The 57,539-nt window shown below is 63.9% G+C and carries 51 protein-coding genes and 1 tRNA gene (2 of these 52 only partly in view); 15 read left to right on the top strand and 37 right to left on the bottom strand.

Annotated elements, in window-relative coordinates; translation table 11 throughout:
- A protein-coding gene (locus E2H86_RS11305; RefSeq protein ID WP_133327723.1) for a sensor domain-containing diguanylate cyclase crosses the window boundary here: on the top strand, nt 1–438 show its final stretch. 588 nt of this gene lie to the left of the window's left edge; 438 of the gene's 1,026 nt are visible here — the last part of the coding sequence; its start codon lies off the left edge, out of view; it ends in the stop codon at nt 436–438.
- A gap of 33 nt (nt 439–471) precedes the next feature.
- Here E2H86_RS11305 and E2H86_RS11310 read toward each other — a convergent pair whose 3' ends face one another.
- From E2H86_RS11310 to gabD, 3 genes are all read right to left on the bottom strand, one after another.
- The gene (locus tag E2H86_RS11310) at nt 472–1,680 is read right to left on the bottom strand and encodes a response regulator (RefSeq protein WP_133327725.1); all 1,209 of its coding nucleotides are present in this window, start codon (nt 1,678–1,680) and stop codon (nt 472–474) included.
- A gap of 137 nt (nt 1,681–1,817) precedes the next feature.
- On the bottom strand, nt 1,818–3,095 hold the full coding sequence (gabT, locus tag E2H86_RS11315) for a 4-aminobutyrate--2-oxoglutarate transaminase (RefSeq protein WP_133327727.1): 1,278 nt from the start codon (nt 3,093–3,095) through the stop codon (nt 1,818–1,820).
- A gap of 182 nt (nt 3,096–3,277) precedes the next feature.
- Complete coding sequence (gene gabD, locus E2H86_RS11320; RefSeq protein ID WP_133327729.1) at nt 3,278–4,720, bottom strand: NADP-dependent succinate-semialdehyde dehydrogenase; 1,443 nt, start codon at nt 4,718–4,720, stop codon at nt 3,278–3,280.
- 339 nt (nt 4,721–5,059) lie between these two features.
- Between gabD and E2H86_RS11325 the strand changes: the two genes are divergently transcribed.
- Nucleotides 5,060–5,136: transfer RNA gene (locus E2H86_RS11325), tRNA-Arg, on the top strand.
- 167 nt (nt 5,137–5,303) lie between these two features.
- Entirely contained in the window at nt 5,304–5,741 is a 438-nt protein-coding gene (locus tag E2H86_RS11330) for a CBS domain-containing protein (protein WP_133327731.1), read from the top strand.
- 7 nt (nt 5,742–5,748) lie between these two features.
- Here E2H86_RS11330 and E2H86_RS11335 read toward each other — a convergent pair whose 3' ends face one another.
- From E2H86_RS11335 to E2H86_RS11345, 3 genes are all read right to left on the bottom strand, one after another.
- A complete protein-coding gene (locus tag E2H86_RS11335) occupies nt 5,749–6,387 on the bottom strand; it encodes an NADH:ubiquinone oxidoreductase subunit N (RefSeq protein ID WP_133327733.1) in 639 nt (212 codons plus the stop codon).
- Between the two features lie 66 nt (nt 6,388–6,453).
- Nucleotides 6,454–6,696, bottom strand: coding sequence for a DUF2789 domain-containing protein (locus E2H86_RS11340; RefSeq protein ID WP_133327735.1), 243 nt, complete (start codon nt 6,694–6,696; stop codon nt 6,454–6,456).
- A 60-nt stretch (nt 6,697–6,756) separates the two neighbouring features.
- Nucleotides 6,757–7,215: an aminoacyl-tRNA deacylase gene (locus tag E2H86_RS11345; RefSeq protein WP_133327737.1), complete on the bottom strand. Its 459-nt coding sequence runs from the start codon at nt 7,213–7,215 to the stop codon at nt 6,757–6,759.
- Between the two features lie 96 nt (nt 7,216–7,311).
- Between E2H86_RS11345 and E2H86_RS11350 the strand changes: the two genes are divergently transcribed.
- Nucleotides 7,312–8,667: an NfeD family protein gene (locus E2H86_RS11350; RefSeq protein ID WP_133327739.1), complete on the top strand. Its 1,356-nt coding sequence runs from the start codon at nt 7,312–7,314 to the stop codon at nt 8,665–8,667.
- A gap of 2 nt (nt 8,668–8,669) precedes the next feature.
- On the top strand, nt 8,670–9,422 hold the full coding sequence (locus tag E2H86_RS11355; RefSeq protein WP_133327741.1) for a slipin family protein: 753 nt from the start codon (nt 8,670–8,672) through the stop codon (nt 9,420–9,422).
- 30 nt (nt 9,423–9,452) lie between these two features.
- Here the strand turns inward: E2H86_RS11355 and E2H86_RS11360 are convergent, their stop codons facing one another.
- Both E2H86_RS11360 and E2H86_RS11365 read right to left on the bottom strand, forming a co-directional pair.
- Nucleotides 9,453–10,085 carry a LysE family transporter gene (locus E2H86_RS11360; RefSeq protein ID WP_133327743.1) on the bottom strand — a complete coding sequence of 211 codons (633 nt, stop codon included), beginning with the start codon at nt 10,083–10,085 and terminating at the stop codon, nt 9,453–9,455.
- Nucleotides 10,086–10,169: 84 nt separating this feature from the next.
- Nucleotides 10,170–12,080 carry an ATP-binding cassette domain-containing protein gene (locus tag E2H86_RS11365; RefSeq protein ID WP_133327745.1) on the bottom strand — a complete coding sequence of 637 codons (1,911 nt, stop codon included), beginning with the start codon at nt 12,078–12,080 and terminating at the stop codon, nt 10,170–10,172.
- Between the two features lie 50 nt (nt 12,081–12,130).
- Between E2H86_RS11365 and E2H86_RS11370 the strand changes: the two genes are divergently transcribed.
- A complete protein-coding gene (locus E2H86_RS11370) occupies nt 12,131–12,613 on the top strand; it encodes a TIGR02444 family protein (protein ID WP_133327747.1) in 483 nt (160 codons plus the stop codon).
- Here E2H86_RS11370 and E2H86_RS11375 read toward each other — a convergent pair.
- Nucleotides 12,589–13,725, bottom strand: a complete 1,137-nt coding sequence (locus E2H86_RS11375) for an AlgP family protein (RefSeq protein ID WP_133327749.1) — start codon at nt 13,723–13,725, stop codon at nt 12,589–12,591. The genes E2H86_RS11370 and E2H86_RS11375 overlap by 25 nt on opposite strands.
- Before the next feature lie 213 nt (nt 13,726–13,938).
- Between E2H86_RS11375 and E2H86_RS11380 the strand changes: the two genes are divergently transcribed.
- Nucleotides 13,939–14,604: an FKBP-type peptidyl-prolyl cis-trans isomerase gene (locus E2H86_RS11380; RefSeq protein ID WP_133327751.1), complete on the top strand. Its 666-nt coding sequence runs from the start codon at nt 13,939–13,941 to the stop codon at nt 14,602–14,604.
- Here the strand turns inward: E2H86_RS11380 and rsd are convergent.
- From rsd to E2H86_RS11410, 7 genes are all read right to left on the bottom strand, one after another.
- Nucleotides 14,601–15,083: a sigma D regulator gene (gene rsd / locus E2H86_RS11385; protein ID WP_133327753.1), complete on the bottom strand. Its 483-nt coding sequence runs from the start codon at nt 15,081–15,083 to the stop codon at nt 14,601–14,603. The two genes, E2H86_RS11380 and rsd, sit on opposite strands and share 4 nt — an antisense overlap.
- A gap of 230 nt (nt 15,084–15,313) precedes the next feature.
- Nucleotides 15,314–15,814 carry a disulfide bond formation protein B gene (locus tag E2H86_RS11390; protein ID WP_133327755.1) on the bottom strand — a complete coding sequence of 167 codons (501 nt, stop codon included), beginning with the start codon at nt 15,812–15,814 and terminating at the stop codon, nt 15,314–15,316.
- Between the two features lie 221 nt (nt 15,815–16,035).
- Nucleotides 16,036–17,274: a heme biosynthesis protein HemY gene (locus tag E2H86_RS11395; protein ID WP_133327757.1), complete on the bottom strand. Its 1,239-nt coding sequence runs from the start codon at nt 17,272–17,274 to the stop codon at nt 16,036–16,038.
- On the bottom strand, nt 17,271–18,371 hold the full coding sequence (locus E2H86_RS26235) for a uroporphyrinogen-III C-methyltransferase (protein ID WP_196174205.1): 1,101 nt from the start codon (nt 18,369–18,371) through the stop codon (nt 17,271–17,273). The genes E2H86_RS11395 and E2H86_RS26235 overlap by 4 nt, the downstream gene beginning before the upstream one ends.
- Before the next feature lie 45 nt (nt 18,372–18,416).
- On the bottom strand, nt 18,417–19,184 hold the full coding sequence (locus tag E2H86_RS26240; protein WP_243744044.1) for a uroporphyrinogen-III synthase: 768 nt from the start codon (nt 19,182–19,184) through the stop codon (nt 18,417–18,419).
- Nucleotides 19,181–20,122, bottom strand: a complete 942-nt coding sequence (gene hemC, locus E2H86_RS11405) for a hydroxymethylbilane synthase (protein ID WP_133327759.1) — start codon at nt 20,120–20,122, stop codon at nt 19,181–19,183. Before hemC ends, E2H86_RS26240 begins: the two co-directional genes overlap by 4 nt.
- 150 nt (nt 20,123–20,272) lie before the next feature.
- On the bottom strand, nt 20,273–21,016 hold the full coding sequence (locus E2H86_RS11410) for a LytR/AlgR family response regulator transcription factor (protein ID WP_133327761.1): 744 nt from the start codon (nt 21,014–21,016) through the stop codon (nt 20,273–20,275).
- Between the two features lie 309 nt (nt 21,017–21,325).
- Here E2H86_RS11410 and argH point away from each other — a divergent pair, with 309 nt between their 5' ends.
- Nucleotides 21,326–22,720 (top strand): argininosuccinate lyase, encoded by a 1,395-nt coding sequence (gene argH / locus E2H86_RS11415; protein WP_133327763.1) that lies wholly within the window; start codon nt 21,326–21,328, stop codon nt 22,718–22,720.
- 9 nt (nt 22,721–22,729) lie between these two features.
- Here the strand turns inward: argH and E2H86_RS11420 are convergent, their stop codons facing one another.
- From E2H86_RS11420 to E2H86_RS11445, 6 genes are all read right to left on the bottom strand, one after another.
- A complete protein-coding gene (locus tag E2H86_RS11420; RefSeq protein WP_133327765.1) occupies nt 22,730–24,166 on the bottom strand; it encodes an efflux transporter outer membrane subunit in 1,437 nt (478 codons plus the stop codon).
- Entirely contained in the window at nt 24,163–25,038 is an 876-nt protein-coding gene (locus E2H86_RS11425) for an efflux RND transporter periplasmic adaptor subunit (RefSeq protein WP_133327768.1), read from the bottom strand. The genes E2H86_RS11420 and E2H86_RS11425 overlap by 4 nt, the downstream gene beginning before the upstream one ends.
- Nucleotides 25,035–25,247, bottom strand: coding sequence for a DUF1656 domain-containing protein (locus E2H86_RS11430; protein WP_133327770.1), 213 nt, complete (start codon nt 25,245–25,247; stop codon nt 25,035–25,037). Before E2H86_RS11430 ends, E2H86_RS11425 begins: the two co-directional genes overlap by 4 nt.
- Nucleotides 25,244–27,331, bottom strand: a complete 2,088-nt coding sequence (locus tag E2H86_RS11435) for an FUSC family protein (protein WP_133327772.1) — start codon at nt 27,329–27,331, stop codon at nt 25,244–25,246. The genes E2H86_RS11430 and E2H86_RS11435 overlap by 4 nt, the downstream gene beginning before the upstream one ends.
- On the bottom strand, nt 27,328–27,780 hold the full coding sequence (locus tag E2H86_RS11440) for a MarR family winged helix-turn-helix transcriptional regulator (RefSeq protein WP_133327774.1): 453 nt from the start codon (nt 27,778–27,780) through the stop codon (nt 27,328–27,330). Before E2H86_RS11440 ends, E2H86_RS11435 begins: the two co-directional genes overlap by 4 nt.
- Nucleotides 27,781–27,912: 132 nt before the next feature.
- On the bottom strand, nt 27,913–28,707 hold the full coding sequence (locus tag E2H86_RS11445) for a tetratricopeptide repeat protein (RefSeq protein ID WP_133327776.1): 795 nt from the start codon (nt 28,705–28,707) through the stop codon (nt 27,913–27,915).
- Between the two features lie 209 nt (nt 28,708–28,916).
- Here E2H86_RS11445 and E2H86_RS11450 point away from each other — a divergent pair, with 209 nt between their 5' ends.
- Nucleotides 28,917–29,474, top strand: coding sequence for a WYL domain-containing protein (locus tag E2H86_RS11450; protein WP_133327778.1), 558 nt, complete (start codon nt 28,917–28,919; stop codon nt 29,472–29,474).
- Between the two features lie 121 nt (nt 29,475–29,595).
- On the opposite strand, the gene E2H86_RS11455 is transcribed toward E2H86_RS11450, so the two are convergent.
- The 13 genes from E2H86_RS11455 to bcsQ form a co-directional block, all read right to left on the bottom strand.
- Nucleotides 29,596–30,459, bottom strand: coding sequence for an ABC transporter permease (locus tag E2H86_RS11455; protein WP_133327780.1), 864 nt, complete (start codon nt 30,457–30,459; stop codon nt 29,596–29,598).
- 14 nt (nt 30,460–30,473) lie between these two features.
- Nucleotides 30,474–31,337, bottom strand: coding sequence for an ABC transporter ATP-binding protein (locus E2H86_RS11460; RefSeq protein WP_133327782.1), 864 nt, complete (start codon nt 31,335–31,337; stop codon nt 30,474–30,476).
- A gap of 6 nt (nt 31,338–31,343) precedes the next feature.
- Complete coding sequence (locus tag E2H86_RS11465) at nt 31,344–32,363, bottom strand: ABC transporter substrate-binding protein (protein WP_133327784.1); 1,020 nt, start codon at nt 32,361–32,363, stop codon at nt 31,344–31,346.
- An 18-nt stretch (nt 32,364–32,381) separates the two neighbouring features.
- Nucleotides 32,382–33,281, bottom strand: a complete 900-nt coding sequence (locus E2H86_RS11470) for a TauD/TfdA dioxygenase family protein (RefSeq protein WP_133327786.1) — start codon at nt 33,279–33,281, stop codon at nt 32,382–32,384.
- A 193-nt stretch (nt 33,282–33,474) separates the two neighbouring features.
- Nucleotides 33,475–34,611, bottom strand: a complete 1,137-nt coding sequence (locus tag E2H86_RS11475) for an alginate O-acetyltransferase AlgX-related protein (protein WP_133327788.1) — start codon at nt 34,609–34,611, stop codon at nt 33,475–33,477.
- Between the two features lie 9 nt (nt 34,612–34,620).
- Complete coding sequence (locus E2H86_RS11480) at nt 34,621–36,036, bottom strand: MBOAT family O-acyltransferase (protein ID WP_133327790.1); 1,416 nt, start codon at nt 36,034–36,036, stop codon at nt 34,621–34,623.
- 31 nt (nt 36,037–36,067) lie between these two features.
- Nucleotides 36,068–36,727: an alginate O-acetyltransferase AlgF gene (locus E2H86_RS11485; RefSeq protein WP_409977272.1), complete on the bottom strand. Its 660-nt coding sequence runs from the start codon at nt 36,725–36,727 to the stop codon at nt 36,068–36,070.
- Nucleotides 36,724–37,383 carry an SGNH/GDSL hydrolase family protein gene (locus E2H86_RS11490; protein ID WP_133327800.1) on the bottom strand — a complete coding sequence of 220 codons (660 nt, stop codon included), beginning with the start codon at nt 37,381–37,383 and terminating at the stop codon, nt 36,724–36,726. Before E2H86_RS11490 ends, E2H86_RS11485 begins: the two co-directional genes overlap by 4 nt.
- A 20-nt stretch (nt 37,384–37,403) precedes the next feature.
- Nucleotides 37,404–41,216 (bottom strand): cellulose biosynthesis protein BcsC, encoded by a 3,813-nt coding sequence (locus tag E2H86_RS11495; protein ID WP_133327802.1) that lies wholly within the window; start codon nt 41,214–41,216, stop codon nt 37,404–37,406.
- Nucleotides 41,195–42,382 (bottom strand): cellulose synthase complex periplasmic endoglucanase BcsZ, encoded by a 1,188-nt coding sequence (gene bcsZ, locus E2H86_RS11500; protein ID WP_133327804.1) that lies wholly within the window; start codon nt 42,380–42,382, stop codon nt 41,195–41,197. The genes E2H86_RS11495 and bcsZ overlap by 22 nt, the downstream gene beginning before the upstream one ends.
- Before the next feature lie 2 nt (nt 42,383–42,384).
- On the bottom strand, nt 42,385–44,646 hold the full coding sequence (gene bcsB / locus E2H86_RS11505; protein ID WP_133327806.1) for a cellulose biosynthesis cyclic di-GMP-binding regulatory protein BcsB: 2,262 nt from the start codon (nt 44,644–44,646) through the stop codon (nt 42,385–42,387).
- Nucleotides 44,643–46,811 (bottom strand): UDP-forming cellulose synthase catalytic subunit, encoded by a 2,169-nt coding sequence (gene bcsA, locus E2H86_RS11510; protein WP_133327808.1) that lies wholly within the window; start codon nt 46,809–46,811, stop codon nt 44,643–44,645. The genes bcsB and bcsA overlap by 4 nt, the downstream gene beginning before the upstream one ends.
- The gene (bcsQ, locus tag E2H86_RS11515) at nt 46,808–47,950 is read right to left on the bottom strand and encodes a cellulose biosynthesis protein BcsQ (RefSeq protein ID WP_207955623.1); all 1,143 of its coding nucleotides are present in this window, start codon (nt 47,948–47,950) and stop codon (nt 46,808–46,810) included. The genes bcsA and bcsQ overlap by 4 nt, the downstream gene beginning before the upstream one ends.
- 345 nt (nt 47,951–48,295) lie before the next feature.
- Between bcsQ and E2H86_RS11520 the strand changes: the two genes are divergently transcribed.
- On the top strand, nt 48,296–48,637 hold the full coding sequence (locus E2H86_RS11520) for a tryptophan synthase subunit beta (protein WP_133327810.1): 342 nt from the start codon (nt 48,296–48,298) through the stop codon (nt 48,635–48,637).
- A 44-nt stretch (nt 48,638–48,681) separates the two neighbouring features.
- Here the strand turns inward: E2H86_RS11520 and lapD are convergent, their stop codons facing one another.
- Both lapD and lapG read right to left on the bottom strand, forming a co-directional pair.
- A complete protein-coding gene (gene lapD / locus E2H86_RS11525) occupies nt 48,682–50,634 on the bottom strand; it encodes a cyclic di-GMP receptor LapD (RefSeq protein WP_133327811.1) in 1,953 nt (650 codons plus the stop codon).
- 10 nt (nt 50,635–50,644) lie between these two features.
- Nucleotides 50,645–51,457, bottom strand: coding sequence for a cysteine protease LapG (lapG, locus tag E2H86_RS11530; RefSeq protein WP_397466924.1), 813 nt, complete (start codon nt 51,455–51,457; stop codon nt 50,645–50,647).
- A 156-nt stretch (nt 51,458–51,613) separates the two neighbouring features.
- Between lapG and E2H86_RS11535 the strand changes: the two genes are divergently transcribed.
- From E2H86_RS11535 to E2H86_RS11555, 5 genes are all read left to right on the top strand, one after another.
- Nucleotides 51,614–52,309, top strand: coding sequence for a GntR family transcriptional regulator (locus tag E2H86_RS11535; protein WP_133327813.1), 696 nt, complete (start codon nt 51,614–51,616; stop codon nt 52,307–52,309).
- A gap of 90 nt (nt 52,310–52,399) precedes the next feature.
- Nucleotides 52,400–52,903: a sigma-70 family RNA polymerase sigma factor gene (locus E2H86_RS11540; RefSeq protein WP_133327815.1), complete on the top strand. Its 504-nt coding sequence runs from the start codon at nt 52,400–52,402 to the stop codon at nt 52,901–52,903.
- A 4-nt stretch (nt 52,904–52,907) separates the two neighbouring features.
- Nucleotides 52,908–53,873: a FecR domain-containing protein gene (locus tag E2H86_RS11545; protein WP_133327816.1), complete on the top strand. Its 966-nt coding sequence runs from the start codon at nt 52,908–52,910 to the stop codon at nt 53,871–53,873.
- Between the two features lie 170 nt (nt 53,874–54,043).
- Nucleotides 54,044–56,458, top strand: a complete 2,415-nt coding sequence (locus tag E2H86_RS11550; protein ID WP_133327828.1) for a TonB-dependent siderophore receptor — start codon at nt 54,044–54,046, stop codon at nt 56,456–56,458.
- 83 nt (nt 56,459–56,541) lie between these two features.
- A protein-coding gene (locus tag E2H86_RS11555) for a PepSY-associated TM helix domain-containing protein (RefSeq protein ID WP_133327817.1) crosses the window boundary here: on the top strand, nt 56,542–57,539 show its 5' portion. The gene runs 187 nt beyond the window's last position; 998 of the gene's 1,185 nt are visible here — the first part of the coding sequence; its start codon is at nt 56,542–56,544; its stop codon lies beyond the right edge, outside the window.

Raw genomic sequence — 57,539 nt, forward strand, 5'->3', positions numbered from 1 at the left:
TGCGCCCGCCAGGCCTTCGAGGAGGCCCGCGACAACGGCAGCCCACTGGCCTTCCTGCTGTTGGACATCGACGACTTCAAGCGCATCAACGATAGCTACGGTCATCAGGAAGGCGACCAGGTGCTGCAGCGTATCGCTGACAGTGGCAAGGCCGCCTTGCGTCGCGGAGACCTGTTCGGGCGCATTGGCGGCGAGGAGTTCGCCGCCGTGTTTCCGGGTTGCACGGCACAGCTCGCCGAGCAGATTGCCGAGCGGTTGCAACGCGAGATCCAACGCCAGAGCTTCAGCCATGGCGACCAGACCTACGGGGTGACGGTGAGTCAGGGACTGACCGGCCTGACCGAGCAGGACGAAACCCTCGATACCCTGTTCGCGAGGGCCGACGCGGCGATGTACCGGGCCAAGCGCCAGGGCAAGAACCAGATCGTCAGGGGATAGCGAGTCCGCGCTCCCACAGCATCAGCTTCGTTATCATTCCACCTTGCGCAGGCGGCTCAACGCCGGCAGGCCAAGCTTGAGCAGGCGTGCGGTCTTGCCTTCGGCAAGCTTTTCAAGGCCCTGGTCCGCCGGCAAACGTGCCAATTGCCCAGCCAGGTTCATGACCAGGATCTCCCGCGAATACACACCACCGCCCAATTGGTAGATCGCCGCGATCAGTTCGCGCAAGCTCAACGGCAGGCGCCAGCGGGTTCGCAGCGCCGAGCCGAAGGCCGCGCCGAAGTCGTCCAGCGAGCGGCGTACCTGCCCCTCATCCAGCTCTCCCCCCGCCAGCCGCCACTCCTGCAGGCAGCGCAGCACCGCCAGGTCACCCAGGCAATGCAGCAGCCCGGCGCAGTAACACCACTCGGCATCGACCTCGAGCAGTCGCGCCAGGCTGCGGGCATATTCGGCGGTGTGCAGTGACTGGTGCCAGTAACGGGCGGCAGGCTCGGCCAGCAATGGATCGCTCAGCCGTGCGCTGCGCTTGAGCGTAAGGCCGAGGATCAGGTTCATGCTCTGGGTACTGCCCAGCTTGTTCAATGCCTGCAGCAAGGTCTGCACCGGCGCCTCACGGTGCAGCCCGGCGCTGTTGGCCGCGGCGATCAATACGCCGGTGATCTGCGGGTCGTTGCGCACTTCCTGTTCGAGCAGGTTGAGGTTCAGACCCTGAGGGTTCAGAGCGCGCTTGATCGCGACCTGGACATCGGCGAACAGAGGTCCGCCATCGGCACTGGCACGGCGCTGTTCGAGGTAGTTCGGCAGCGAAGCGCCTGGCTGCAGGGGCGGTGTCGGGCAGGCCACCTGCTCACCCTCGGCCACCAGCAGCACCTCCAACCGACGGCGCAGCTTGTCGAGGTCCAACGGCTTGCCAAGATACTCGGTGGGGTGCAACGGCAGGGTTTCCCTGACACTGGCAGCGTCGATGCGGTTGCTCAGCAGGATGAACGGCAGCCCCGGCTTTTCGCGCCTGGAGCGGACCCGGCGCAACAGGTCCAGGCCATCGCCACCAGGCAGTTCGCGAGCGGCAATGATCAGGTCGGGCTCGCTCGCCAACGCATTCAAGGCCTCGACACCATCGCCGCACACCTGCAAGCGTGCATCGCAGCGCACGCTGAGCAGGGTTTCGCGCAGCATGTCGCGTACCCACGGATCACCTTCGGCAATCAGTACGCAAGGGGGGATGGGGTCTGCAGCGCTCATGGCCAACTCCTGAGTAATCCTGACATGCGCATCCATCGCAGCTTCCAGGGCGAATCCTTCCACAACCATAGCGTCAAGCCGCTTTCGTGGGCACAAAAAAAACCCGCCGAAGCGGGTTTTTTCTGAAGCAGGTCACATCAGGCGAGTTCAGCGAAGCACTCTTCGATGATGGCCAGGCCTTTGTCCAGCAGGGCGTCTTCGGCAGTCAGCGGCACCAGGATGCGCAGAACGTTGCCGTAGGTGCCGCAGGACAGCAGGATCAGACCCTTGTCACGCGCCTTGGCCACGACCTGGGCAACGGCAGCGGCGTTCGGGGTGTGGGTGCCTTTCTCGAAGACTTCCACGGCGATCATCGAACCCAGCCCACGGACGTCACCGATGATCGGGAACTTCTTCTGGATTTCACGCAGGCCAGTGGTCAGGCGCTCGCCGACAGCCTTGCTGCGATCCAGCAGTTTCTCTTCCTCGAACACGTCGATCACAGCCAGAGCCGCGGCACATGCGATTGGCGAACCGGCGTAGGTGCCGCCCAGGCCGCCTGGCGCGATGGCGTCCATGTACTCGGCCTTGCCGCACACACCGGCCAGCGGGAAGCCGCCAGCGATGGACTTGGCGAAGGTGGTCAGGTCAGGCGCGACGCCCATCTGTTCCATGGCGAAGAAGGTACCGGTACGGCCAGCGCCGGTCTGCACTTCGTCGGCGATCAGCAGGATGCCGTGCTGGTCGCACAGGGCACGCAGACGCTGCATCAGCTCTTTCGGCGCAGGCAGGAAGCCGCCTTCACCTTGTACCGGCTCGAGGATGATGGCGGCGATGTCACGCGGCTCGGCATCGTTTTTGAAGATGCGCTCGACCGAGGCAATCGCGTCATCGACGCTGACACCGTGCAGCTCGCTCGGGAACAGAGCGCGGAAGATGCCACCTGGCATCAGGCCCATGCCAGCGGAGTACGGTACGACTTTGCCGGTCAGGCCCAGGGTCATCATGGTACGGCCATGGTAGCCACCGGTGAAGGCGATCACGCCAGCGCGGCCAGTGGCGGCACGGGCGATCTTGACGGCGTTTTCAACGGCTTCGGAGCCGGTGGAAACCAGCAGGGTCTTCTTGGCGAAGTCGCCTGGGACCAGCTTGTTGATCTTTTCGCACAGCTCGACGTAAGGCTCGTAGGCCAACACCTGGAAGCAGGTGTGGCTGACCTTGGTCAGCTGCTCTTGGACGGCCGCGACCACCTTCGGGTGCAGGTGGCCGGTGTTCAGTACAGCGATGCCGCCGGCGAAGTCGATCAGTTCGCGGCCTTCAACGTCGATCACCGTCGAGTTCTTCGCGCTTTCGACGAAGATCGGGTGAATCTGGCCAACGCCACGTGGGACGGCGGCTACACGACGTTGCATCAAGGATTCGTTGGTCTTGCTCATAATGCCCTCATCCGCGCCGCTTCGAACGGCGCTTTTATTCGGGGGTGGCTGGGTGGGCCGTTGAACAGTATTCGTTGATCGACTGTCTCGGGCGCCCGGCCACCAGGTACTGCGATGTAAAAAAGGCCAGCGAGACGTCGCTCTCGCGCCCCGCTGGCAGAGGTAAAGCCTTTACCCGGCGATCAGACGCTGATGCACAGGTATTTGATTTCGAGGTAGTCCTCGATACCGTACTTGGAGCCTTCGCGGCCCAGGCCCGAAGCCTTGATGCCGCCGAATGGCGCGACTTCGTTGGAGATCAGGCCGGTGTTGATACCCACCATGCCGTATTCCAGGGCCTCGGCGACACGGAACACGCGGCTCATGTCACGGGCGTAGAAGTACGAGGCCAGGCCGAACTCGGTGTCGTTGGACATGGCGATGACTTCGGCTTCGTCTTTGAAGCGGAACAGCGGTGCCAACGGGCCGAAGGTTTCTTCCTTGGCGACGGCAGCGGTCTTCGGCACGTCGACCAGGATGGTCGGCTCGAAGAAGTTGCCTTCGATGATCTTGCCACCGGCCAGCACCTTGGCGCCTTTGCCAACGGCGTCGTCGATGTGTTCCTGAACCTTGGCGACAGCCTTGCCGTCGATCAGCGGGCCCGTGGTGGTGCCTTCTTCCAGGCCGTTACCGATCTTCAGCTTGGCCACGGCAGCGGCCAGCTTCTCGGCGAACGCGTCGTAGACGCCGTCCTGCACGTAGATACGGTTGGCGCAGACGCAGGTCTGGCCGTTGTTGCGGTACTTGGAGATGATCGCGCCCTCGACCGCCTTGTCCAGGTCGGCGTCGTCGAACACGATGAACGGGGCGTTGCCACCCAGCTCCAGGGAAACTTTCTTGATGTCCTTGGCGCATTCTTCCATCAGCTGGCGACCGATTTCGGTCGAGCCGGTGAAGGACAGCTTGCGCACCAGGGAGTTGCCGGTCAGCTCGCCGCCGACTTCGCCAGCGCTGCCGGTGACGACGCTCAGCACGCCAGCCGGGATACCGGCGCGGTTGGCCAGCTCGACCAGGGCCAGTGCCGAGTACGGGGTCTGTGAAGCAGGCTTGAGGACCATGGTGCAGCCAGCGGCCAGGGCCGGGCCGGCTTTACGGGTGATCATCGCGGCCGGGAAGTTCCACGGGGTGATGGCCGCGGTAACGCCGATCGGCTGCTTGATGACGATCAGGCGCTTGTCAGGCTGGTGGCCTGGGATGGTGTCACCGTAGACACGCTTGGCTTCTTCGGCGAACCACTCGATGAACGAGGCGGCATAGGCGATTTCGCCCTTGGCTTCGGCCAGTGGCTTACCCTGCTCGGTGGTCATCAGGCGAGCCAGGTCGTCCTGGTTCTCGATCATCAGTTCGAACCAGCGACGCAGCTTGGTCGAACGCTCTTTGGCAGTCAGCGCACGCCAGGCCGGCAGGGCCTTGTCGGCGGCTTCGATGGCGCGGCGGGTTTCCGCGGTGCCCATCTTCGGCACGGTACCGATGACTTCACCAGTGGCCGGGTTGGTCACATTGATGGTCTGGCCGCTGTCCGCATCCAGCCACTCACCGTTAATGAAGGCTTGCTGGCGGAACAACTGAGCGTCTTTGAGCTGCATGTCGGCTTCCCGAATTGTTGATTGTAGAAAAAGCGTTTGAAATCTCAAACGAATGCTAAGCGGCTGCTGGGGTGTTGGACAATAGGCTGTTCGAAAAAAAGAACGAATGGTTGAACACCCTATCCGAAATCGCGCCCTTTCCTGCGCCGGGCAGGTGTGGCCCATTCGCTACCCCCGCGTTCTCGAACAGCGTGGACCGCGAAAGGACCGGTACAGGTTAGACGATCGAACTCCAGGAAATGCGATCGAAGGACCAACGGGCCTCTGCAAATGCTGAAAACGGCTACAGATCAATACGATGGACGCAACCGAATCAGATCGGTATCATGCCTGCGCGCCGCACTCGTAGCTCAGCTGGATAGAGTACTGCCCTCCGAAGGCAGGGGTCGTGGGTTCGAATCCCGCCGAGTGCGCCATCTTCAATCACAAAGCCCGCCATGAGCGGGCTTTGTCGTTTCTGCGCACTCACCTAATGACGTTTTTCAATCGCCTCGATGCCGTTTCCTGCATTGCCGTGCAAGGCGCCGTGCCGGATGCTTTATTTACTCCGACAGGTCGTACTTTTCACCCCGCAGAGGCCCTTATGAAGAACGTCGAACAATTGCTCAAGACCAAGTCCCAACATCAGACCGTGTACACCATCGGCCCTGAGGACTCGGTGCTGGAGGCGCTCAAGCTGCTGGCTGAAAAGAACATCGGTGCCCTGCCCGTGGTGGAAGACGGACAAGTGGTGGGCATCGTCAGTGAGCGCGACTACGCACGCAAGCTGGTGCTCAAGGGACGTTCATCGGCCGCCACCCCTGTGCGGGAAATCATGAGCGCACCGGTGATCACGGTTGAACCCCGCAAGAAGCTGGACGACTGCATGCAGTTGATGACCGACCGCCACCTGCGCCACCTGCCGGTGGTCGACGGCGGCAAACTGCTCGGTTTGCTGTCGATCGGCGACCTGGTCAAGGAAACCATCGCCGAACAGGCCGGGTTGATTCAGCAGCTGGAGCAGTACATCCGCGGCGAATGACCGAGCCTCAGTGGTAGGCACGCTCCAGTTCGTCGAGCTGATGATCGAAACTGCGCAGGCGTGCCGACCAGGTGTACACCAGTACCTCCAGATCACGGTTGAGCACGGCGGTGTTGCCCCGGTCGGTGCTCGAAGGCTCGCAAAGATCCAACTGGTAGCGTTCGCGCGCCATGGCCGTGGCCACGCTGGAGAGATCACGGGCATTGGCCAGCCACCGGTGGTGATGGTCGTGGACCTCACGGTCCAGCGCCCGACATTGACGTCTGAGGGCGTCCAGGCTTTGCTCCAGCGGTGTCCCCTTGAGCTCGCCCATGACTTCTTCGAACGTCCGTCCGGAGTGCCAATAGCTGCCCCAGAAGTAACGGTCGAACACTGTCTCGACCCGACGCAGGGCCACCTTGGTGTTCCAGATGGTCAGCAGCGTTCGACCCTGGCTCACTTCACGCTTGTTCAGGTGCCATTGCTGCCAGGCGATCCAGGTCAACGCCACCAACGTAACGGCAGCGGTCACGGCGGCTGCGGCGTAGAGAAACTGCACCGCCTGGCTCATCTGGTGCGTATGGCGGATGCCGTAGAAGTAACCGGCCGTCAGTGCGCCCAGGATCGTCACGGAGCACCAGAAACCTGGCGCGTAGGGATCTTTCATCGCCATATCCCCTTATTGTTTTCCTGAGCATAGCAACGGCCAAATCACTCACAGCTGCCGCTCGGCTTATTTTTTTTGCGGGTGCAGCGCCTCGTTGAGTTGGTCGATCATCGGTACCCAGTCGGCATCCTCGACGTAGCTCTCCTTGAGGAAAGCCCGCTGCGATTCGTTCCAAAAGGGTGCGTCGACCAGCTTGGTGCCGTCATCGAGCGGCGAGTGGGTGGTAATGAAGCGCTCGATGTCCGTCGGGTCGTCCGACAGCCCGAGTTGCTTGAAGATTTCGGAAAATTGATGGGTCGGTGCGTCCATGGTGCCTCCTAGGCGCCTGGGCGGTTGTCCACGACACCGCCCGGCATGGGTTGAAGAGCATCAGCACAATTCGCGCACTTCGGCGCGTGGTACCAATTTCAGGTATTGCTCCATGCTCATGTGGATGAGGTGATCGTGATCACCTGCCTCCAGGTAGACATCGCCCTGACGGGTAAGACTCGAATCGAGCAGCATGTTTATCTGATAGGCCTCACCCAAGGCCGGCACGGCACCGCGCTCGCAGTCGCCGAACAGGCTCGGCAGGCCACTTTCACGGGTTAGCTGCCAAGCCCCGGTCATCCGTACCTTGCTCATGTCCAGGTGGCGGTTGGCCGGCAGCACCGCCATGAGGTAATTGCCATGACGGTCGTCGAGCATCACCGACTTGGCGACCCGCTCGGCGGGCACGCCTGCGGTACGGGCCGACTCGAGGCTGGTGGCCGAATGAGGATGGGGAATGATGTCGTAGTCGCAGTTGGCCTGGTCCAGGCGTTGCTGCAGGGTCTTGGCCATACGCATGTTGCACCTCCGGATATCCCCCACTGTTCAATTTTAGGCCGTGCCCGGGCAGGCATGGCTAAACTTTGCTTAGAGACCTCGACGAGGTGACGACAGGTGTACACGCGATGTTGCCGCTGGTTGCTCCTGGCGCTGCTGGCGCTGACCCCGGCAGGTCATGCCGCGCCAGGCAGCGTCTGGGTGCTGGACATCGGCGATGCCATCGGCCCGGCCAGCGCCGATTACCTGGTACGTAGCCTGGAGCAGGCAGGGGATCAGGGAGCGCAGTTGGTGGTGATCCGCCTGGACACGCCCGGCGGGCTGGATACCGCCATGCGCCAGATGATCAAGGCGATCCTCGCCAGCCCGGTTCCGGTGGTCAGCTTCGTCGCGCCCAGCGGTGCCCGCGCCGCCAGCGCCGGCACCTACATTCTGTATGCAAGCCACGTCGCCGCCATGGCGCCGGGGACCAACCTGGGTGCCGCCACGCCCGTGCAGATCGGCGGCCCAGCCGGCTCTTCCCCAGACAAGGCACCAGATGACAAAGCCAATACCGCAGACGACGCCACCCTGGCGCGCAAGCAGGTCAACGATGCCGCCGCCTACATCCGAGGCCTGGCCCAGTTGCGCGGGCGCAACGCCGACTGGGCCGAGCAGGCAGTACGTGAGGCCGTCAGCCTGACAGCCAGCGAAGCCATGCGCCTGAAGGTGATCGACCAGGTCGCCGACGACCTGCCCGCCCTGCTCCGCCAGCTCGACGGCAAGACCATCACTGTTGCCGGCCAACCTCGCCTGCTGCAGACCCGAGATGCCAGCCTGATCGAACACCCGCCCGACTGGCGCACGCGTCTGCTGGCTGTCATCACCAACCCCAGCGTGGCGCTGATTCTGATCATGATCGGGGTGTACGGTCTGCTGTTCGAATTCATCAACCCAGGTTCGGCGCTCGGAGGGGTGGTCGGCGGTATCTGCCTGTTGCTGGGGTTGTATGCCCTGCAGCTGTTGCCGGTGAATTTCGCCGGCCTGGCGCTGGTCCTGCTCGGTATCGCCTTCATGATCGCCGAAGCGTTCCTGCCCAGCTTCGGCGCAGTCGGCTTCGGTGGCATCGTCGCCTTCGTGGTGGGCGCGCTGATCCTGATCGACACCGACGCCCCCGGATTCGGCATCCCGCTGGGGCTGATCGGCGCCCTGGCGGTGCTTTCGGCCGTGCTGATCGGCAGCGTACTGGGCATGGCCATCAAGGCCCGCCAGCGCACACCGGTCAGCGGCGATGCCGGCCTGGTCGGCAGCCTGGTGACCGTCACCCGGGTGACAGCGGACGACCCCTGCACCGGTACCGTACAGGCCCAGGGGGAATACTGGCAGGTCCAGTGCGCGACGCCGCTGCAGATCGGCCAGCACGTGCGGATCACGGCCCGGCAGGGCCTCATGCTGCAAGTCAGCGCCGCTGTTCCCGCGGCGCAAGGAGAATGACGATGTTCATGCAAGTGGGCTTCGGGGCCGTGCTGGTCGTACTGGCCATGTTGCTGCTATCGGCCTTTCGCATCCTGCGAGAGTACGAGCGCGGCGTGGTGTTCCAGCTGGGGCGCTTCTGGCAGGTCAAGGGTCCGGGGTTGATTCTGCTGATCCCGGTGATCCAGCAGATGGTCCGGGTCGACCTGCGCACCGTGGTGCTCGATGTACCACCGCAGGACGTGATCACCCGCGACAACGTTTCGGTGAAGGTCAATGCGGTGCTGTACTTTCGCGTGCTCGATCCACAGAAGGCGATCATCCAGGTCGAAGACTTTCTCGTCGCCACCAGCCAGTTGGCGCAGACCACCCTGCGTGCGGTGCTGGGCAAGCACGAACTGGACGAACTGCTGGCCGACCGCGAACAACTCAATGCGGACATCCGCCAGGTACTGGATGCACAGACCGATGCCTGGGGCATCAAGGTGGCCAATGTCGAGATCAAGCACGTCGACCTCAATGAATCGATGATCCGCGCCATCGCCCGCCAAGCCGAGGCCGAACGTGAACGGCGAGCCAAGGTGATCCATGCCGAAGGGGAACTGCAGGCGTCGGAAAAGCTCATGCAGGCCGCGCAGATGCTCGGCAAGGAGCCAGGCGCCATGCAGCTGCGTTACATGCAGACGCTGGGGGCGATTGCCGGGGACAAGAGCTCGACCATCGTCTTCCCGTTGCCGCTGGATCTATTCAAAGGGTTGGCGGACAAGCCGAATTGAGGCGGGGGCGTCCTGCGCCCCCTGGCTCGGTCAGACTGGTGCGCGGCGCAAGGTCGCGAGGAAGGTTGCAGCACCGAGGAACAAGCCGGCGAAGGTGCGGTTCAGACGCTTTTGCTGCTTGGGCGTGCGCAATACCCGCAAGACCCGGGCTGCGAGCCCGGTGTAGCCTGCCATCACCAACAGGTCGACGGTCACCATGGTCACCGCGATCGCCACATACTGCGCCAGCAGCGGCTCGTGCGGGTTGATGAACTGCGGCAGCACGGCGAGCATGAACACCAGCGCCTTGGGGTTACTGACGTTGACCAGGAATCCGCGGAACACCAGGCTCAGCGGCTTGCCGATCGGGCGGATGCCGGACTCATCGGTCATGTCCATCGGCAAGGCACGCCACTGTTTGTAGGCCAGGTACACGAGATAGGCGACACCGAACCACTTGATCAGCTGGAAGGCGGTGGCCGACGCGGCGAGCACGGCGCCGACACCGGCAGCGATGATGGCGATCTGCAGGATCAGGCCCAGTTGCAGGCCCAGGGCATTCCAATAACCCCGCCAGAAGCCATACTGCAGCCCGCTGGACATCGAGGCGATGGCCCCGGCACCCGGCGACAGGCTGATGACCCAGCACGCGGCAAAGAAGCCTAACCACACGTCCATCGACATCACACACCTCACTTCACTCAAACAAATGTTGCAAAACGTTAAGCTAAGCGGTTGGTGAAAAAATGACCAGCGAATTTTGCGTGATCAGGACAGCGCCTCGAGCTCGGCCTGCATGCTCTCCAGGGTTTCCAGCGCTTCCATCCAGGCTTCTTCCAGTTCGGCTTCGCGCTGCTTGAACTTCGTCTGCCGCGCCAGCAGATCCCGCAACTCATCCTTGCGCGCCGCTTCGTAGACTCCGCTGTCGCCCAACGCGGCCTCGACCTCGGCCAGCTGCCCATGCAACTGGTTGAGTTCGGCCTCCAGCTTGTCGGCAGCCTTTTTATGCGGGGCCAACTGCTGGCGCAAGGCTGCAGCAGCCTGGCGCTGGGCCTTCTTGTCGGTCTTGTCCGGGTTGACCGGCGCATTGCTGGCGGGTGCGCTGCGCTGGCGGTAGTCGACCAACCAACGGCTGTAATCGTCGAGATCGCCGTCGAAGGTGTCGACCTTGCCGTCGGCCACCAGGAGGAAGTCGTTGGTGGTGCTCTTGAGCAGGTGACGATCGTGGGAAACCACGACCACGGCACCGGCGAATTCCTGCAGGGCCATGGTCAGCGCCAGACGCATTTCCAAGTCCAGGTGGTTGGTCGGCTCGTCGAGCAGCAGCAGGTTGGGCCGCTCCCAGGCGATCAGTGCCAGAGCCAGGCGGGCCTTTTCGCCGCCGGAGAAATTGACCACCGGTTCGTCGACGCGATCGCCATGGAAATCGAAGCCGCCGAGGAAGTCACGCAGGGTCTGCTCGCGCTCGGTCGGGGCAATGCGCTGCAGGTGCAGCAACGGACTGGCTTTGTCGTCGAGCGAGTCGAGCTGGTGCTGGGCGAAATAGCCCACTGCCAGGTTTTCGCCACGCACCAGGCGCCCGGAAAGCGGCTCGAGTTCACCGGCGAGGTTCTTGATCAGGGTCGACTTGCCTGCGCCGTTGGGGCCCAGCAGACCGATCCGTGCGCCGGGAGCCAACTGCAGTTTGACCTTGTCGAGAATGGCCTTGTCGCCATATCCCAGGCGTCCCTCGGACAGGTCGAGCAGCGGGCTGGAAATCTTCTGCGACTCGCGGAAGACGAAATCGAACGGCGAATCGACATGGGCCGCCGACAGCTCCTCCATGCGCTCCAGAGCCTTGATCCGGCTTTGCGCCTGACGGGCCTTGGTGGCCTGGGCCTTGAACCGGGCGATGTACTTTTCCATGTGCGCACGTTGCGCCTGCTGCTTCTCGTAGGCCTGCTGCTGCTGCGCCAGGCGCTCGGCCCGGGTACGCTCGAAGGCGCTGTAACCGCCCTTGTACAGATTGAGCTTGCGCTGTTCGACGTGCAGCACATGGTCGACCACGGCATCGAGGAAATCGCGGTCATGGGAGATCAGCAGCAGCGTGCCGGGGTAGCCCTTGAGCCAGTCTTCCAACCACAGGATGGCATCGAGGTCGAGGTGGTTGGTGGGCTCGTCGAGCAACAGCAGGTCGGATGGGCACATCAGCGCCTGGGCCAGGTTCAGACGCATGCGCCAGCCACCGGAGAAGTCGCCGACGCGGCGATCCATCTGCTCGTTGGTGAAGCCCAAGCCCGCCAGCAGCTTGCGCGCACGGGCGTCGGCGGTATAGCCGTCGGCACTTTCCAGTTCACTGTGCAAACGGGCCAGGGCAGTGCCGTCATGGGCGGCCTCGGCCACCGCCAGCTCGGCCTGGACCTTGCGCAGACGTGCGTCGCCATCGAGCACGTAGTCCACGGCCAGGCGATCGAGGGTATCGACCTCCTGGCGCATGTGCGCGATGCGCCAGTCGCCAGGCAACTGACAATCGCCGGCATCGGGCGTCAGCTCGCCGCGCAGGAGGGCGAACAGGCTGGATTTTCCGGCGCCGTTGGCGCCGATCAGGCCGGCCTTGTGACCGGCGTGCAGGGTCATCTCGGCGCCTTCTAGCAAGCGCTGCGGACCACGCTGTAAAGTGAGGTTGGATAGTCTGATCATGATGGTCGCGGAGTCTACCAGCTTCCTCGGCCCGTAGCGTGAGTGGAATGATGCACACCGACCTGTGGAATCACGCCCTGGCCCTCTATGGGCGACCTGGCGTGGAAACCGCCTGCCTGGCACTGCAAGACCTGGGCGGCGACGTTTGCCTGTTGCTCTGCGCCACGTGGCTGCAAGCCCGCAGGGTGGCCGTGGACGAAGCGCGCATCAAAGCCCTGCGAGGCCTTGCCGAGCCCTGGCAAGGCCAAGTGGTCGGCCCATTGCGGGAGCTGCGTCAGCGCTGGCGTAACCAGGCGCACGACGATAGCGCCCTGGCGACGCTACGGATGCAGGTGAAGGCCATGGAACTGGAAGCAGAGAAGGTGTTGCTGACGCGGCTGCAAGCCTGCTCGCAACTGTGGCCCGCAGACCCGGGTGGCGCCTCGGGCGACTGGCTGGACGCATTGGCGCCGGTCAACGCCCTGGGCCACGGCGCGCTGTTGCGATTGCGCGCCGCAGCCAGGGGGCTTCAGGAGGCCGAGGACGGCGTCTGAGCTGGGGTGCTGGCAGATGCTGCCGATGGCGAGGCCGGGGCGGGCGAGTTGGTCACCGGTGCACTGGCGGCCGGTGTAGTCGCTGGCTTGGTTTCGGCCGGTTTGGCGGCTACCGGCTTGGCAGCGGCAGGTTTGGCCGGCGCCTTGGCAGCGGGCTTGGCGGCAGGCTTTGCAGCTGGCTTGGTAGCGGATGCCTTGGCAGCCGGCTTCGTCGCAGCGGGCTTGGCAGCGGCTGGTGTGGCCGCAGTCTTGGCAGCAGGTTTCGCCGCGGCTGGCTTGGCCGAAGCCTTGGCAGCAGTTGGTTTGGCTGCGGCAGCACGTGTCGCAGGCTTGGCCGCAGCGGCCTTGGCTGGCGCCTTGGTAGCCGCAGGTTTGGCTGCAGCAGTACGAGCCGGGGCTTTGCTGGCGGCCGGCTTAGCGGCTGTCTTGTTCACTGCAGGCTTGGCAGCGGCCTTGCTCGTGGCGGGCTTGGCAGCAGCGACTTTGGCTGGTGCTTTTGCGGCAGCAGGTTTGGCCGCAGCACGAGCGGGTGCCTTGGCAGCAGCAGGTTTGGCCGCAGCACGGGCGGGTGCCTTGGCAGCAGCAGGTTTGGCCGCAGCACGGGCTGGCGCCTTGGCAGCTGCAGGCTTGGCCGCAGCACGAGCGGGTGCCTTGGCAGTTGCAGGTTTGGCCGCAGCGCGAGTGGGTGCCTTGGCAACAGCCGGTTTGGCCGCACGTTGATCGAGCGCTTTGGTGGCTGCCTCACGCACCTTGCCAACACCCTGGGCTAGCTTCAGGCTTTCCTGGGCGTCACGTTTGAGTTGCTGAATATATCCGCGGGTCTGGGTCTGGCGATCCTTGAGGGAGTCGAGCACTTCCTCCAATTCGCCGATGGCTTTTTGCGCTTTGCTCTGCGCCTTGGCTTTACCCGCCTTGGCCGCATCCTGCAACTTCAGGCGACCGGTGTGCAGTTTTTCCTGAGCCTTGCCACGCTGCTTTTCCAACTTGGCCAGGAGTTTCTCCGCGTCCGCCAGTGCTTGGGAGCAGGCATCTTCCAAATGTTCGAGCAGGCTGCTCGAAAGTTGCTGGAGCAGGTGTAACGGCGTACTTACTGGCTTCTTCTTGGCCGACATGGTTTACCTCCTGGCTGACGAGATTGCGGCTCATACTATGCTTCTGCTGCTACCGCCGCTAGGGCATGTGGACAGTATTGTTTGCGCCGCGTTGCATGCCTGGGCAAAGTTGTTATCTTGCAGCTCCGAGCAAGTGTAGTTGCTTAACTCATCATTGCCGATATTTGGCCCAATCACTTTATTGCGCGCATCCTTCAATTGCCTGGAGTTGTCATGCCCCGTTCTCTGGTTCTCGGCCTGTGCCTGATGGCGCCCTTCGCACTGGCCAACCCCGATGCCGCCCCTGCCAACGACCACGACCTGGCCTACAGCCTCGGCGCAAGCCTGGGAGAGCGCCTGCGCCAGGACATGCCCGGGCTGCAATTGGACGCGTTGGTGGAGGGGCTGCGCCAGGCCTACCTGGGCCAGCCGCTGAAACTCGACGACGCCCGCATGCAAGCCATCCTGCAGGCGCACGATGCCCAGGCCGGCAGCCCCGTGGGGCAGGAAGACATGTTGAAGCTGCAAGCGGCCGAGACCCGCTTCATGGCCAACGAAAGGGCCCGCGCCGGCATGCACGAGCTTGCCGAAGGCGTGCTTTACAGTGAACTGGCCAGTGGCTCCGGCGCGCAACCGAGAGCCGATGGCAAGGTGCAGGTGCGGTATGTGGGCAAGCTGCCGGATGGCTCGGTATTCGACCAAAGCCAGCAACCGCAGTGGTTCAGCCTGAATTCGGTAATCGAAGGCTGGAAAGTGGCTTTGCCACATATGAAAACCGGCGCCAAGTGGCGCCTGGTCATTCCTTCGGCACAGGCCTATGGCGCACAGGGGGCGGGCGACCTGATCGCGCCGTATACCCCACTGGTGTTCGAGATCGAACTGCTGGCGGTCAGCGATTAGTCCAGCGCCGGAACTTGCTCGGCACTTTCTTCCTGATGGGCATTGTGTAGGACTTCGATCAGGCAGTCTTCCAGCTCGAAGCGCTCGTGCAACAGGCCACCCAGTTTGCCGAGTTTTTCGGCGAATCGTTCGGGATCGGTGCAACCACTCTTCTCGCAATGGTCGTTGAAGGCCAGGGCGATCTGGGTGATGTCATTGATGCGCGGGTTGATCTCCTCCGCCAGCACCAAGGCCTTTTCGTCGCCGAATGCCTTTGCCTCGCTGACCAGTTGCTCGCAGACCTCGAAATGCCACGCCGACACGTAATCGACGAGAACCTCGCAGAATCCCCCGTTGTGCTCCCGATCGGCAAAGGCCGGCTTGGCATCGCGCAAGGCGCGGAACGCCTGCACCAGCTCCTGGCGCTCCTTCAGCCAACGGTCGATCAGCTTGTGAACCCCACCCCAGCGTTCCTGGGCGTTCTGGCAACTATCGAGCATGGCGATCTCATCCCTTCTGGGTTGATGCCGTTGCACCTCGTAGCACAATCGTGCAGCACAAAGGTGACATCAGCAGGACGGCATCGAGCAGTTGTAATTTCGGTATACGTGCTGCGAGATTATTCCCGCGCGTGCAGGCCTTCAAGGTACGCAGCAGACAAAGTTCATACAAGCGTTTAATACTTTTTCTGTTCACCACTGGTCGCGCAATGCTTTGGCATTGCTATAGATCAAGCATTGGCCAAGACACGCAACCGATAAGCGAACAGACAGGACAAGGGCACCGAGGCCAACAACAGGAACGCCACCAGGCTCCACTCCGGAAGCGTCAGGTCGATGAAGCTCCAGGTCAGCGAGCCGCAATCCGAGCCGCTCCACAACAGGGACCGGACGATTTCGTACCAGGGCTGCTCGAACACTCGTGACATGGGCTGGGGACACGAGCTGCCGGCCACGCCCTGCACCCACACATGCCGCGCCGCCAGCATCGCGCCCACCAGCGCGCAGACCAGGGCAGCCACCATGTAGCGATAGATGCCACGCACTCCGGGGCCATGCAGCCAGGCCACGAAACAGACAAGGGTGTATCCGGCCAGTGCCACGCGCTGGCTGAAGCAGAGCGCACACGGCATCAGACCCAGTACGCTTTCGAGGTAGAAAGACGCTGCCAGTATCGCCAGAGAGGCAAGCCAGGCGGGAAGAAACGGAGTACGAAAGCGGGCCGGCAACATGGTCGGAATGGGTCCGGGGATGGAAGATTGGCCTGAGACGGTAGAGGATACCTATGCTTTGTTTCAAGGCACTACGGGAACGGGAAGTCGATTCGAACTGAAGGAAAATTCCGAGCTCGATGTAGGATCCCCCCAAGGAACAATCTCGCAGAACTCCCCGTTTTCACTGGATAAATTACCCGCCCAGCAGCCCGGGCCACGCCACGGGCTGCTTGGGTACATCAAGCTCTGACGCTTTCCGGCAGCGGCAGCGCCAACAGGCGCTCATCCAACAGACCGAGCCCCTCCTGGAACAGCTGGTTGCTGCGTTCGGTCTCGCCGAGGCCGGCCAGCAGGCGGGCGAGCTCGGCACAGGCTTCGGGATTGCGCTCCATGCGCAAGCTGCTTTCGAGGTAGTCACGGGCCTTGCCCCACAAGCGGTTCTGCAGGCTCAGACGGCCAAGGGTCAAGAGCAGGCTGGGGTCTTGCGGATGGGCCTTGAGCCAGCCTTCGGCGGTCTGCAGCTGGCGCGCCGGGTCATCGCCCCGCACCAGACCGTACAGACGCGCCAGATGGCTTTCGTACTCACGCTTGAGCGCCGTGCGCAACACCTGCTCTGCCTCGCCCTGGGCGCCCACCTGGCGCAGTTGCTCAGCGTAGGCCAGGACCAACTGCGGCTCCTGTCGCTGGGCAGCGCTTAGTTGCTGCCAGGCCCTTTCCAGGGCCTGCCGCGCGGTCTGGGCGTCTTCGCCACGGGTAGCCGCCAGGCTCAGATTCTGGCCCCATGCGCGCTGTTCCAGAGCAGCCAGCTCCTTGGCCGGTAGCACCTTGTGCTTGCGCAGGTCGGGTAGCAGACGGATCAACGCCGACCAATCGCCGCGTTCCAGGTACAGGCGCTGCAGCAGGCGCAGCACCTGGCCGTTGTGCGGGTGACGTTCCTGCATCGCCAGCAACGTTTCAAGGGCGCCGTCGGATTCGCCACGATCCATCTGTAACTGGGCATGGGTCAGGGCGATGGCCAGCTCGGCCTGGGGCTGGCGTTCCAGCGCACGCTCAAGCAGGTTGTCGCTGTCCTCGCTGCGCCCCTGTTCGTTGGCCGCTCGGGCAGCGCCGAGGTAGTAGAGCAGCGGCTGGCGCTCGGCTTCGGCAGCGCGATGCAGGTGGCGCTGGGCGCTGGCCCAGCGTCCTTCGGCGAGATCCAGTTGACCCTGCTCGATGGCCACGCGCACGCGGCGAGTACGATTACGCCGCGACCAGGGATTGACTACGCCGCTGGAGGTGAGCACCAAGCCCACCAGGTAGCGTACCAGCCACAACAGCAGCACGATCGCCACCAGTGCCGCCAGAGCCGCCCACAAACCTGACTGATAGCGGAAGCCGCCATAGGCGATCATCACGTAGCCACTGTGCTTGGCCACGGCGATGCCGAGCGCTGCGGCGACGACGATCGCCAGCACCGCCAACAGGTAGACACGTTTCATGGTTTGGCCCCCTCGCCTTCGACCGGCAGGTGGCGACGCTGGATATAGGCCTGCACCGCAGCCAGGCTGTCGCTCAGGTCAGGGGTGACCACCGACACCGGCTGCTCGGCCAGCGCATTGAGGCTTTCGAGCATGGCCTGGCTTTGCGGGTTGTCGGCGTTGAAGTTGGCCAGCAGCACGCTGCGGGCATCGTCCAGGGCTTGGGTGTAGACCTTGGCCTGCCCATTGAGCGCCGCCCACTGGGCCTGCTCGATGGTCAGGCTCAGCGCCAGCCGCAGTTGGTTGAGCGATTGCCCGGCCAGCAGCGGCCGAACGTTGTCATCGGCATTGAAATCGATCTGGAAGTACTTGCCGATTTCCGCCCACCACTGTGACCAACGACTGGCGCCGTCACCGTCGGAGGTCAGCGCCCCCATGGGATCGGCGTTGCTGTCGAACTCCGGCGACCGGGCGCTGAGCTGCTGCACCAGCTCGCGCTGGGCCGCAAGCTTGAGGAACAGCCCGGTACGATCCGGCTGCTCGGTGCTGTTGAGCGTAGCCAGGCTGCGGGCCAATGCTTCACGGGCGGCGAAGGCGCCGGGGTCGCTCTGCTCGCGGAGAATTTCATCGGCACCTTCGACCAGGGCCTTGGCGCTGGTGATGTCCTGCAGCGCCGACAGGCGCAGGGTGGCCAGTCGCAGCAGGTGCTCGGCCTCGGCCAGCCGCCATTCCTTGCGGCTCTCGCCCAGCACGGTTTCCAGGCGTTGGCTCAAACGTTGCTGATCGCCCTGCAACTGCGCCACCAGCCGGCGACGGTCTTCAAGCTCGCTGGCAGCCGGCAAACTGGCCAGTTGCTCGCTGATCTGCTGTTCGCGCTGCTGCAGAGCTGCGGCACGTTGGCTCAACGTTTCAAGGTGCTGACCCTGGCTCAGTTCGCTGCCTTGCAGTTGCCGCACTTGCCAGACGCCCCAGCCGCCGACCGCGACCCCCGCCGCGCCAACCAACAGGGCCAGTAAGGCCAGGCCGCTGCCGGTACGCTTGGCGGGCGCGGCGGTATCGGATTGCGCCGGCTCCTGGGCCGACGGCTGTTCATTGTTGGGCAAGACAGTTTCGCTCACGTATCCATCCTTTGCATGGGAGGCGCATCGCCCTAGCTTAGCGCCTTAGGAGGCAGGTGCAGCGCTGCGCTGCACGGCTGCCAGCAAGGCCGCGGCGCTGGCGCCACGGCAATCCACAACCTGTTGAGCCCCAGCGGACCTGGCCTGTTCGGCCACCCGTGGGCTGGGCACGAACACTGTCAGGCGCGCCACCCGCGGCCAGTCGTCCCCGGCCATCTGCCGCAAGTGTTCAAAGCCCTGCCCACTGCTGACCACCAGGCCATTGAGGCGTTCCGCTTCGATGCATTGCATCAGCGTGCCGGCCGGATACTCCGGCAGACGGCGGCGATACAGTTCCAGATAATCGACACTAGCACCTTGCTCTCCAAGACGCTCTGCCAGCAGTTCGCGACCTCCGATGCCGCGCACGATCAGTACACGTGCTGCGGGCACGGCGACAGCCTGGCGCAGTAGCGGGCTGGCGAGCAAGGCCTCGCTGTCGTCGCCCTGGACGGGGCAGGTCACTTCCAGGCCCGCGGCCTGGAGTACCCCTGCGGTCGCCCCGCCGACACTGAACCAGCCCGTGGGTGGCGCCGGTAAGCCTGCTTTGGCTAGAGATCCAAGCAACAACCTGGCCGCCGGCTTGCTGACCACGATAATCGCCTGGTAGCTCGCCAGCGCTGCCAGCAGGCTACGCCGTGGCGCATCCAGGGGCTCTGGCTCGATGGCCAGCAGGGGCAGGCTCGCGTTGGCCACGCCCTGTGCTGCAAGGTACTGCGCCAGTGCCGCGCAGTCCTCTTCGGGCCGGGTCAGCAGCAGGCGCCAGGGGCTCACGGATGTCCAGCCTCGCCATAGACTTCCTTGAGGATAGCCTCGGCGCCCTGCCCCAGCAGGTCCTCCGCCACCCGCACGCCGAGGGCTTCGGCGGCCGTACGCGGGGCCCGGGCATCGGCGACCAGCAACGTGCCGCCACTCGGCTGGCCGACCAGGCCACGCAGCCACAGCTGGTCGCCGTCGAGCACGGCATAACAGGCGATGGGCACCTGGCAACCACCATTCAGGCGCTTGTTCAGGGCGCGTTCGGCGATTACCCGGTCGGCGGTGTCGACATGGTTCAGCGGTGCCAGCAGTGCGTGAATCTCGTGATCGGCGCTGCGGCACTCGATGCCCACCGCGCCCTGGCCTCCTGCCGGAAGGCTGTCGTCGACGCTGATGCTGGAGGTGATGCGTGGCTCGAAACCGAGGCGGATCAGACCGGCCGCAGCGAGGATGATCGCGTCGTATTCGCCCGCATCGAGCTTGGCCAGGCGGGTATTGACGTTGCCCCGCAGGAAGCGAATCTGCAGGTCAGGCCTGCGTGCCAGCAACTGGGCCTGACGGCGCAGGCTGGAGGTGCCGACGATGCTGCCGGCGGGCAGCGCGTCGAGGCTGGGGAAACGATTGGACACAAAAGCGTCGCGCGGATCTTCGCGCTCGCAGATGCAGTACAGACCCAGTCCCTCAGGGAAGTCCATGGGCACGTCCTTCATCGAGTGCACAGCGATGTCGGCTTCGTTGTCGAGCAAGGCGGTTTCGAGTTCCTTGACGAACAGACCCTTGCCGCCAATCTTCGCCAAGGGAGCATCGAGCAATTTGTCGCCGCGGCTGACCATGGGCACGAGGGTCACCTGCAGCCCCGGATGCGCTTGCTCGAGTCGGGCCTTGACGTATTCGGCCTGCCACAGGGCCAGGGCACTTTTACGGGTGGCAATGCGGATTTCGCGAGTGGACATGGAACGCCCCGATGCAGAGAAATGCCGCCGATGATAACAGCTCCGTCGGCATCGCTAGCAGATGTGGGTCATGATCCTGCTCAGGCTGCGGCCGATCCGCCACCGCGTTTGCGGCACCGGACCGGCCGGCCAACTTTGGCTACTGCGTCGTCACAGCGTCTGCATCATCTTGCGCACACCCGCGACATGCCGCCGGCTGACGGTCAAGGCATCGCCATCGAGGCCCTTGAGGAACAGCTGGAAATGCCCCAACGGCGTGCGCTGCAAGCGTTCGATGCGCGCACGGGCCACGAGCGCATTGCGGTGGATACGCACGAAGCGTTCACCGAATTCATCTTCCAGGGCCTTGAGCGGCTCGTCCAACAGGACTTCACCGGTCTCGTGGCGCAGCGTGACGTACTTGTGGTCGGCAATGAAGTAGATGACCTGGTCCAAGGGAATCAGCTCGATGCCCTTGCGCGTCCGGGCGCTGATATGACTACGCGGGCCACCGCCTTCATTGGCTGGCCGGGTCAGCGCGGCCAACTGCGCGCGGTTGGGCTTCTCCGCCTTGCGCAGGGCATCACGCAGGGCCTGGGGTTGGATAGGTTTGGACACATGGCTGAGGGTACTGTCCCCGAAGGCTTCGCTGCCGTATTCATCATCCCCGGTGCAGAACACCACTGCCGGGGGCGCCTCACGCTCGCACAGGCGTGCGGCGACTTGCAGGCCATCCAGGCCTTTCATGCCGATGTCCAGCAGGACGATATCGGGCTTGAGGCTTTCGATCAGGGCCAAGGCCTCCTCGCCGTTGGTGGCGCTGGGCTCCAGCACGGTGTACCCCTCCAGCTCCGCCAGCAGCCGCGTCAGGCGTTCGCGGGCCTGGGGTTCATCATCAACGATCAGGACATTCATAGTTGCTCTGGATTCCTGAGTGAGTCTCGCACAAGGTTTAGCGTAGACAGATGCAGGTCGAGCGACACTGCGGTCACGCTCTAGACCGGTGCGAAGGCCAAAGATTCACTGTGCTGGCAGATTCATCGCCAGTCCTTTGTCCAACTGTAGACGGTCCGTGGAACACTGCCGTTCAATCGGTAAATATCCCTGGTACCCGTTCACACTGGATTTTCCGACCGTTTCTGGCGACCGGCGCCCTGCGGCCGGGCCCTCAACCCTGTTATCATCGGCGACACTTTTTCGTTCACGCCTTCAAAGAGTGAATCCATGAGCACCGACAAGACCAATCAGTCCTGGGGCGGCCGCTTCAGTGAGCCCGTCGACGCCTTCGTCGCCCGCTTCACCGCCTCGGTCGACTTCGACAAGCGCCTGTACCGCCACGACATCATGGGTTCGATCGCCCACGCCACCATGCTGGCGCAGGTCGGCGTTCTCAGCGATGCCGAGCGCGACACCATCATCGATGGCCTGAACACCATCCAGGCCGAGATCGAGGCAGGCACCTTCGAGTGGCGCGTCGACCTCGAGGACGTGCACATGAACATCGAGGCACGCCTGACCGACCGCATCGGTATCACCGGCAAGAAGCTGCATACCGGCCGCAGCCGCAACGACCAGGTCGCCACCGACATCCGCCTGTGGCTGCGCGACGAGATCGATCTGATCCTCGCCGAGATCACCCGCCTGCAGGAAGGCCTGCTGGAGCAGGCCGAGCGCGAAGCCGCAACCATCATGCCCGGCTTCACTCACCTGCAGACTGCCCAGCCGGTCACCTTCGGCCATCACCTGCTGGCCTGGTTCGAAATGCTCAGCCGCGACTACGAGCGCCTGGTCGACTGCCGCAAGCGCACCAACCGCATGCCCCTGGGCAGTGCCGCGCTGGCCGGCACCACCTACCCGATCGACCGCGAGCTGACCTGCCAGCTGCTGGGCTTCGAAGCCGTGGGCGGCAACTCGCTGGACAGCGTCTCGGACCGCGACTTCGCCATCGAATTCTGCGCGGCGGCGAGCGTGGCGATGATGCACCTGTCGCGCTTCTCCGAAGAGCTGGTGCTGTGGACCAGCGCCCAATTCCAGTTCATCGACCTGCCCGATCGCTTCTGCACCGGCAGCTCGATCATGCCGCAAAAGAAGAACCCGGACGTGCCGGAGCTGGTCCGGGGCAAGAGTGGCCGCGTATTCGGTGCTCTCACCGGCCTGCTGACCCTGATGAAAGGCCAACCGCTGGCCTACAACAAGGACAACCAGGAAGACAAGGAGCCGCTGTTCGACGCCGCCGACACCCTACGTGATTCGCTGCGCGCCTTCGCCGATATGATCCCAGCCATCAAGCCGCGTCATGCGATCATGCGTGAAGCGGCGCTACGCGGCTTCTCCACCGCTACCGATCTGGCCGACTACCTCGTGCGCCGTGGCTTGCCGTTCCGTGACTGCCACGAAATCGTCGGCCATGCTGTGAAGTATGGTGTCGATACCGGCAAGGACCTGGCCGAGATGAGCCTGGAAGAGCTGCGCCAGTTCAGCGACCAGATCGACCAGGATGTGTTCGAAGTGCTGACCCTGGAAGGTTCGGTGAATGCCCGCGACCACGTCGGCGGTACCGCTCCTGCGCAGGTGCTGACCGCGGTGGTGCGAGGCAAGGCGTTGCTGGCTTCGCGCTGATCGGCAAATCTAGGGCGTATCCTCTGGGGTACGCCCGGCCGCATCCTTCCAACCCCCACCCAACGCCAGAAACACCCCAACCTGCCCCATCGCCACCTGGCTGTTCGCTGCCGCCAACTGCGCACGCATGTCGGTGTACGCGCGGGTCGCCTGCAGGTCCGCCAGGAATGATTCCCGCCCGGCCTGGAAGTACCGGTGGGTCTGCTCCGCAGCCAGCTTGGCCGACTGCTCGGCTTCAGCCAGGGCATCACGGCGATCGAGCAGAGCGCTGTACTGCGCGAGTCGGGTCTGGGTCTCGCGGATAGCGTTGAGCACCACCCCGTCGAAATGCGCCAGGGCCGCCTGGGTCGAGGCTTCGGCCATGCGAATTCGCGCGCGGGTACCATTGGTGGGGATGGTCCAACTGATCTGCGGGCCGAACCCCCAGCGGTTGGTCGCCGGCTCACCGAGGTTTTCCAGGATACCAATGGTGCCCACCTGGGCGCCGATGCTGATGTCTGGATACAACGCGCCAGTGGCTACGCCGATATTCGCCGTGGCCGCTGCCAGCTGACGTTCGGCCTGGCGCACGTCCGGGCGACGCTTGAGCAGGGCGGCACCGTCGCCGACCGGCACCAGCTGCGCCAGGTGTGGCAGCTCGGCGCAATCGGCGGTGCCCGCCGGCAGTTGATCGACCGGCCTGGCCAACAACGCGGCCAAGGCATACAACCCCGTTTCGCGCTCGGCCTTGAAGCGTGGCAGCTCGGCCCGCAACGACTTGAACTGGGTCTGCGAGCGAGTGACCTGGGTCTCATCACCGCGACCGGCATCGCGCAGGCGCTGGGTCAGTTGCACACTCTGTTCCTGCAAGTCGAGTGACTCGCGGGCAATATGGTATTCCTCGTTGGCCGAACACACCTGGGTGTAGGCCTTGACCACGTCGGCCACCAGGGTGATGCGTGCCGTGTCGGCAGCGGCCTGGACCGCATCGGCATTGGCCTTGGCGGCCTCGGTGCCGCGCTTGAAGGTGCCCCACAGGTCGAACTGATACGACGCACTGATGATCGCCTCGCCAATGTTGGCCACTGGCACCTTCTCGCTCAGCAGAAACGCCTCGCCGGACTCCTGCAAACGCTGGGCACCGAGTTTCACGCCACCATTGAAACCGCCCTGCGACTGCGCCACCTCGACCTGGGCGCGGGCTTTGGCGATGTTGGCGGCAGCCACGCGCAGTTCGGTGTTGGCACCCAACGCCTGGCGCACCAGCTCGTTCAAACGTTGATCCTGATACAGCTGCCACCAATCCTCGGGCACGGGCGCAGACACCACGCTGTCTGCATCCTGGCGCAGCGGACCGTTGAGGTCACTGCGCTGCACCGCCGCTTCCTTGGGCACTTCATAGTCGGGACCGACCATCATGCAGGCCCCCAACGACAGGCATACACCGGCCAGGATCAGATGCTTCATGGGCGCTGGTCCTCGATGATCGAGACCGTGGCGGTACGTCCGGCGATCATCCGAAAGTCCTGCGGCACGTCGTCGAAGGCGATGCGCACCGGGATGCGCTGGGCCAGGCGCACCCAGCTGAACGCCGGGTTGACGTTGGGCAGCAGGTTGGCGCCACTGACCCGGTCGCGGTCCTCGATGCCGGCGGCGAAACTCTGCACGTGACCGCGCAGGCGGGTGTTGTCGCCCATCACGCGGATGTCCACGGCATCGCCGATGTGGATGCCGCCCAGCTTGGTTTCCTCGAAGTAGCCATCGACGTGGTACGACGCACTGTCGACCACCGACAGCACCGGCCGGCCAGCGGTGACGAACTCATGGTTACGCGGTGCGCGGTCGTTGAGGTAGCCATCCACCGGGCTGCGGATCACCGAGCGGTCGAGGTTGAGCTGGGCGGCATCGACCGCCACCTGCGCCTCGTTGGCCGCCGAGCGAGCTCGGGCTTCGCGGGACTGGCTCTCTTCGAGCTGCTCGGCTGCCACCAGGTTGCCCAGCTTGCGGTTGCGCTGCGCTTCACGCGAAGCCTGGGCCAAGGTTTCCTGGCGCTCGGCCAGGGTCGCCTTGGCCTGGCGCAAGGCCAGGGTGAAGCGGTCCTGGTCGATGGTGAACAGCACGTCGCCACGCTTGACCACTTGGTTGTCGCGCACCTCGACCTTCTGGATCAGGCCGGAGACGTCCGGGGCGATCTGGATCACGTCGGCGCGGATGTGGCCGTCGCGGGTCCAAGGCGCGAACAGGTAGTACACCACCATCTGCCATACGAGCACGGCGGCGAAACTCACGACCAGCAAGGTCAGGACCACACGGCCCAAGGTCAACAAAGGTTTTTTCATGGCAGCATCAGGTTTCGGCAAAAGTGGTCGACCGCGCCCAGCATCACGGCGTACAGGGCGACGTTGAACAACGCCCGGTGCCAGACCAGGCGATAGAAATTCAGGCGCACGAGCACGGCGTGCACGCCCAGGAACAGCAGGTAGGTGAACACCATCATCACCAACAGCGTGGGCAGGAACACCCCGCTGATATCCAGATCACCAATCACAGTGGCGCTCCATCGATGCCGTGGGGCAGTTGCGGTTGTTCGCTGGGTTCGAGCATCACCTCGACACCCGGCAGCAGGGCCAGACGCAGGCCGCTAAGGGCATGCAGCAGGTGCAGGCGGGCATCGCCACGGTCATGGCCCTGGTCCAGCGCCAGACCCTGGCGCGCCCGCTCCATGCTGCGCAGCAGATCGGCCGGCGCGTGCAAGCGCTGGTTGGCGTGCAGGCAGGCCGAATAATGGCTGCCGACTTCGGCAATGACCGTGTCCAGTCGCTCGCGGGCCGACAAGCCGACACGCGGCATGTACGCCTGCAGGTCGAGGAGGTTCAAGCCCACGCGCAGGTCGCGCAGGGCCGCGCCGCTGTCCTGGCCAGTCTGCGACAGACGCGGCAGGTGCTGCATCAACCGGTCGAGCATCTGCACGCCAAGCTGGCGGTGCTCGGCAAGACTCGCCGGATGGGTGATCTCGACAATGTCGCGCCAGGCGAAACGGGTCATGCGCTTGGCGGCCAACTCGACGCCGAAGGGGCGCAGGAGCAGGGTCCAGATGAAAGCGAACAGCAAGCCTACGGGGCCGGCCAGGTTGGCATTGATGAAGGTCAGGAAATCGGCATCGTAGGCGCCCTGGATGCTGATGAAGGTTGCCGTGTTGACGATCGTCAGCAAGGTACCGAGGTAGAAGCGCGGCTGTACGGTCAAGGTGCCGACGCAGATGAACGGCACGGCGAAAGCCAGCACCAGCATGGGGAAGTCATGCAGGTTGGGCAGCACCAGGAACAGATAGACGCTGGAGAAGATCACCGACAACAGCGTCCAGAAGAAGAAGCGGTAGATCTGCGGCGCCGGGTCGTCCATGGCGGCGAAGAAGCTGCAGGCCACGGCGGCGAGGATCACCGCACTGCCGCCGTCGTTCCAGCCGAGCAGGATCCACAGGCCGCTGGCGACGATGATCGCGGTGACCGTGGAGAACACCGAGTACAGCATCAGGCCGCGGTCGAAGAATGGCGTCAGACGGCCCAGGCGCCAGTGTCGGTAGACGGCCCGCCATGGCGTGGCATCGTCCTGGCGCAAGGCATGCTGCAAGGTGCAGCAGTCCTGCCAGAGGTCGACCCATTCGGCAAGACGGTAGAGGGCATTGGACAGCAGCAGCTCGCCGCGCTGGTCCAGCGCGGCGGCGCTGGGCTGCTGCCGGTCGATCTGTTCGCGCAAGGCGCTCCAACGTGTCAGCGAAGCATCCTTGGCAGTGCCCTCGAGCCATTCCCGCGCAGCCTCGAGCAGCGGCTGCACCTGGGCGAACTGGGCCGGAGCACGGCCTTCGAGAGCGACCAGGGCGTCATCCAGCGCATCGACCACCGGCAGCAGGTGAATCATCCGCCCGCGCAGCTCACGGGCGTTTTTCACCGTGTGCGGGCCTGCGCCTTCATGACCGAGCTGACCGATCATCATTTCCAGGGTATTGAATGTGGCGACCATCGAGGCGCGCATACCGCCCACCTTGTCGGCGACAACGGCGCGGGCCAGGTAGGTATCGCTATAGCGGATCGCCTCGCTGAACCAGTTACCGGTGGAGCCGACCACCACCGGTGCCAGCCGGCGCGGCCAGAAGATTGCCCCTACCACGGCGGCGCAGACGATACCCAGGCAGATCTCCTGGGCCCGTGAGGACGCCACGTCGAACACTGCGGTCGGATTGTCGACCACCGCCAGGGCGATCATCGGCAGGGTGTAGCCGGCCAGCATCAGCACATAATTGTTGGCCGTGCGCAGGTTCAACGAGAGGAACAGCAAGGTGCCGGTCCAGAGGGCAATGGCCACCGACAGCAGCAGCGGCGATTGCACCAGCGGCGGCACCAGGAAGATTGCCCCACCGGCGCCCAGCAAGGTGCCCAGGGCCCGATACAAGGCCTTGGAGCTGGTCGGGCCGACGAATGGACTGGAGACGATGTACACCGTGGCCATCGCCCAGTACGGGCGTGGTAGCTGCATGAGCAGGGCGATGTAGAGGGCGATCATCGACGCGGCGAAGGTGCGCACCCCGTAGAACCAGTCACGGGCCGGCGGCACTGAGCTGAAGAAACCCTTCATTGCTCCCCACCGACGTTACCCAGGCCCGCAGCTTCGAAAGCGCGGAGCACGCGTAGGGTGGCCTGCAGGTCCGCTTCGCTGATGCCCTGGAGCACCTCATGGCGCACGCGTACCAGCTCGGCCTCGATGGCTTCGGCCAAGGCGCGGCCCTCGGCGGTGAGGCTCAAGGCCTTGGCGCGACGGTCCAGTGGGTCTTCACTGCGGCACACCAGGCCGGCTCTGCACAGTTGGTCAAGCAGACGCACCAGCGACGGGCTTTCCAGACCTGCGGCCTGAGCCACTGCCACCTGGTGCACACCATCGCCCAGGCGCACGATCATCAACAGCGGCGCAGCACAGGCTTCGGAGATACCGTAGCCGGTCAACGCCGCATGGCAGATGCGTCGCCAGTGGCGAGCGGCAACGACCATGCCGCTGCTGACTTGAAGGCGCAGGGAGTCAAGGGACATTTGGATAACCAAGGATATTCATAGTTTGCTAACTATCAATATACGCCTTGCCCTCCCCCTGTCGTCAACAGCAGGCGATCAGTTGCCAGGATGAATTGTTGTTCATGCTGCCATCACGCCCGCACCTCGGCCTCAAGGCTGGACCTGATCCTCGAGCTTCATGGCCAAGGCCAGCGAGCTGCCCAGTTGCACCGCCCGGTCGCGCCAATCCAGATAGCGCCCAGGGTCACGGCTGCTGAAATGCACCGCCAGTTCCTCGGCCGCCTGCATCACGCCCGTCGCCGCGGCCAGCTCCAACCAATACAGCCCGGCCTTGATGTCGGTAGCGACGTGAAGACCGTGGAGCAATCGATAGCCCACCTCGAATCGGCAGCGTGCCTCGCCCTGTTCGGCACCACGCAGGAACCATTCATAGGCGCACCCGACGTCGACCTGCCAAGCGAACTCGCCATCGCAGACTTCTTCTTCGTATAGATCGCCCAATGCCGCGGCCGCCTGCGCCATGCCGAGTTCGAAGGCCTGTCGATAGCATTCGGCGGCCTGGGTATAAGAAGGGCTGATGCCTTTGCCGAAATACAGTTGCTGCCCAAGATTGAACCAGGCCGCCGCATGCCCTTGCAGTGCAGCCATGCGCAGCAGGTGTCGGGCCAGTTCGGTATCGGCGCGCCAGTACTTGCCGTTGAGCCAGATCCAGCCCAGGTCATTCAGCGCGCTGACGTTGCCTGCCAGCGCCTGACGCCGCAGGTCGGCGTACACCGCTTGCAGGTCCGGTGCCTCGTCCAGACGGCTGACCAGCAGCGCTCGCTGGCTGGGCAGGCCCACGCCGGCGAACTGTCGCTGGCGCTTGCCGGCGGGTATGGGAGCCGGAACGACCTGCTCGGGCAACAGCCGGGCAAGTAACGGGTGGATATTGCTGACAGCTGACATGTTCATCCTCATTGAACGGTCCACGACCCCGGGCACGGCGGCACGAGGCGTGATTCTGCGCGACGCCACGACAAAACCTGTCGCGAACGAACCGGTATGAGGCAACCAATTGCACATTCGTTGATCAGAGCGAGTTGTGGCAAATTGCCATGAGCCCGGACAATACCGCTTCAACCGATGTCGCAAAGCCTAGACAAGGACGTAATCTTTTGCCGTTCGCCACCACCCGCGCCACCCTCAGCCGACAATGGGCGTTGCTTCGCCAGCTGCCCAGCCGCCCCCCGGGCAATACCAGCGCAGAACTGGTGTGGCGCCTGCGCGATGTGGGCTTCACCGTCAGCAAGCGCACAGTCGAGCGTGACCTCAACGAGCTGTCGCTGATCTTTCCACTGGAGCGCAACGACAAGAGCATCCCGTTCGGCTGGCACTGGGCGGCCACAGCCGGTAGCGACCTGCGTGGAAACTTCGACCTGCAAGGCTACCTGCGTGCAGGCGCCGCGCAAGGCACTGGCGAGCAAGGCATCGGATTGCAGGCGTGGGTCAGCGACCGCCTCGCCCGGCAGTTGCGCGATGCGCCTTTGAGCGCTGACATGCAGTTGACCGCGCTGGAACGCGGGCACCGCCTGACCGCCACGGTGGATGCCGAATGGCCGGTGCGCTGGTGGGCATTGAGCCAGGGCGATGAGGTCGTCGTGGAGTTGCCCGAGGGGATGCGTGAGGACATCGCGCGGACCTTGGAGAATGCGGTGGCGCAGTACAGGAATTAGCTGGCTGTAACGGCCCTTTCGCGGGACGAGCCCGCTCCCACAGGCACACCACAGATCCGAAAAACTGTGGTGTGCCTGTGGGAGCGGGCTCGTCCCGCGAAAGGGCCGGTACAGACACACCCTACCGCTGCATCCCCCACCGCCGCACGGTCAACCGCTCCAGGGTATTGAACACCAACCCTTCGACCAGCAACCCGATGAGGATCACCACCGCCAGTCCGGCGAACACCTTGTCGGTATACAACTCGTTCCGGTTTTGGAAGATGTACCAGCCCAATCCGCCCTTGCCGCTGCTGGCACCGAACACCAACTCGGCGGCGATCAGCGTCCGCCAAGCGAACGCCCAGCCGATCTTCAGCCCCGACAGAATCGACGGCAATGCCGCTGGCACGAGAATATGCAGCACCAACCGCAGCCCCTTCAGGCCATAGTTGCGACCAGCCATGCGCAAAGTCTCGGAAACTCCCAGAAAGCCCGCATAGGTGTTGAGCGCCAGCGCCCACAGCACCGAATGCACCAGCACGAAGATCAGGCTGTTATCGCCAAGCCCGAACCACAGCAGCGCCAGCGGTAACAACGCGATGGCCGGCAACGGGTTGAACATTGAGGTCAAGGTGCCCAGCAGATCGCGCCCCAACTGGGTCGACACCGCCAGGCTGGTAAGGCCGAACGCCAGGGCGATGCCCAGCACATAACCCTTGAGCAGAATCACCAGCGACACGCCGACCTTGGCCGGCAACTCGCCACTGATCAGGCCGTCCCAGAGCGCGGCGGCGGTCTGCAGGAAACTTGGTAGCAGCAGGTCGTTGCCCTGGTAGCGGGCAGCGCCCTCCCACAGAGCGGCGATCACCAGCAAGATCACCGTCTTGCGCAGCCAACCGTGTTGCCAGAGGCGTTGGGCCAACGGCAGTTGGCGTTCCACAGGCACAGAGAGCAACGGCTCCAGCTGCACCTCGTATTCCTGGCGTACAGGTGTAGTGGTCATGGCTCAAGCTCCTGTCAGTAGGCGATGCGGATGTCGTTGAAACCCAGTTCGGCGGCCTCGACCGGCGCCTCGGCCTCGTCGAACAGCAAGCGGTGGATGCGCCTCGCACTGGCCTGAAACGCGCTGCCGCCAAGGCTGCCCAGGTCGTACTGGTGGCTGTGTACCTCGGCCCGAACCCGCCCTGGGTGGGGCGACAGCAGCAGAATGCGATTGCCCACCACCAACGCCTCCTCAATAGAGTGGGTGACGAACAACAGGGTGAAACGCACCTCTTCCCACAACAGCAGCAACTCTTCCTGCATCTTGCGCCGGGTCAGCGCGTCGAGCGCGGCGAACGGCTCGTCCATCAGCAGGATCTTCGGCTGGGTGGCCAGGGCCCGAGCAATTGAAACCCGAGCCTTCATGCCGCCCGACAGGGTATGCGGATACGCATCGGCAAAATTGGCCAGGCCGACCTTGTCCAGGTAGTGCAGGGCTCGCTCCTCGGCCTCCGCCCGCTTGAGCTGGCCGGACATCAGCAGCGGGAACATGATGTTCTGTTTCACCGTCTTCCACGGCGGCAACTGGTCGAACTCCTGGAACACCACGATGCGGTCAGGCCCAGGCCCGCGCACCGGCTCGCCTTGCAGGAGGATCTGCCCTTCCTGGGGCTCGATGAACCCGGCCACGGCCTTGAGCAGCGTGGACTTGCCGCAGCCGGAGGGGCCCAGCAAGACGAAACGGTCAGCGCGATCGATTTCGAAGCTGACCTGATGGGTGGCCCGCACCACGCGTTGCGAAGTACGGTATTCAAGGCTCAGGTTGTCCACCTTGAGCAGCGCGGGTGTAGCGACACGGCTCAGGTTGCTGACCGTGTGGCCTGGCAAGGGGGCGGTCATGGTCAATCAGCTCCCCTGCAGCGGGCGCTCATCCTGGAAGAAGTAATCCTTCCACGACGCTGGCTTGTTCTTGATTGCCCCGACCCTGTACAGGAAGTCGGCGAGTTTGTATGTGTTTTTCGGCGTGACAGTGAATTCGTACTGCGGGTTGTCGATCAGCTTGATCAGCGTGTCGCGATCAATCTTGGCTTTGGTCACACGGATATAGGTATCCGCTGCCGCGGCCTTGTCCTTCTGAGCGAAGTCCGCCGCTTCGGCCAACGCGTCGACGAAAGCCTTGTAGGTCTTGGGGTTGTCGTTGCGGAATTTTTCGGTGGTGAACAACAGCGTCGGCGAGTTGGGGCCGAGAAGGTCGTAGCTGTTGAGCACCACATGCACGTCCTTGTTGGCCAGTACCTGATCCTGGAACGGCGGGTTGGAGAAATGCCCGTTGAGCTCGGTGCCACCGGCCAGCAACGCAGCGGTGGCATCAGGATGCGGTACGGCCAGGGTATATTTGTCGAGGCGGTTGTATTCCTTGTCGCCCCACTGCTGGGCAGCGGCGTACTGCAGGAAGCGCGACTGCACCGAGACACCCACCGCCGGCACGGCGATGCGGTCCTTCTCGGAAATATCTGCGATGGTCTTCACATTAGGATTGCTGCTGACCAAGTAGTACGGAAAGTTGCCCAGCGAGGCCACGGCCTTGACGTTCTGCCGGCCCTTGGTGCGGTCCCAGACGGTAAGTAGCGGGCCAACGCCGGCCCCGGCGATGTCCACCGAGCCAGACAGCAGTGCGTCGTTGATCGCCGAGCCGCCGGACAACTGCGCCCAGTCGACCTCGATGTCGATGCCCTGTGCCTTGCCATGTTTCTCGATTAGGTGCTGATCGCGCACCACGTTGAGCAGCAGGTAGACGATGCCGAACTGCTCGGCGATGCGGATCTTGCCTTCGGCCTGGGCCACGCCTGGGGCGGCCAAGCTGCCGACGATCAGGCTCGCGCCCAGACCGATGCTTGCCGCCAGGCGGCTGATGGATTTACGCATGATGAGGTTCCTCAGTCGTCAGAATGGGGCATCGCCCTGAATGGTGGTGCGGTACAGCTTGCGGCGCAGGTGGGCGGGGCAGCCGGTGGCCAGGTGGATCAACGATCGGTTGTCCCAGAACACCAGGTCATGGGGCTGCCACTGGTGGCGGTAGATGTTCTGCTCGAGCACGCTCAGCGCATACAACTGCTGCAGGACATCGCGGCTTTCGTCGTCAGGCAGCCCGACAATACGGGTGGTGAAACCTTCGCTGACGAACAGCGCCTTGCGGCCATTTTCCGGGTGGGTTCGTACCACCGGGTGAATGACCTCCTGGACTTGGGCAAGCTGCTCGGCAGTGAGCGTCGGGCGCCAGTTGCCCTCGAACTTGGTCTCGGCGTAACGGGCGGTGTAGGAGTGCGCTGCACTGCGGTTCTCGACCACCTTGCGCAGGGCCTCGGGCACGGCGTCCCAGGCTTTGTGCATGTCGGCGAACAGCGTGTCGCCGCCTTCGCTGGGCAGTTCCTGGGCATGCAGCATAGAGCCCAAGCTCGGCAGTTCCTTGTAGGACAGGTCGGAATGCCAGAACTTGCCAGCATCGCCCAGACCGATGTTCTGACCGTTTTCGATGATGTTGGAGACGATCAGGATTTCCGGATGGCCGGCGAGCAGGAACTGCTTGAGCACGTGGATCTGCAGCTCGCCGAAACGGCGGCTAAAGGCAATCTGCTGTTCGGGGGTGATGCGCTGTTCACGCAAGACCAGCACATGATGTTCGAGGTGGGCGCGATGGATACGCTTGAAATCCTCGGCGTTGATCGGTTCGGCCAGGTCCAGACCGATGATCTCGGCGCCGACGGCACCGGAGAATGGGCGGATTTCAAAAACTTGCGGTTGCGCGCTGTCGATGGACGACAAAGCGTTAGAGGCGGCGGACATGGTTAACTCCCACGCAGTGCGCGACGTTCAATAGGCGCGCAACGATTAGAAACGCACGGGGATTTCCCGTGTGGGTTCACGTCGTGCGGCGCGCCGATTGGTCGGCAGGTACGCAGTGGAAGAAACTATAAATGCATAAGAAAAATAATTTAAATATCTTTATAGAATAAAGATATGGACGCTCTCCATCGCGTCAAGGCAACGGTAAATCATCGCTGTACGGCTTTTGCAGGTCGCGTTCGTTGATCTCCCAGATCAGCAATTGCGCCGGCGTCTGCTTGAAGGCCTCGCTGCCGAAATAGTCCTTCGCCGCACCACTGAATTCGCCACCATCCTTGGCGAAGTTGCCCACACTGGCACCTACGCCTTGCTCGAGGAACGGCACGAAGTTGCTGTTGCGTGAGAACGAGGTGCCGATCAGCGCGATGTTCGGCAGTTGGCTGTCACCGAACAAATCATCCTCGCTGCCGGCTGTGGCGCTGGCTTGCACCTCGAAGCGCGACGCAGTCACGGTTTCGCCTGCAGGCTGCAAAGCCTCGGGTAACCAGTCCAGCCCGGCCAGGCGCACCAGGTCGCCTGGGCGTCGTGCGGCCGGCAGCAAGGTACGTACCGAGGTCTGCTCGGGGGTTGGGGCGATCCCCGTTGCCAGCACTGCGGTCGCCAGCTGTCGCGCGGCGGCTTGCGCGCCCTGCTCGCTCCAATGCGTGTCGGTGCGCAGGAAGGCTGCGCTACCCAGTGCCTGCAAGGCCGCGGTCGGGTCGACGGTGGTGATGCCTGCCTGCTGCAAGCGCGCGTTCCACTGCTGCAGGCGCCCCTCCAATGCAGGCGCACGGTACACGCCGCACAACTGATCAGTGGCAATCCGACTCTTGTCCGGTACCAGCAACACCAACAGGCGAATGTGGCGCGCCGCCAACCAGTCGCGCACGGCCACCACTTTGTCCGCCCGCGCCTCGGCGTTGGCCTGTGCATGGGGATGGATTCGGGTTTCATCGGCCAGGAACAGCCACCCTGGGCAGCCACTGCGCACGCGCGGGCCGGTGTCGCCCACAGTGAGCCAACTGAAGCCGCGCTCCAGGTCGGCGGCGCGTTGCGCCAGCGACACGTGCGACAGCTCGTGGGCGATATGATGGGTGATTTCGCCATCGCGCACGCCCTGCCAGCCCAGGTGCTCCGGCCATAGGTCGACCTTGCCGATGAAAATCGCCCACAAGCAGGCAACCAGCCCCACCAGCATGAAAGCGAACATGCACAGGCCCGCCAACGGGCTGAGCCGGATCATCATCGGGCTGGGTGGCACCGGCGCCAGGGAAGGATCTTTCTTCGACATGGGCGCCCCTTAGAACTGGAAGTAGAGAAACGGCACGGTTTCACGGCTGGCGATCAGCGCGAACGACAGGGCGAAGCCCAGTACCGGCCACACCGCTCCCAGTACACGAAACACTCGGCGCTCGCCAAAGCGCTGCTCGGCGCGCCGTTGCCACAGTGGTAGCAACAGGCACAACGCGCCCAGGCCCGCCGCCAGACCATGCACTGGGCGCAAGGTGGCGGCCAGGGCATCGCCCAAGGCGAAGCCGTGCAGACCGAATTGGCCAGCGTACAGACTCAGTGCGGTGGCGAAGTCGGGAGCGCGGAACAGGGTCCAGGCCAGGCACACGAACAGCAGCGTCACGCTGTGTGCCAGCCATGCAGGCAAGTCGGGCAGGCCGGCACGGGTCCAGGCCCGGTCGATGCACAGGGCGATGCCATGGGCACAGCCCCACAGCAGGTAGTTCCAACTGTCGCCACCATGCCAAAGGCCGCCGATGGCCATGATCAGGAACAGATTGCGGTAAGTCTTCCACACCCCGTGGCGGTTGCCGCCCAAACCGATGTACAGGTAGTCGCGCAGCCAGCTCGACAACGAGATGTGCCAGCGTCGCCAGAAGTCCTGGATGTTGCGCGCCCAATAGGGATGGTTGAAGTTCTCCGGGAAGTGGAAGCCGAGCATCAGGCCCAGGCCGATGGCCATGGCGCTGTAGCCGGCGAAGTCGAAGAACAGCTGCAGCGAATAGGCCAGGCAACCGATCCAGGCGTCGATGAACGACGGATGCGCCTGCGTGAAGGCGACGCCCACCAGCGGCGACAGGCTGTCGGCCACCAGCACCTTCATGCTCATGCCGATCATGAAGCGGCGTGCGCCCAGGGCGAAGTTCAGCGGGTTGAAATAGCGCTGGCGTAGCTCCTGGCGCACCCAGTCGTAGCGGATGATCGGCCCGGCGATGGAGTGGCCGAACATGGCCAGGTAGGTGGCGAAGTTGGCGAAATTATGCTCGACCGGCACCACCTTGCGATGCACATCGACCAGGTAGGAAATGACCTGCAGGACGATGAACGAAAGCCCCGCCGGCAACGCCACCTTCTGCCACTCGAACGGCATCGCGCCATGGGCGCTTAGCAGCTCGTTGAAGCTGGCGGCGACGATGTTGGCGTACTTGTACCAGCACAGCACCAGAGTGTTGACGACGATCAGCCCGGCCAGCCATCGCTTGCGCCGTGACGTCGTCTCGCCACTGCTCGCCACCAATAGCCCGCCCAACCAGCCACCGATCGTCAGCACGATGTGCAGCAAGAGGAAGGCCGGGCTCAGCCAGCCATAGAAGAACCAACTGCCCAGCAGCAGTACCAGGTTTCGCCCCGAAGGCCGCGCCAATGCATAGACCAGCATGAACGCAGGAAGAAACAGCAGCAGAAACTCGAGCGAGGCGAAGACCATGGTTGTCCGTCAATAGGCGTGTTGGCGAGGTTCAGTTGGCCAGCGTGTCTTGCGCCTGATACAGGCGCGGCCCTTGGGCACCGGGGGCGAGCAACACGGTGTAGCGCTGGCCGGCAGCCAACTGGCCGAGGTCCAGCGCATCGCCACGCGGTGCACCACCGCACGTCAATTGCACTGCCAGTTTGAGCGGATTGATCGAGCGCCGCTGGGCAGTGCCGTCGGCCACATCCTTGAAGATGGCAACGTTGCCGGCCGCAGAACGCAGGCTCGGCTGGGTACAGTTAGCGTCGAGGCTGTAGAACGCCAGCGAGGCCTTCAGGGCATTGAAGTCGTCCGGCTGCTCGCGCACGGTGACCAGGCGCAGGGCGTTGCCGTCAGGCACGCCGACCACGGTGGCGAACTCGCCCGGCTGGACACTGACGTCGAGCGCCTGCTGCTGGCCAGCGAGGGCCAGGGTGCCCTTGATCGGCTTGCCGGCAGGCACGGTGAGGAAGTTCGAGGCTGCGCCCGGCGCCAGGTCAAGCCCAGCGCCGTTGGCCGCGCTCAGGTGCAGTTGCCCACTGCCGACGTTGAAGAAACGCAGAAAGGCCGCGTCTTCGCTGGGCCCGGTCGGGTACAGCGGAATCTCGGCCGCGTGGGCAATGCCCAGACTCAGTAATGCGGCCAGGCCGCCAGCGATACGACGCATCATTTGTTCCCCTTGAGACTGCCGGCTGGAAGCTTGTCGATGGCATCGACGATGGCGCCGGCCCAGGACTTGTAACCGGCGACGGTGAAGTGCTGGCCATCGGTGGTGATCCATTGGCCGGGTTTGGACAGGGTCAGCGAATCGATGTAGCTGCACGGCGCGACGTTGGCGGCGAGGAACTGCGACATCAGCTGGGTGCGCGGGTCGTTTTTCTTGTACATGCCGCCGACCTTGCCCCAGGCCGGGCCGACCCAGACGCACTTGGTGCCGGTTTCGCTGATGGCCTTGGTCAGGCTGGTGACGCTCTGCCATGCCCAGGCCTTGGGGAAGGCCGGCTTGTCGTAACTGGCCATGGTGTCGCCGATCACCAGCACCACCACGTCGGGCTTGTGCTGGGCGATCAGTTCCTTGATAGGCGTGGTGGTGGCTTCACGGCCCTTGATCTGCAGCTTGCCGTTGTCCTGTTGCACGGCACCGCAGTCGACCTTCTTGGTCACCAGCCAGTCCGCCGCGCTGGCGCCGCAGGCGCCAATGGAATAGGCGTGGCCACCCTTGGCCACCACGGCAGCATTGAGGGGCTCGGTCAGGTGGTTGGCCAGGCTCATGTGGCTTTCGCCCAGCACCAGCAGGGACAGACCGGCAATCGCGGAAGCAGGCATGGTGATCTCCTAGAATCGGTTCAATTGGAATAGGGGGAACGGTAGGGGCTGACCGGCAGCGCCATCGGTCGGTACTGGTCCTCGAACATGTAACGCACGTACATGCCCCCGTTGAATTCGCGGTAGTCCTGGGCGTTGTTCAGGCCCATGTGGCCACCGAGGAAGAAGTTGCGCCCCAGCTGGTACTCGGCGGCGGCGGCGAGGTTGTAGCCGACACCGGTCTTGCTGTCGCTGGCGTATTCCCGCTGGGCAACATCGCGAGTGGGGAAGTAGCCGACGGCGTCCTGGTGGAAGGACTGCACGCCGACCGAGCCCTTGAGCGAGACGGTCAGCCGCTCGAAACGCCGGGCATAGCTGACCGGGACGCCCAGGGCGAAGAAGCTCTGCGGACTGAAGTAGCCGCCATGACCGTAGGTGTAGTACCCCAGGTTATCTTCATAACCCATGGCCATCAGGCTCAGGCCGGCGGTGAGCTGGGTGTCTTCGCTGTTCTGCAGGTACCAGTACATGCCGCTGCCCAGCTCGGCACGGGTGTTGTCTTCGACGTGATGCCCTTTGAGGCTGTGCATCGAGCCATACACGTAGGCGCCGAACTGGCGATCGTCGTAGCTCAGCTCCAGGCGGCCGCCATTGGCCGTGACGCCGCCCCACTTCAGGCCACTGCGCTTATCCTTGCTGCCGGCGAACGAAGTGACACTGTCAGTGACCGCCCGCCGCGATGCCGTGGCTTTCCAGTGCAAATCCGGATTGCCCGCCACCGGCCGCTCGACGGACACGCCGCCGACCAGGGTGCTGTAGAGGAAGCCCTGGGGCGTGGTGCCGATATCGGCCTTGACTCCGCTGGGTTGGTTTTCGAACGCCACAGCCACACCTACGCCGGAGGCTTTCTGCGAGCCGACCGAGGCTGTGCCACCGCTGCCGAAGCGGGTGGCGGCTTCGCTGCTCGGACTGCCGGCATTGAGCGCGACCGGGGTCACGCGCAGCGCCACACGGCTGTCGCCAAGCGGCGCGCTGGCCTCCAACGGCGTCTGCACACTGCTCATGCGGCCCAGACCCGACTCGCTATCGTTACCGCTGACCTCCAGGCCCTGAACGACATAGGCACTGCGCTCCTGCTGGATATCGCTCAGGTCCCGGGCGGCCTGACTCATGCCTGCTCGCGGGTCAGGCTTGCCGGACTGGGCCGTGGTCAGGAAGGGGTTGTTGGCGTCGCTGGCGCGGCTGGCCGGGGGCAGACGGGTCGGTTGCGCCGCGGCCAGGGTCGGCGCCAGCAACGCGTCCAAAGACTGCCCCGCGCGCGGCTGGTCGGCCCGGGCGAACGGATTGCTCGGCACGCCGACCGGCGCGGACGCCGCGTAGGTGCTGCTGTCCTGCTGGCGCTTTTCCTGATTGACCACCTTGCCGAGCAATGCAGCGGCTTCGCTGGTTCGGCCCTGGAAGCGGTAGATACGCGCCGCCACGGTCAGCACCTCGGGATCGTCGGGCGCCGCTTTCAACGCCTGCTCCAGGGCCTGGTTGGCGTAGCCGTCCTCGCGCAACTGCGCCGCGACATCGGCCGCCCCGACCAGCAACCGGGCATCTTCAGGGTTGCGTTGTACCAGGGGCTGATACAGCTCGAAGGCCTTCTGGGTGTCGCCGTTGGCCGCATACATGCGCGCCAGCGCGGCGCCGGCCAAGGGATCCTGCGGACGTTGCGCCAGGGCTGGCGACAGGGTGTCGTAGGCCGCTGCCAGGTCGCCCTGCTCACGCAACTGATCGGCCTTGCGCACGCGGTAGAGGAACAGCAGATCGTCATACTGGCGGCGCTGCTCCGGGGTCAGTGACTGGCCCTGGAGATCGCGAAGGATGCCGGCGACCTCAGGCTCCTGGCCGGCCTGCAGCAGCACGCCGGCGTAACGCAGCAACAGGCCGGTGTCCGCTTGCGGACTGGCGGCCATCACCCCGCGCAGCAGGCCCAGGGCACGCTGCGGGTCCTTGGCGTCGGCGTAGGCCGAAGCTAGTTGCGCCTGGTGCTCGGGCACACCGCGGGACAGTGGCTCGAGGCGCGACAGGAATATCCGCGCTTCCTGGTAGCTGCCACGTTTGTTGAGACGCTCGACTTCCTGCAAGCGCTGACGGAACTCGACGTCACTCAGCAATTGGTTGACTTCTGCGCTGCGCGCCTCGGCCGGGATGCTCGACAACTGCTCGCGGGCCTTGCCCCACTCGCCCTGCTGCATCGAGAACAACGCCGAGGTATAGAGCGCGTCCGGATCGTTGGGTTGCGCACGCAGCAGCCCGTCCATCAGGCTGCGGGCTTCGGCGCCAGCGCCCATGCCTTGGTACAGCCGGGCCAGGCCGTAACGGGCCCAGGCATTGTTCGGGTCGTTGCGCAGGGCCTCTTCCAGCGCTGCTCGCTGGCTGGCCGTGTCGCCACGCTGCTCCGCCAGTTGCGCCTGTTGCAACGCCAGGTCGGCACGCATGCGAGCCACGCCGCCCAGCTTGGCCTGTTCCTCGCCAGGCAGTTGCTGCACTTCACGCAGAGCTTGTTCCTGCTTGCCTTGCTGGACCAGCGCGCCGACCAGGCCGCGACGGGCGTCGGCATTGCCAGGCTGCTGCGCCAGCACCTGGCGATAGAGCGACTCTGCGGCTGCCGGGTTGCTGTTGGCAGCGTACACATCGGCCAGCGCCTGCGCGGCTTCCGGCGACTGCGGGCGCATGCGCCGGGCCTGTTCGAGCTGGACCTGGGCATCGCCCAGACGGCCTTGTGCCTGACTCTGCCGAGCCTGTTGCAGCAACGACCAGTAGCGCACCTCGTCGAGCGCCTTCTGCCACGAACGTCCCCCGGCCTTCACCGCCCGGCCCAGCAATACTTCGGCATCCTCGAACCGGTTTTGCTGCTGACGCAGCACGCCGAGGCCGCCGAGGGCATCGGCGTCGTTCGGAGCGGCTTTCAGGCGCGCGGAAAACTCACGTTCGGCGCCTGCCTGGTCGCCTTGTTCGAGGGCCTTCAGGCCACGCTGGACCTGGGGGGAGCGCTGCCACCCGGCGCGACCCGCAGCGCCGTCGGATCGACCCTTGGCCAGTAGGGCACGGATCTCTTCATCGTCGGGATGGCTGGCCAGGAAGGCCTCGAACAACGACCGTTGGCCCGCATTCGGCGCCCCCAGCCAGGTCAGGGCCAGACGCCAGGTCTCGTCGGCGTCACCGCCGATGTCCTCGCGCTTGGCCAGGCGCTCCAGGGCACGGATACCTTCCTCACGGGTGTCTTCGCGGCGCACCAGGTGCTTGGCGAAGAACAGCGACACGTAAGGGTCATCCGGCTGCTCCTGGCGCAGGCGCTCGAAACCCTGCCGGGCCTCGGGCCAGTGGCCGTCGAGGAATCCCAGGTTGTTGTAGAACTCGCGACCGACCCGGCCTTGGGCCGGCTGGTTGCCCAGTGCCTTGCGGTACAGCTCGTCGGCCTGATCGCGTTGGTCGTTGTCCACCGCCAGACGCGCCTGTTCCAGCAACTTGGCGTTGGTCGGATCGGCCAGACGGATATCCTGGGCCAACTGACGAGCCTGACGCGGCTGCGGGTTCAGGGCGCGCAGGCGGGCCAGGTATTGGTTGGCCGTGGCCAGTTGCTTGTCGCCAACGGCGATCAGACCCAGGCCATACAGCGCGTCGGGCTGCTGGGCATCGAGCAGGAGCAGCTTGTTCCACACCTCGGCGGCGCGCTTGGGTTTGTCCTGGGCCTGCCAGAACAGACCCTGGTCTACCAGCAGATGCTTGGGGTCGCTGTTCTCGGCCAAGGCGGCGCCGTGTATCAGGACGGCCAGCAGACCCAGGGTCAGGGGGCTTTTGCGGAACATTCGGACTCCCAGAAGGGCTTCAATTGGCCGTTGGCGGCGAAGCGATAGCGGTGCTCGCTCCAGCCGAGGCCGAACAGGCTGAGCATGTAGTCGTAGTAAATCGAAGGCAGCTTGGGATCACGCGGACCTTGCAGGGCAGTTTCGAGCGCCTGGCGGGCGCGGCGCGCCTGCAGGTCGGCGAGCCAGGGTTGCTTGTTGGCCTGGAAGTACGGCACCAGGGCTGCGGAGAACCCGAACGGAGCGCTGCCTTCGCCATGGCCGCTGGCAAGCGCGACCTTCTCCGGCGGCACGCCGCTGACGGCGGTCAACCGGGCCATGCCCTGCAAGGCTGCCAGCACCGGCGCGGCCTGTGGATCGGCCGGGTCGGTCATGCCGGCCCACAGGTAAACGCGGATCGCATCGTAGCTGCCAAGATCGCCGGACGTCGCATCACGCACGAACAAACCCGCCTTGGCCGAGGTCGCCCGGTAGCCGACCCAATCGGCGGCCAAACCTTGACCGCCGCCCTCTCGCAAGAGCCTGACGCTGCTCTGCAGTACGCCCTTCCACGGCCCTTGGCCATCGAAGGCGGCCATCCGGCGCAACAGCGGCAGGGGCACATAGCTCGGGTTCAGGCGCCACAGGTGATCGGCCTGGGCAAAGCCGACCGGCCCCGGCAGCAAGGTCGGGCCGAGGCCCGGCAGTTCGGCCACTTCCTGCGCCTTGACCTGGCCCAACAGGGCCTGTGCATCGGCGCGATAGGCCGGCACCTGCCACAGGCGATCGGCCTCGATCAGTGCGTAGGCGAACCAAAGATCGGCATCGGACGCCGAGTTGCGGTCCTGGATCTGCCAGTTGCCGTCACTGCCCTGCCCCCACAACCAGCCAGGCAGCATGGCGCCGGGTTGATTGCCTGCAAGGTTCTCACGGCTCCAGCGCCAGATCTGCTGGAAGCGCGCACGGTCATTGGCCACCAGCGCGAAGAACAAGGCGTAGGCCTGCCCCTCGGAGGTGCTGTGATTGGCCTTGAGGCTGGACTCCAATACGCGGCCGTCGGCCTGCACCCAGCGTTCGGCGAAAGCCGTCCACATCGGCCAGGCGACCTTGCAGGCCGGCTCGGCCGCCTGGGCGGACAACCCGGCGCACAGCGCCAGGGCCAGTAACGCACGTGACAGTAGACGGACCATGCTTAATCCTTCAACCGGTTGCGAGCCCGCGCGCGCAGGCTCAGGTACAGCAACACGCTGGCCAGTGCCACGCCCGCGGCAGTGAGCACCAAGGTGCCGCCCAGGTGGCGCGACAACCACCACTGCAGGTAACGGAAGGCGCCGAGGTCACCGACGTAGTACTGATCGTCAGCCACCAGCGAGTTGACGCGGGTGCCATTGACCACCGCCAGGCTGCCCTGGATGGCATTGTCTTCGTCCTGCGCCGCAGCCATCGCTGCCGTGACTTCGCCCAGGCCCTGCGGGCTGCTGCCGGCGATGATCACCACGCTGCGGCCACTGTCCAGAGGCGATTCGAAACCGGTCAGGTAGTTGTCGACGGCACCTGCGCCCAGGGCCACGCTGCTGTTCGAGCGGCGCTGGTCGATGCGGTCGTCGCCGCTGACCCAGTCACGCATGCGATAGGCCAGGTCGGACAACTGGAAGTGCGATGGACCGCCGAGGCTGGCCGGCAGGTGCTCGGCCCAGCGCTGCAGCAGCGGCTGGTTGCCTCCCGAGGCGAACACCAGCAGGTCCTTGCCGCGCAACACGGCGTCATCGCCGGCCTGCACTACGCTGACCGCGGTGGCGGGCAAGCCGGTGGAGTCGCCGAAGTGCCCGAGCACATCGAGCAGTGCCGACACCTCAGCAGCGCCATAGCCGTCGGGCATGACCACCGCTGTCTCGGACAGATCGGCCATGCGCGTGAACGGGAAGCCGCTGTCACGGAATACGCCGAGATTGGGCAGGGCGATGAAGTGACGGTAGCCGCTCAGGTCGAGCGTCGAGGTGGGTTCGATGGTGCCGCGCATGTTGTCGATGATGATGTCGCGGCATTCGCCTTGCTTGATGTAGTCGTACATGAAGCGCAACTGCAGCGACGACTGTAGCGGGAAGCTGGCCAGCGGAATGGTCAGGTGGGCATCGCGCAGCAGGCTCTCGTCCTGTTTCAGGCGCGCCATCAGGGTCTGATCGTCCTTCAGGCGCTCTTGCGAGGGCAACGGCAACGACTTGAGGAACTTGCCGCTGATACTGACCAGCAGTGACGAATTGCTCGACACCGGTTGCGGCGTGTAGCGGTACTTCAGGTGCAGCGGCACACCAGGTTCACGCCAGGTGAACAGGTCCGGCGGCAAGCGCATCGGCAGGTTGATGGTGCCTGGGTCATAGCCGGCCACGCTCAAGCGTTTGGCTTCGGTCAACTCGCCGAGCTGCACAGGGCGATCACTGGGCAGCCAGTTGGGCGCGTCATAGGGTTTGCGTGGTTGCAACTGACTGACGCCATCGATGCTCGCCAGCTCGCCTTTCATCACGCCACTGCCACTGACCAGCGCAGCAGCGGCCTGCTTGAGCTGCCCGGCGTCGTGGCCGACGATCAGCAGCAGCTTACCGTTGGGGTCGTTGGGATTGGTGAGCATACGCACGCTGGGCTTGGCCGCAGGCTCGCCCTGGACGCCAGCCACGGACTGCCCCTCGGTCAGCAGCACCACGGCGTTGCCTTGGGCCGGCAGCTCACTGAACAGCACCGGGAAGTGCGCGCCGCGATAGCTGGCCTGGGCACCGAACCAGGACGCCACCGCGCCAGCGGCCTCCAGCTGGGCGTTGCCCGGTGTTTCGGCAAACACGAAGGGCAGCTCCAGACGCTGGGCATCGCGGCGATCGAAGAACGGCGAGGGCAGCAGGGCCAGGTCGTTGGGCAGGGTCAGCGGCGCCAACTGCAGTTGCAGTTCGCTGCCGTTGCTGACCTTGGCCCACAGACTGGAGTGCTGGGGATCCTCGCACTGCATGGTGTAGTGGCCGATCAACTGCAAGGTGAGGCGGTTGAAGTCGGTGATCAGGTGTGGCGGGATTTCCACCACCTGTTTTTGCGGGCTGCCAGCGGTTTCCTTGGGCAGCGCGATGCTTGCTGCGACCTGGTCGTTGACCAGCACGTTGAGCTGCGACATCTCGGGAAGCAGCGCAGGCGAATAGCTGTATTCCAGGTTCAGTCGAGCCGCAGTCACCACCCGGTCGGCGCGCACGTCGAAGTTGACGCTGTCGCTGCCCTCGATGCCCCGCAGGTTCAAGGTGTAGCCCGCCCCCAGCTGCTTGAGGGTGGCGTTCTGCCCCGGCACGCTGGCCTCGGCGACGGACTCAGCAGCGGCCTGTTCGTCGGCACCGACGGAGCTTGCCGCGAGGCACAGCAGGGAGAACGGCAGCACGAGTGCGAGCCGGCGTGTTGGCTTGCCGATGACAGAGAGGCTCATGGATTCCTCGGAGGATGATCGCCAGGCGAGAGAGGTGAAGGACGTACCCGGTCAAGCGCCGCATCGAGGGTGGCGCGCGCCAGCTGAGCGATCCCGCGCAAGCCGATGCGTGATACCTCGCGCAGGGCCGACAGCGGTGTGTCGCTAGCCTGGCCCCAGGCGTTGGCCCAGGTGTCGGCACGGGAGAAGGTCAGTCGGGTCAGGTCGAACTGCTGTTGCAGGTTGAGCTCGTGGAAGGTCAGCCCAAGCGCCGTGCCGCGGCTGAAGACCACCTGGGCGGGCAATACGCACTCCTGTTCGTCGAGGAACAGCGAAACCTGCACCTGCTCGCCACGGGGGACGGAAACACCGTCGGGCAGGGTCAGCCCCACGCCGCGCTGGGAGAAGTCGTTGGTGGTGCAGACCACGGTCTTGCCATCAGCCAGGCCAATGGTCGCCGGCAATGTCGCGAACACCCGTGGTTCGGCGCGGATCTGCCGGGTTTCACTGGCCACGGCGACGGCGGCGGCACTGATGATGATGTTGTACAGCGTCCAGCCCAGGTTGATCAGCAATGTGGTGGCGCTGGCCTCGGGGTCGAAGGCCAGCTTGTACACGCCGAGCGCCGCACCCAGCAGGTTCAGGGTCAGCACCACGATATAGGGTCGCGCCAGCTTCCAGTCGAAGTAGCCTTTCTCGATCATGCCGCCCTTGGCCGTGACGTTGAAACCGCCAGCCTTGGGGTTGATCATCGCCATCAATACCGGGCGCATGATGTACCAGGCCAGCACGGTCTCGTAGACCTCGTTCCAGAACGAATGGCGGAAACGGCCCTGGATAGTCGAGTTGGTGACGCTGGCGATGAGGATGTGCGGCAACGCGTAGGCCATGATCAGCAGCGCAGGCGCCTGGAATACCTGGGCCTCGAACAGCAGGTAGGCCAGCGGCGCGGTGAGGAACACGATGCGCGGCAGGCCATAGAAGAAGTGCAGCATGGCGTTGAGGTAGCACAAGCGCTGCCCCAGGTTGAGACCCTTGCCCAGCAATGGGTTGTCGGTACGGAAAATCTGGGCCATGCCCCGTGCCCAGCGGATACGCTGGCCGATATGCCCGGACAGGCTCTCGGTAGCCAGGCCCGCTGCCTGCGGCAGTGGCAGGTAGGCGGTGTTGTAGCCACGGCGGTTGAGCTTGAGCGCGGTGTGGGCGTCCTCGGTCACGGTCTCGACGGCGATGCCACCAATCTCCTCCAGTGGCTTGCGCCGAATCACTGCGCAGGAACCGCAGAAGAAGGTGGCATTCCACAGGTCGTTGCCATCCTGGATCAGGCCATAGAACAGCTCGCCTTCGTTGGGCACGCTGCGGAAGGTTTCGAGGTTCTTCTCGAACGGGTCGGGCGAGAAGAAATAATGCGGAGTCTGCAACAGCGCCAGCTTCGGGTCCTTGAGGAACCATCCCATGCACACCTGCAGGAACGAGCGGGTCGGCACATGGTCGGCGTCGAACATGGCGATGTATTCGCCGTGGGTGTGACGCAGGGCGTTGTTGAGGTTACCGGCCTTGGCATGAGTATTGTCGCCACGGGTAATGTAGCCGATGCCCGCGGTTTCGCAGAACCGGCGGAATTCGTCACGGCGGCCGTCATCGAGCACGTAGACATTGAGGCGGTCCCGAGGCCAGTCGATGGCCAGGGCAGCCAACGCGGTACGGCGGATGATTTCCAGCGGCTCGTTGTAGGTCGGGATGAACACGTCGACGCTCGGCCACTGCGCACTGTCGGCGGGCAGCGGATGGGGCTTGCGCTGCAGCGGCCAGGCGGTCTGCACGTAGCCAAGCAGCAGCACCAGCAGGGCATAGAGCTCGGCGGCGACCAGACCATAGCCGAAGAACATGTCCAGCGGACTCTCGAAACCCAGGGAGGACGTCAGCCGCCAGTACAAGTAGCGCAGCGAGGCGATCACCGACATCACGGTCATGGCCAGCACCGCCAGTCGGCTGCCACGGCGGCGCAGCAACAGTGTGCCGCCAAGGCAGGCAGCGCAGAACAACATCTGCTCTTCAAGCTCGAATGGCACGGTGACCACGACCATCAGCATGATCAGCGCGGCTACACCGAGCAACAGGTCCCAGGCTTTGTGCGCACGCCAGCCCTCACCTGCCTTGAGCAGGTTTGTCCTGGGCTGATTCATTGTGCGGCTGCAGTGGCGACTGCCAACCGCCCGATCAACGCTTGCGCGCAGTCGAGAATGTCGTGGCAGCCGCGACCGTTGGGGTCGTAGCCCAGCACGTTGCGGTTATAGGCGAGCGCTTCGCTGATCGACTGGTCGCGGTGAACGATGCCGATCAAACGTTTGCCTAGCAGGCCGCGCAAAATCTGCGTGATGTCTTTGTTCAACTGGCGCGAATAGTCGACCTGATTGATGACATACGCAGCGCCGGTGAAGTCGTCGCGACCTTGGGTGTAGGCGGTGATCAACTTGTCGATCTGTGGCAGCGATGTGTACGACGCCGGATCCGCGAGGCTGACGACCATGGCCAGATTGGCAACCGACAGGGCCTGGCGCAGGTAGACCGAGGGCCCTGGTGGCGTATCGATGACCACGATGGCGCCATTGGCGATCTCCATCTCGGCCAGGTGGCGCGCCAACCACAGTGGATCATGTTGCAGGTTATGTTCGAACGCCGGACGCTGTTGTTCGTCGATAAGGCCATGGGCCACTACCAGCACGCCCTCCTCGCTGACCCGCCCCATGCTCTGCCACGGCTGGCCGGCCTGGACGACGCCGGCATCTTCCAGGACATTGGCCTGGGCATCGGCGGGCGTGAAGTGGTGATGCAGGGCATTCTGCGGGTCGAGATCGACGGCAACCACCTGGCGTCCGCTGCGGCGCAGCGCACTGGCGAGGTTGGCGGCCATGGTCGTCTTGCCAGCGCCACCTTTGGAGGACACCACCGCGATGACGCGCAGGTGAGCGAGATCGGGGCGAGCCTGGTCGATCAGCGGTGCGCTGACAGGCGTCGGGGTCGGTGCTTCGGCGAGCTTGGCCAACAGGTTGCGCAGCCCCGCGGGCGACCAGTCGGATGCCTCCGGCGCGACGTTTGCCAGGGTTTGCGGTACGCCAGCAGGTACTTCGGCCTGCGCGGGTGTAACCACCGGCGCGGCGCTCGATGCACTCACTGGGGATACGACAGGCGCAGGAGAGCCGGACAGCAATGGCCAGCGCCCGGAGGCTCCGCGTCCAGTGTCATCACGTGTGAACTCCTGATACTGCTCGGGTTGACCGCCAAACTGCTTGAACAAACTACGAATATCGTTCGAGGCACTCATCTGATACTACGCACTTAGTGATTAGTCAAAGTTCAGGCGTTCACGCGACAATTTTCTGTCAAAAAATCGTCGATTTTCGGTATGCCAAACGTGATCTGTCAATTTTACAACGCGCTTGCGCTGCGATGTCAAGGTGCCATTGCCAGGAGTTGATGGGCGGCATGTGGCAAAACGTCGCAGATCACGTTCACGGGGATCCGACCATCAGACGCTCGAGAGGCGCCTCGGGAGTCACTTCCTAGCTGAAAAGGCAGAAAAAAACAGCACGCAGGCCCAGCCACAGGCGCGTCGGGGGAACTTTGCCTAAGCTGCCCACACGGACTCATCGTAACGAGGATGGACACCATGTTTTACGTGCAACGTGACGAGCAGGGGCAGTTGCTACGGGTGGAAGCTGCTCCCTACGAAGGCTTCACGGACATCCTCGCGGCCGACCACGCGGACATTCAGGCCTGGCTTGCCGCAGATGCGGTCCAGAGCAGTCTGAAACAACTTGAGCAAAGCGACCTGGACATGATCCGTGTGCTCGAGGACCTGATCGAGGTGCTCACCACCAAGGGCGTGATCAGCATCACCGACCTGCCACCGGGAGCGCAGGCCAAATTGCTCAGCCGCTCCACCGCGCGCAAGGCACTGGGCGGCCTGAACAACCTGATTGCGGATGAAGACGAAGATCGCTTGATCTGACGATTGGGTTGCCTATGCCGACCCTATCCCAGGCAAGCCGGCCCCTACTCATCGGGCCAAGGCGCAGGCTCGCCCACCCAGCGCCCTTGCACGCCCTGCACGCCCATCTCCCGCAGTACCTGCCACTCGCCCTCGGTTTCCACCCGTTCGGCGATCAGCGGCAGGTCGATACTGTGCGCGGCGCGCTGAATGGCTTCGATGAACAGCCGCTTGTGCTGTTCGTGCTCGATATTGCGCACGTGACTGCCATCGATCTTCAGATAGGCCAGGCCCAGGTGCGCCAGGTTACCGATCATGCTGAAGCGCCCACCGAAACGCTGCAGTGCCAGGCTGAAGCCCAGGTCACGCAAGTGCCGGGTGAGTTGCTCCAGCACGGGCTGCTCGGGTAGTTGTTCTTCACCGAGCTCCAGCGTCAACCGCGACCCGAGCGCACCGTGCCGGGCCAACAGCTCGAACACCTGTTGAAGCGCTTTGGCGTCGGCCACGGTGGCGGCGGACAGGTTGAGCGCCAGCGCCTCGTCGTGCGAGCGCATGTGCGCGAGTACTTTCTCCAACATCAACAGATCCAGTCGCGGCATCCAGCCAAAGCGCTCCAACCAAGGCAGGAAGCGCCCGGCAGCCAGCGCTTCGCCGTGGTCGTCCTGGAGCCTGGAGATCACCTTGTAATGCAACACCCGAGCAGGCTCCTGGCTATCCGCCACCGGCTGGAAGAACAGCGCAAAGCGCCCTTGGATCAACGCCTGGTCAAGACGTTGGTGCCACGCGTGGCGGCTGTCGACCCGCTCGGCAACCGCACCTTGCTGCAGGCATACCCAGGTCGGCCGACCCTGGCTCTCGGCCCGCGACACGGCCTCATCGGCCAGCTCCAGCAGCGCATGTGGCGAATCGCCTGGCACGTATGGGGCCAGACCGATGCTCGCGACCGGGTCGACATCGCTGGCGCCGGTCTGATGAAGGCTGCGCAGACCCGTTTCCAGTGCCTGGGCCAAGTGCACGGCCTCCTCGAATACCAAGCCTGGGGCCAGCACCGCGAACTCACCGCCGCGAATGCGGGCAATCAAGTCATCGGTATGTGCTAGACCAGTACAGGCCTGGCGCAACTGGTCCGCCACGGCCTGCAACAACTCGTCAGCACGCTGGCCACCCAGACGCGCGTTGATGCCGGCCAGGTCATGCATGCGCACGACCAGCACGTAACCGGGCCGCACCTCTTCCTGGGTGCCCAGCCTGGCGTTGAGCTGCATCTCGAAGTAGCGCCGGTTGGCAAGGCCGGTAAGGTTGTCCTGGTATGACTCGGCGCGCAGTTGTTCACTGCGTTCGGCCTGCTCGCTGAACAGCTGCTTGAGCTTCTCTACCATCTGGTTCATCGCCTGCACCACTCTTCGCAGCTCGGGCGTGCGGGGCAACTTCGACTGGCTGAGAAACTCGCGCCGGGCAATGGCTTGGGATTGCTCGACCATGTAGTCCAGTGGGCGCAACTGACGGCGCAACAACAGCGCACCGAGGGCGGCACTTACGGCACCGCACAACAGCAGCCAGCCGAGGCTGCCCAAGGCGGCCTGCCATAGCTTGGCAAGGGCGAACATCGGATGGCTGACCACCTCGACCCGTGCAGCCTGCTGCCAACCCCGGCTGACGATGGCATCGCCGGCCGCCGGTTCCAGGCCGATCAGGCGAATGAACCAGGTCGGCACTTCACCGCTGTCAGGCTCTGCGTGCCGCTCGACCAGTACGGCGTTGGAGCCCACATCGAGAACCTTGATGCTGGAGTAGTAACCGCTGTCGAAGATTGAGCTGACCATCAACTCGACCATCGCCGGGTCGTCGATATTGGGCGTGAGCGACAAGGCCAGGGCGGTGGCGGCGTCCTGCGCATGGGAGCGCAACTGATTGACGTACTGGCTGCGAGAGGTTTCCAGGCTGACCACGAAGCTGCCCGTGAACGCGACCACCAGGAACAGACAAATAGCCAGCAGCAATTGTTTGAACAGTGACATCGACGCTCCTTCAATACACGGGTTCGCCGTCGAACCCTTCGGCCTGCATTTTTTTCAGCAACTCCTGCCAGCGCGACAACCGTTTGGTATCCCCCACCTTCTTGTTGCCGGCGGCATTGGCCAGCCACATACCCTCACCATTGAAGGCGTACACCGGCAGCAGGTCGTTACGCTGGCCCGCGGGCTTGATTGCGTTCATCAGGCTGTCGAGCACCAGGGGTTCGGACTGGGGGCTGGCGTAATAGGTCAGCACCATGTGCGCGCGGTTTTGGGTCAGCGCCTTGACGTAGGTGATGCGCAGCTTTTCGCTGGGAATCCCCATACGTCGCAGGCTGAAGTACTTGGCGATAGCATAGTCCTCGCAATCGCCGGCGCCCTTCACCAGCGACTGGATCGGCGTGGCCCAATAGTCCACTTCGTGCCACAGGTCGATGTCTTCCACATACCGCAGTTGCTGGTTGAAGAACTGGTTGACCACTTGCAGGCGCTGGATCTCGCTGCCTTGTGCCTGGGTCGACAGCAGGCGCTGCCAGGCATCGATGCGTTGCTTGCCCTGGCCGAGCGGCCCGTACAGGGCCTGGGCGCGCTGGCTGATCTGGGCGAAGTCCCAATCCGCGTGCAGGCCCATGACCATCGCGCCAAGCAGCACGGCCAAGGCCAGGCGTAGCACCGAAGGTTTCAAGGCTCGAATGGCCACCACTGCCGACACCTGTGCGAGCTGTTGCGAAACGCCGATGTTGCTCCCTGACGTGGGAAAACGCCAATGACCGCGAACGGCATCATCGCCAATGGTCGGCTCGACGAAACTTTCCATGGCTGGCACGGTGATCCAGCTTCCTTTGCACATAGACTTGATACACGATAGCCGCGTTTTCGCACGGCTTGACCCCGCTTCGGATGGCGACGGTTTGACAGGCTGGTCGGTCTGTCTCTAGGTTGATTGGATCCAATTACTGTTTTCGTCGAGGCGTAGTTCCGGGTGGCCGTAAAAATCAAACTGAGCAGTGTGTTCGGCCCCGAGCAGGTCCCGGCGCACGAGGCCCGTGGGGTGATTGAAGAGCGCCTGCGCAGTGCCATTCTCGATGGCCGGCTGGCTCCTGGCACCGCCGTGCGCCAACAGGAACTGGCGACCTTGTTCGGCGTCAGCCGCATGCCAGTGCGCGAGGCGCTACGCCAACTCGAGTCGCAGGGGTTGCTGCAGGTCGAAATGCACAAAGGGGCCGTGGTCGCGCCATTGATCGGCGAAGATGCGATGGATACCTACGCCCTGCGTGTACTGCTCGAATCCGAGGCGCTGCGCCAGTCGGTACCACGACTCACCCCAGAGGACATCGATCAGGCCCGTGATTACATCCGGCAACTGCAAGAGCAAACCGAGCACGCCGAGCTGGGCCGCCTCAATCGTCTGTTCCACATGACCTTGTACAGCAAGGCCAGTAACCAGAGGCTGCTGCGGTTGATCGAGCACGAGCTCAACCAAGAAGAGCGTTTCCTGCGCTTTCACCTCTCGTCCATGGGACTGGGCACACTGACCCAGGACGATCACCTGGCCTTGCTGGACGCTGCCAGTCAGCGCCAGGTAGAGACCGCGGTACAGGTTCTGGAGGCGCACTTGAACAAGGGAGCGCAAACCATTCGCGCGTATCTGGACCGCCAGCCTGCCAGCCACGGCTAGCACCGCCAGCCACGGTGGCAAATTCCGGTTGCAAATCTACGAGTCGCCGGCCAACAATGAGAGTCATTATCATTAGTAACATTGTCTGCCATGGCTCCCAACGACTCGGTGCACACGCTCTATAGCCATCATCACGGCTGGCTGCACAATTGGCTGCGCAGCAAGCTGGGCAATGCCGCCGATGCCGCGGACCTTGCCCAGGACACCTTCGTGCGCCTGCTGCAGCGCCGCGAAGCCCTGGAGCTCAGCGCCCCGCGGGCCTTTCTGCGAACCGTGGCACGCGGTCTGGTGATCGATCACTGGCGCCGTGAAGAACTGCACCGTGCCTACCTCGAAGCGCTGGCCCAGGTGCCCGAAGACCAGGCGCCCTCCGTCGAGACCCGCGAGCTTTTGCTGGAACTGCTCGAACGCATCGCGCGCCTGCTCGATGGCCTCAAACCGAAAGTGCGCCGCGCCTTCCTCCTGGCTCAGTGCGATGGCCTGAGCCATAAGCAGATTGCCGAGCACATGGGCATTTCTCTGCGTTCGGTGGAGCGCTATGTCGCCGACGCGCTCTACCATTGCTATCTGCTGCGCTATGAAGACGAACGCTGAAGCGATGCGTGCAGCAGCCCCCTCGGCAAAGGCCGTCAGACAAGCCATCCAGTGGATGCTCAGGTTGCGCGAGAGCGGCGACAACCCTGCCCTGACTCGGCGCTGCGAGCAGTGGCGTAACGCTCAGCAAGAACATGAACAGGCCTGGCAACGGGTGATACGCCTGCACCAGGACCTAGACCTGCGTGCCGTACCCGGCGCCGGGTTGGCCTTGCAGACATTGGAGACCAGCCAGCGCCGGCTGCACCGACGCCAGGCCCTGAAATTGCTGGGCGGGATCGCGATGGTGGGTACGAGCGGCTGGTTGGCCAGGGATCTGGCGCCGGTCCGCGTCTGGACATCCGACTACGCCACGGCCACGGGCGAGCGGCGTAGCGTCGATCTGGCCGATGGCGGTTTGCTGCAAATCAACACGCGCAGCGTGGTGGATCTGGATTTCGACCTGACACGACGTCTGTTGCGGCTGAAGCAGGGTGAACTGCTGCTCACCTGCAGCGACCCCGCCGCCCCAGGTCGCCCACTGCTGGTGCAAACCCGTGAGGCATTGCTCGAGGGCTTCGCGGGCCGTTTCAATGTTCGCCAGGACGCCGACTGCACCCGTGTCACCGTCGGCCAGGGGCAGGTCGCACTGCATCGACCCGACGGCCAGTTGCAGTGGTTGGAGGGCTCCCAGGACTGGCGCATCGATGCCCAGGGCGCGCGGCGTCTGGAGCAGGTGGAAATGGATGGCATGGCCTGGAGTGAAGGCCTCATCGTCACCCGCGACATGCAACTGGTGGATTTCCTCGCTCAGATCAGCCGCTATCGCCACGGCTATCTGAGCTGTGCCGATGAAGTCGCCGGCTTGCGCCTCTCAGGTGTGTTTCGTCTCGAAGACCCCGAGGCCTTGCTGCAACTGCTGCCGCAGACGCTACCGGTGCAGTTGCGACAGCGGACGCGGTGGTGGACCCGGGTAGAGCGACTGGGCTGATGCCGAGTCGATTCGCTGATTTTTTGGCGGGTTTTGCTCAGGTGTCCGGCTAGGACAGTAAGCGATGTCTTCTGCCCTCACTCATCACGGACCTTTTCATGCCCTTTGCCTCACGCTCGGCCCTGCCTCTCGTCGAGAACGATCGTCGACCCGCCCTCAACTCTGCTCACCTGGGCAAAGCGGCCCGCGCAGCCCTGTTCGGCACCGCGCTGGGTCTGGCTGGCAGCCCTTCGCTGCTGCAAGCTGCCGAATCGACCCCGACCCACCAGGCCTACGCCATCGCCCCAGGCCAATTGAACGACGTGCTCAATCAGTTCGCTCGTCAGGCGGGGATAACTCTGTCGAGCACGCCACAGCTTACCGGTCAGTTGCAGTCCAACGGTCTGCAGGGGCAATACTCGCCTGGACAAGGGCTGCACATGCTGCTGCAAGGCACCGGCCTCGAAGCGGTCAGCCAGGACGGCCGCAGCTATGTGATCCAGCCTCAAGCCGACAGCGCCGCACTGTCATTGCCCAGCACTGATGTCCGCGGATTCAGTCTCGGCAACGCGCTGGGCAGCATGGACGGCTACAACGCTACTCACAGCCAGGTAGCGACCAAGACCAGCACACCGCTGGTCGAGACCTCGCAGTCGGTGTCGGTGGTCACCCGTCAGCAGATGGATGACCAGGGCGCGCAAACAGTCGCCCAGGCCATGCGCTATACCCCGGGAGTACTGACCAACCCCTACGGCGCAACCCATCGCTATGACTATGTGGCCATGCGTGGCTTCAACGACGGCTCGGTGGACAACATCTACCTCGACGGTTTGAAGTCCATGGGCGACAACGGCACCTACAGCACCCTGCAGGTAGACCCGTATTTCCTCGAACGTATCGATGTGCTCAAAGGGCCCTCGTCAGTGCTCTACGGGCGCAGCTCACCAGGGGGGCTGGTAGCGCTGACCAGCAAGAAGCCACTGTTCACCCCTTATCATCAGGTACAGGCCAGCGCCGGCACCCAAGGCCAGCGGGGCATGGGCTTCGACTTCAGTGGTCCGATCGATGAGGACAAACGAATCGCCTATCGACTGACGGGTCTCGCGGACGCTTCCGACACCCAATTCGATCACAACAAGGAAGAGCGCTACACCATCGCTCCTGCAGTCAGCATCGACTTCACCGAAGACACCTCCCTGACCCTGCAGGCCTATCTGCAACATGATCCCAATGGCGGCTATCACGGCGGCAACCCGGCCGATGGCATGCTGCACCCGCGCAATGGCCTGCGGCTCTCGGATCACTTCTTCGAGGGCGAACCAGGGATCGACAACTACGAGCGCACTCAACAGTCGTTCAGCTATCAGTTCGAACACCGCTTCAATGATGTGTTCACCGCGCGGCAGAACTTCCGCTATCAGGATTCCGACGTGTCCATGGACCAGGTCTACTCGGCTGGTTGGGCGGATGCTGACAGCAACATCCTCAATCGCGCCTATACCGGCGGCGATGAGCGCCTGCATTCCTACATCATCGATAACATGTTGCAGGCTGAATTCTTCACGGGTGCTGCCAAGCACACCTTGCTGCTGGGTGCCGATTACCAACGGCGCAAAGCCGACGTGACGTGGCGCTATGGCAGCGTCGACCCGCTGGATGCCAGCAATCCACAGTATGGCCAGGGCAACCTTCAAGTGCTGGGCGAAAACCGCTACCAGCGACGTCTACAGCAAACCGGGGTGTACCTGCAGGATCTGCTCGAGCTGGATCAGTGGCGCTTCTCCCTGGGCCTGCGCCAGGACTGGGTCAAAGTGTCTGAAGAAAACCGCGACAGCAACACCAGGGTCAGCGACAACCGCTCCAACTTCACGACTCGCGCAGGGGTGCTGTACCTCTTCGAGAACGGTGTCGCGCCTTACGTCAGCTATTCGGAGTCGTTCAACCCCAACACCGTCTCTGACCAGAACGGTCGCCCACTGGCGCCAACCGAGGGCACCCAGTGGGAGGCAGGCATCAAGTACCAGCCACCGGGTACCGACAACCTGTTCACCGCCTCGGTGTTCCGCATCGAGCAAGAGAATCTGGCCTCCAAACAGCCGGACGAAAACTTCTACCGCGCTGTCGGCGAAGTGCGCTCCCAGGGCCTGGAGCTGGAAGCCCACGTACAGGTGACCGAAAACCTGAAGCTGCTGGGTGGCTACACCTTCACCGACATCGAGTACTCCAGGTCGATGCCCAGCCTGGTTGCCCCGGGTGTGGACAACAACGGCAACTCGCCAACCCAGGCGCCCAAGCAGATGCTTTCGCTCTGGGCCGACTACAACTTCCATCAGGGGCCCCTCGATGGCCTACGCCTGGGCGGGGGTATGCGTTACGTGGGCTACAGCTGGGTGGACGCGGAAAACAGCATGAAGGTGCCCTCCTACACCCTGTTCGACGCCTCGGTTGGCTATGACCTGGGCAAAGTCGGCCTCAAGGGCGTGGATGTTCGCTTGAATGCCAACAACCTGACCAACGAAACCTACATCGCCTCCTGCGCGAGCCTGAACTACTGCTACATGGGCGAAGAACGCAATGTCAGCGCCACGGTCAGCTATCAGTTCTGAGCCCGTCACCGAGCAACACCGAGCCAGCGCCTGATCCCAGGTGCTGGCTTTTTCGTTTCTGGCGTTTTCTGGAGTTTGACGAGATGCGTCGACTATCTGTACTGCTGCATCGTTACCTGGGGTTGCTGACCGCGGTATTCCTGGCCTTGGCGGGACTCACCGGCAGCCTGCTGGCCTTTCATCATGAACTGGACGAGTGGCTCAACCCGCAGTTTTACGAAGCCCCGGCCAAGGGTGCTCTCCAGCAGCCAGGTCTGCTTGTGGATAAGTTGCAGGGGGAACATCCTCGTCTGCAGGTCTGGTACATGGAGTATCCACAGGAGGCAGGGCATGCGGCGCTGCTGGCCATGGTGCCACGCAACGATCCTGTCACCGGCTCCCCCTACGCCGAGAAGAACACCGTCTTCTACCTGGACCCGGTCAGCGGCGACACCCTCGGCCAACGCTATTGGGGCGACTGTTGTTTCTCCCGGGAGAACTTCATGCCGTTCATCCTCGAATTGCATTACAGCCTGACCCTGCCGGGTAATTGGGGACTGTTGTTGATGGGCAGTGTGGCGATCCTTTGGGTAATCGACTGTTTCATAGCCCTGTTGCTCACCCTCCCCCGCGGGCGCCCGTTCTGGCGCAAGTGGTCAACGGCATGGAAGATCAAGGGTGGACACAGTTACCGGCTGAATATGGATATCCACAGGGCGGGCGGACTGTGGTTGTGGTTGCTGCTGCTACCGATCGCCATAAGCAGCGTGGCGATGAATCTGCCAGCACAGGTGTTCAAACCAGCCGTGTCGTTGTTCTCACCGGTAGCGCCAAGCGTCTATGAGGCCCGTGGCGCGATGCCGAAGGAGCAACTGGGGGTTACCCAGCTGAACTACCAGCAAGCCTACCAGCGGGCTCAGGAAGAAGGCGCGAGGCTGGGGCTCACGGCCCCGATTGGCGAGCTCTACTACAGCTTCGAATACAACTTCTACGGCGCGGGTTTCGGACAGCATGACACCGAGGCCCACGGCAAGTCCTGGTTGTTCTTTCACGGCAGCGACGGACGCCTGCTCGGCGAGGAGATCGCCGGTCAAGGTACGCT

This window comes from Pseudomonas putida (genome assembly GCF_004357765.1).
Lineage (GTDB): Bacteria > Pseudomonadota > Gammaproteobacteria > Pseudomonadales > Pseudomonadaceae > Aquipseudomonas > Aquipseudomonas putida_U.

Coding starts and splice junctions, on each gene's coding strand:
- E2H86_RS11310 (WP_133327725.1), bottom strand. CDS start 1,680: ATGAGCGCTGCAGACCCCATCCCCCCTTGCGTACTGATTGCCGAAGGT.
- gabT (WP_133327727.1), bottom strand. CDS start 3,095: ATGAGCAAGACCAACGAATCCTTGATGCAACGTCGTGTAGCCGCCGTC.
- gabD (WP_133327729.1), bottom strand. CDS start 4,720: ATGCAGCTCAAAGACGCTCAGTTGTTCCGCCAGCAAGCCTTCATTAAC.
- E2H86_RS11330 (WP_133327731.1), top strand. CDS start 5,304: ATGAAGAACGTCGAACAATTGCTCAAGACCAAGTCCCAACATCAGACC.
- E2H86_RS11335 (WP_133327733.1), bottom strand. CDS start 6,387: ATGAAAGATCCCTACGCGCCAGGTTTCTGGTGCTCCGTGACGATCCTG.
- E2H86_RS11340 (WP_133327735.1), bottom strand. CDS start 6,696: ATGGACGCACCGACCCATCAATTTTCCGAAATCTTCAAGCAACTCGGG.
- E2H86_RS11345 (WP_133327737.1), bottom strand. CDS start 7,215: ATGCGTATGGCCAAGACCCTGCAGCAACGCCTGGACCAGGCCAACTGC.
- E2H86_RS11355 (WP_133327741.1), top strand. CDS start 8,670: ATGTTCATGCAAGTGGGCTTCGGGGCCGTGCTGGTCGTACTGGCCATG.
- E2H86_RS11360 (WP_133327743.1), bottom strand. CDS start 10,085: ATGTCGATGGACGTGTGGTTAGGCTTCTTTGCCGCGTGCTGGGTCATC.
- E2H86_RS11365 (WP_133327745.1), bottom strand. CDS start 12,080: ATGATCAGACTATCCAACCTCACTTTACAGCGTGGTCCGCAGCGCTTG.
- E2H86_RS11370 (WP_133327747.1), top strand. CDS start 12,131: ATGCACACCGACCTGTGGAATCACGCCCTGGCCCTCTATGGGCGACCT.
- E2H86_RS11375 (WP_133327749.1), bottom strand. CDS start 13,725: ATGTCGGCCAAGAAGAAGCCAGTAAGTACGCCGTTACACCTGCTCCAG.
- E2H86_RS11380 (WP_133327751.1), top strand. CDS start 13,939: ATGCCCCGTTCTCTGGTTCTCGGCCTGTGCCTGATGGCGCCCTTCGCA.
- rsd (WP_133327753.1), bottom strand. CDS start 15,083: ATGCTCGATAGTTGCCAGAACGCCCAGGAACGCTGGGGTGGGGTTCAC.
- E2H86_RS11390 (WP_133327755.1), bottom strand. CDS start 15,814: ATGTTGCCGGCCCGCTTTCGTACTCCGTTTCTTCCCGCCTGGCTTGCC.
- E2H86_RS11395 (WP_133327757.1), bottom strand. CDS start 17,274: ATGAAACGTGTCTACCTGTTGGCGGTGCTGGCGATCGTCGTCGCCGCA.
- hemC (WP_133327759.1), bottom strand. CDS start 20,122: ATGTCCACTCGCGAAATCCGCATTGCCACCCGTAAAAGTGCCCTGGCC.
- E2H86_RS11410 (WP_133327761.1), bottom strand. CDS start 21,016: ATGAATGTCCTGATCGTTGATGATGAACCCCAGGCCCGCGAACGCCTG.
- argH (WP_133327763.1), top strand. CDS start 21,326: ATGAGCACCGACAAGACCAATCAGTCCTGGGGCGGCCGCTTCAGTGAG.
- E2H86_RS11420 (WP_133327765.1), bottom strand. CDS start 24,166: ATGAAGCATCTGATCCTGGCCGGTGTATGCCTGTCGTTGGGGGCCTGC.
- E2H86_RS11425 (WP_133327768.1), bottom strand. CDS start 25,038: ATGAAAAAACCTTTGTTGACCTTGGGCCGTGTGGTCCTGACCTTGCTG.
- E2H86_RS11435 (WP_133327772.1), bottom strand. CDS start 27,331: ATGAAGGGTTTCTTCAGCTCAGTGCCGCCGGCCCGTGACTGGTTCTAC.
- E2H86_RS11440 (WP_133327774.1), bottom strand. CDS start 27,780: ATGTCCCTTGACTCCCTGCGCCTTCAAGTCAGCAGCGGCATGGTCGTT.
- E2H86_RS11445 (WP_133327776.1), bottom strand. CDS start 28,707: ATGTCAGCTGTCAGCAATATCCACCCGTTACTTGCCCGGCTGTTGCCC.
- E2H86_RS11455 (WP_133327780.1), bottom strand. CDS start 30,459: ATGACCACTACACCTGTACGCCAGGAATACGAGGTGCAGCTGGAGCCG.
- E2H86_RS11460 (WP_133327782.1), bottom strand. CDS start 31,337: ATGACCGCCCCCTTGCCAGGCCACACGGTCAGCAACCTGAGCCGTGTC.
- E2H86_RS11465 (WP_133327784.1), bottom strand. CDS start 32,363: ATGCGTAAATCCATCAGCCGCCTGGCGGCAAGCATCGGTCTGGGCGCG.
- E2H86_RS11470 (WP_133327786.1), bottom strand. CDS start 33,281: ATGTCCGCCGCCTCTAACGCTTTGTCGTCCATCGACAGCGCGCAACCG.
- E2H86_RS11475 (WP_133327788.1), bottom strand. CDS start 34,611: ATGTCGAAGAAAGATCCTTCCCTGGCGCCGGTGCCACCCAGCCCGATG.
- E2H86_RS11480 (WP_133327790.1), bottom strand. CDS start 36,036: ATGGTCTTCGCCTCGCTCGAGTTTCTGCTGCTGTTTCTTCCTGCGTTC.
- E2H86_RS11485 (WP_409977272.1), bottom strand. CDS start 36,727: ATGATGCGTCGTATCGCTGGCGGCCTGGCCGCATTACTGAGTCTGGGC.
- E2H86_RS11490 (WP_133327800.1), bottom strand. CDS start 37,383: ATGCCTGCTTCCGCGATTGCCGGTCTGTCCCTGCTGGTGCTGGGCGAA.
- E2H86_RS11495 (WP_133327802.1), bottom strand. CDS start 41,216: ATGTTCCGCAAAAGCCCCCTGACCCTGGGTCTGCTGGCCGTCCTGATA.
- bcsZ (WP_133327804.1), bottom strand. CDS start 42,382: ATGGTCCGTCTACTGTCACGTGCGTTACTGGCCCTGGCGCTGTGCGCC.
- bcsB (WP_133327806.1), bottom strand. CDS start 44,646: ATGAGCCTCTCTGTCATCGGCAAGCCAACACGCCGGCTCGCACTCGTG.
- bcsA (WP_133327808.1), bottom strand. CDS start 46,811: ATGAATCAGCCCAGGACAAACCTGCTCAAGGCAGGTGAGGGCTGGCGT.
- bcsQ (WP_207955623.1), bottom strand. CDS start 47,950: ATGAGTGCCTCGAACGATATTCGTAGTTTGTTCAAGCAGTTTGGCGGT.
- E2H86_RS11520 (WP_133327810.1), top strand. CDS start 48,296: ATGTTTTACGTGCAACGTGACGAGCAGGGGCAGTTGCTACGGGTGGAA.
- lapD (WP_133327811.1), bottom strand. CDS start 50,634: ATGTCACTGTTCAAACAATTGCTGCTGGCTATTTGTCTGTTCCTGGTG.
- E2H86_RS11540 (WP_133327815.1), top strand. CDS start 52,400: ATGGCTCCCAACGACTCGGTGCACACGCTCTATAGCCATCATCACGGC.
- E2H86_RS11545 (WP_133327816.1), top strand. CDS start 52,908: ATGCGTGCAGCAGCCCCCTCGGCAAAGGCCGTCAGACAAGCCATCCAG.